The organism is Falsirhodobacter sp. 1013 (assembly GCF_051195255.1).
Lineage (GTDB): Bacteria > Pseudomonadota > Alphaproteobacteria > Rhodobacterales > Rhodobacteraceae > Falsirhodobacter.
Genome location: NZ_JBNJLK010000011.1, coordinates 1 through 55,857 on the forward strand (window position 1 = coordinate 1; position 55,857 = coordinate 55,857).

Annotated in this window: 54 protein-coding genes and 5 pseudogenes (1 of these 59 only partly in view); 38 read left to right on the forward strand and 21 right to left on the reverse strand. The window is 66.0% G+C overall.

The genetic code is table 11. The features are described 5' to 3' along the window. Positions 1-267 precede the first annotated feature (267 nt). From ACSHZY_RS14105 to ACSHZY_RS14115, 3 genes are read left to right on the forward strand one after another with little or no spacing between them, the layout of a single operon-like run. Entirely contained in the window at positions 268-756 is a 489-nt protein-coding gene (locus tag ACSHZY_RS14105; RefSeq protein WP_435170159.1) for a molybdopterin-dependent oxidoreductase, read from the forward strand. Between the two features lie 6 nt (positions 757-762). Beyond that, positions 763-2,730, forward strand: a complete 1,968-nt coding sequence (locus ACSHZY_RS14110; RefSeq protein ID WP_435170161.1) for a putative bifunctional diguanylate cyclase/phosphodiesterase — start codon at positions 763-765, stop codon at positions 2,728-2,730. Continuing rightward, positions 2,727-3,434 (forward strand): FkbM family methyltransferase, encoded by a 708-nt coding sequence (locus ACSHZY_RS14115; protein ID WP_435170163.1) that lies wholly within the window; start codon positions 2,727-2,729, stop codon positions 3,432-3,434. Before ACSHZY_RS14110 ends, ACSHZY_RS14115 begins: the two co-directional genes overlap by 4 nt. 4 nt (positions 3,435-3,438) lie before the next feature. On the opposite strand, the gene ACSHZY_RS14120 is transcribed toward ACSHZY_RS14115, so the two are convergent. After that, on the reverse strand, positions 3,439-4,221 hold the full coding sequence (locus ACSHZY_RS14120; RefSeq protein WP_435170300.1) for an SDR family oxidoreductase: 783 nt from the start codon (positions 4,219-4,221) through the stop codon (positions 3,439-3,441). Between the two features lie 256 nt (positions 4,222-4,477). Between ACSHZY_RS14120 and ACSHZY_RS14125 the strand changes: the two genes are divergently transcribed. The 3 genes from ACSHZY_RS14125 to ACSHZY_RS14135 all read left to right on the forward strand — a co-directional run bounded on the left by ACSHZY_RS14125 (position 4,478) and on the right by ACSHZY_RS14135 (position 6,362). Next, the gene (locus tag ACSHZY_RS14125) at positions 4,478-4,726 is read left to right on the forward strand and encodes a hypothetical protein (RefSeq protein WP_435170165.1); all 249 of its coding nucleotides are present in this window, start codon (positions 4,478-4,480) and stop codon (positions 4,724-4,726) included. A gap of 12 nt (positions 4,727-4,738) precedes the next feature. Then, on the forward strand, positions 4,739-6,076 hold the full coding sequence (locus ACSHZY_RS14130; protein ID WP_435170167.1) for a DUF6880 family protein: 1,338 nt from the start codon (positions 4,739-4,741) through the stop codon (positions 6,074-6,076). A gap of 103 nt (positions 6,077-6,179) precedes the next feature. After that, positions 6,180-6,362 carry a CsbD family protein gene (locus ACSHZY_RS14135; protein ID WP_435170168.1) on the forward strand — a complete coding sequence of 61 codons (183 nt, stop codon included), beginning with the start codon at positions 6,180-6,182 and terminating at the stop codon, positions 6,360-6,362. A gap of 57 nt (positions 6,363-6,419) precedes the next feature. Here ACSHZY_RS14135 and ACSHZY_RS14140 read toward each other — a convergent pair whose 3' ends face one another. From ACSHZY_RS14140 to mdcA, 7 genes are read right to left on the reverse strand one after another with little or no spacing between them, the layout of a single operon-like run. Then, a complete protein-coding gene (locus ACSHZY_RS14140) occupies positions 6,420-7,322 on the reverse strand; it encodes an ACP S-malonyltransferase (protein WP_435170170.1) in 903 nt (300 codons plus the stop codon). Beyond that, entirely contained in the window at positions 7,319-8,143 is an 825-nt protein-coding gene (mdcB, locus tag ACSHZY_RS14145) for a triphosphoribosyl-dephospho-CoA synthase MdcB (protein WP_435170172.1), read from the reverse strand. The genes ACSHZY_RS14140 and mdcB overlap by 4 nt, the downstream gene beginning before the upstream one ends. Further along, a complete protein-coding gene (locus ACSHZY_RS14150) occupies positions 8,130-8,684 on the reverse strand; it encodes a phosphoribosyl-dephospho-CoA transferase MdcG domain-containing protein (protein WP_435170174.1) in 555 nt (184 codons plus the stop codon). Before ACSHZY_RS14150 ends, mdcB begins: the two co-directional genes overlap by 14 nt. Further along, positions 8,674-9,372 (reverse strand): biotin-independent malonate decarboxylase subunit gamma, encoded by a 699-nt coding sequence (locus ACSHZY_RS14155; protein ID WP_435170176.1) that lies wholly within the window; start codon positions 9,370-9,372, stop codon positions 8,674-8,676. The genes ACSHZY_RS14150 and ACSHZY_RS14155 overlap by 11 nt, the downstream gene beginning before the upstream one ends. Then, positions 9,369-10,229, reverse strand: coding sequence for a biotin-independent malonate decarboxylase subunit beta (locus tag ACSHZY_RS14160; RefSeq protein WP_435170178.1), 861 nt, complete (start codon positions 10,227-10,229; stop codon positions 9,369-9,371). Before ACSHZY_RS14160 ends, ACSHZY_RS14155 begins: the two co-directional genes overlap by 4 nt. Then, positions 10,226-10,543, reverse strand: a complete 318-nt coding sequence (mdcC, locus tag ACSHZY_RS14165) for a malonate decarboxylase acyl carrier protein (RefSeq protein WP_435170179.1) — start codon at positions 10,541-10,543, stop codon at positions 10,226-10,228. The genes ACSHZY_RS14160 and mdcC overlap by 4 nt, the downstream gene beginning before the upstream one ends. Position 10,544: 1 nt before the next feature. Beyond that, the gene (mdcA, locus tag ACSHZY_RS14170) at positions 10,545-12,179 is read right to left on the reverse strand and encodes a malonate decarboxylase subunit alpha (RefSeq protein ID WP_435170181.1); all 1,635 of its coding nucleotides are present in this window, start codon (positions 12,177-12,179) and stop codon (positions 10,545-10,547) included. Between the two features lie 124 nt (positions 12,180-12,303). Between mdcA and ACSHZY_RS14175 the strand changes: the two genes are divergently transcribed. After that, positions 12,304-12,960 carry a GntR family transcriptional regulator gene (locus ACSHZY_RS14175; protein ID WP_435170182.1) on the forward strand — a complete coding sequence of 219 codons (657 nt, stop codon included), beginning with the start codon at positions 12,304-12,306 and terminating at the stop codon, positions 12,958-12,960. A 58-nt stretch (positions 12,961-13,018) separates the two neighbouring features. Continuing rightward, positions 13,019-14,353: an SLC13 family permease gene (locus ACSHZY_RS14180; RefSeq protein WP_435170184.1), complete on the forward strand. Its 1,335-nt coding sequence runs from the start codon at positions 13,019-13,021 to the stop codon at positions 14,351-14,353. Positions 14,354-14,452: 99 nt separating this feature from the next. On the opposite strand, the pseudogene ACSHZY_RS14185 reads toward ACSHZY_RS14180, so the two are convergent. Both ACSHZY_RS14185 and ACSHZY_RS14190 read right to left on the reverse strand, forming a co-directional pair. Beyond that, a pseudogene (locus tag ACSHZY_RS14185) lies at positions 14,453-14,644 on the reverse strand (SDR family NAD(P)-dependent oxidoreductase); the annotation flags it as partial. Between the two features lie 61 nt (positions 14,645-14,705). After that, a pseudogene (locus tag ACSHZY_RS14190) lies at positions 14,706-15,338 on the reverse strand (SDR family NAD(P)-dependent oxidoreductase); the annotation flags it as partial. 90 nt (positions 15,339-15,428) lie between these two features. On the opposite strand from ACSHZY_RS14190, the gene ACSHZY_RS14195 reads away from it, so the two are divergent. Beyond that, positions 15,429-15,638: a winged helix-turn-helix transcriptional regulator gene (locus tag ACSHZY_RS14195; RefSeq protein ID WP_435170186.1), complete on the forward strand. Its 210-nt coding sequence runs from the start codon at positions 15,429-15,431 to the stop codon at positions 15,636-15,638. A 275-nt stretch (positions 15,639-15,913) separates the two neighbouring features. On the opposite strand, the gene ACSHZY_RS14200 is transcribed toward ACSHZY_RS14195, so the two are convergent. Next, positions 15,914-16,399 (reverse strand): hypothetical protein, encoded by a 486-nt coding sequence (locus tag ACSHZY_RS14200; RefSeq protein WP_435170187.1) that lies wholly within the window; start codon positions 16,397-16,399, stop codon positions 15,914-15,916. Between the two features lie 385 nt (positions 16,400-16,784). Here ACSHZY_RS14200 and ACSHZY_RS14205 point away from each other — a divergent pair, with 385 nt between their 5' ends. From ACSHZY_RS14205 to ACSHZY_RS14215, 3 genes are all read left to right on the forward strand, one after another. Then, positions 16,785-17,069: a PLP-dependent transferase gene (locus tag ACSHZY_RS14205; protein ID WP_435170302.1), complete on the forward strand. Its 285-nt coding sequence runs from the start codon at positions 16,785-16,787 to the stop codon at positions 17,067-17,069. After that, on the forward strand, positions 17,066-17,653 hold the full coding sequence (locus tag ACSHZY_RS14210; RefSeq protein WP_435170189.1) for a PLP-dependent transferase: 588 nt from the start codon (positions 17,066-17,068) through the stop codon (positions 17,651-17,653). The genes ACSHZY_RS14205 and ACSHZY_RS14210 overlap by 4 nt, the downstream gene beginning before the upstream one ends. Before the next feature lie 123 nt (positions 17,654-17,776). Continuing rightward, positions 17,777-18,658 carry a homocysteine S-methyltransferase family protein gene (locus ACSHZY_RS14215; protein ID WP_435170191.1) on the forward strand — a complete coding sequence of 294 codons (882 nt, stop codon included), beginning with the start codon at positions 17,777-17,779 and terminating at the stop codon, positions 18,656-18,658. 15 nt (positions 18,659-18,673) lie between these two features. Here the strand turns inward: ACSHZY_RS14215 and ACSHZY_RS14220 are convergent, their stop codons facing one another. Genes ACSHZY_RS14220 through ACSHZY_RS14235 form a run of 4 tightly spaced genes read right to left on the reverse strand, consistent with a single transcriptional unit; the run spans position 18,674 to position 21,796 of the window. After that, complete coding sequence (locus ACSHZY_RS14220; RefSeq protein WP_435170193.1) at positions 18,674-19,489, reverse strand: ABC transporter permease; 816 nt, start codon at positions 19,487-19,489, stop codon at positions 18,674-18,676. Further along, positions 19,473-20,192, reverse strand: coding sequence for an ABC transporter permease (locus ACSHZY_RS14225; protein WP_435170195.1), 720 nt, complete (start codon positions 20,190-20,192; stop codon positions 19,473-19,475). Before ACSHZY_RS14225 ends, ACSHZY_RS14220 begins: the two co-directional genes overlap by 17 nt. 34 nt (positions 20,193-20,226) lie before the next feature. Then, positions 20,227-21,000 carry a transporter substrate-binding domain-containing protein gene (locus tag ACSHZY_RS14230; RefSeq protein ID WP_435170197.1) on the reverse strand — a complete coding sequence of 258 codons (774 nt, stop codon included), beginning with the start codon at positions 20,998-21,000 and terminating at the stop codon, positions 20,227-20,229. Positions 21,001-21,025: 25 nt separating this feature from the next. After that, positions 21,026-21,796, reverse strand: a complete 771-nt coding sequence (locus tag ACSHZY_RS14235; protein WP_435170199.1) for an ABC transporter ATP-binding protein — start codon at positions 21,794-21,796, stop codon at positions 21,026-21,028. A 330-nt stretch (positions 21,797-22,126) separates the two neighbouring features. Here ACSHZY_RS14235 and ACSHZY_RS14240 point away from each other — a divergent pair, with 330 nt between their 5' ends. Both ACSHZY_RS14240 and ACSHZY_RS14245 read left to right on the forward strand, forming a co-directional pair. Further along, positions 22,127-23,473: an NAD(P)/FAD-dependent oxidoreductase gene (locus ACSHZY_RS14240; protein WP_435170201.1), complete on the forward strand. Its 1,347-nt coding sequence runs from the start codon at positions 22,127-22,129 to the stop codon at positions 23,471-23,473. Between the two features lie 100 nt (positions 23,474-23,573). After that, positions 23,574-24,863: a PQQ-dependent sugar dehydrogenase gene (locus tag ACSHZY_RS14245; protein ID WP_435170203.1), complete on the forward strand. Its 1,290-nt coding sequence runs from the start codon at positions 23,574-23,576 to the stop codon at positions 24,861-24,863. Positions 24,864-24,890: 27 nt separating this feature from the next. Here the strand turns inward: ACSHZY_RS14245 and ACSHZY_RS14250 are convergent, their stop codons facing one another. Next, positions 24,891-25,286, reverse strand: a complete 396-nt coding sequence (locus tag ACSHZY_RS14250; protein ID WP_435170205.1) for a rhodanese-like domain-containing protein — start codon at positions 25,284-25,286, stop codon at positions 24,891-24,893. 67 nt (positions 25,287-25,353) lie between these two features. Here ACSHZY_RS14250 and ftrA point away from each other — a divergent pair. Beyond that, positions 25,354-26,277: pseudogene (ftrA, locus tag ACSHZY_RS14255) on the forward strand (transcriptional regulator FtrA); the annotation flags it as partial. 8 nt (positions 26,278-26,285) lie between these two features. Here the strand turns inward: ftrA and ACSHZY_RS14260 are convergent. Together ACSHZY_RS14260 and ACSHZY_RS14265 are read right to left on the reverse strand one after the other, a co-directional pair. Further along, the gene (locus tag ACSHZY_RS14260; protein WP_435170207.1) at positions 26,286-27,533 is read right to left on the reverse strand and encodes an MFS transporter; all 1,248 of its coding nucleotides are present in this window, start codon (positions 27,531-27,533) and stop codon (positions 26,286-26,288) included. Then, the gene (locus tag ACSHZY_RS14265; protein ID WP_435170209.1) at positions 27,533-29,584 is read right to left on the reverse strand and encodes a TonB-dependent siderophore receptor; all 2,052 of its coding nucleotides are present in this window, start codon (positions 29,582-29,584) and stop codon (positions 27,533-27,535) included. Before ACSHZY_RS14265 ends, ACSHZY_RS14260 begins: the two co-directional genes overlap by 1 nt. Before the next feature lie 222 nt (positions 29,585-29,806). Here ACSHZY_RS14265 and ACSHZY_RS14270 point away from each other — a divergent pair, with 222 nt between their 5' ends. From ACSHZY_RS14270 to ACSHZY_RS14340, 15 genes and pseudogenes are all read left to right on the forward strand, one after another. After that, on the forward strand, positions 29,807-30,577 hold the full coding sequence (locus ACSHZY_RS14270) for a GntR family transcriptional regulator (protein WP_435170210.1): 771 nt from the start codon (positions 29,807-29,809) through the stop codon (positions 30,575-30,577). A 54-nt stretch (positions 30,578-30,631) separates the two neighbouring features. Continuing rightward, the gene (locus ACSHZY_RS14275; RefSeq protein ID WP_435170212.1) at positions 30,632-31,807 is read left to right on the forward strand and encodes an ABC transporter substrate-binding protein; all 1,176 of its coding nucleotides are present in this window, start codon (positions 30,632-30,634) and stop codon (positions 31,805-31,807) included. Between the two features lie 78 nt (positions 31,808-31,885). Then, the gene (locus ACSHZY_RS14280) at positions 31,886-32,740 is read left to right on the forward strand and encodes a branched-chain amino acid ABC transporter permease (RefSeq protein ID WP_435170214.1); all 855 of its coding nucleotides are present in this window, start codon (positions 31,886-31,888) and stop codon (positions 32,738-32,740) included. 12 nt (positions 32,741-32,752) lie between these two features. Then, positions 32,753-33,784 carry a branched-chain amino acid ABC transporter permease gene (locus ACSHZY_RS14285; protein WP_435170216.1) on the forward strand — a complete coding sequence of 344 codons (1,032 nt, stop codon included), beginning with the start codon at positions 32,753-32,755 and terminating at the stop codon, positions 33,782-33,784. Then, the gene (locus ACSHZY_RS14290) at positions 33,781-34,533 is read left to right on the forward strand and encodes an ABC transporter ATP-binding protein (RefSeq protein ID WP_435170218.1); all 753 of its coding nucleotides are present in this window, start codon (positions 33,781-33,783) and stop codon (positions 34,531-34,533) included. Before ACSHZY_RS14285 ends, ACSHZY_RS14290 begins: the two co-directional genes overlap by 4 nt. Next, positions 34,526-35,245 (forward strand): ABC transporter ATP-binding protein, encoded by a 720-nt coding sequence (locus tag ACSHZY_RS14295; protein ID WP_435170220.1) that lies wholly within the window; start codon positions 34,526-34,528, stop codon positions 35,243-35,245. Before ACSHZY_RS14290 ends, ACSHZY_RS14295 begins: the two co-directional genes overlap by 8 nt. Beyond that, positions 35,242-36,432: a cytochrome P450 gene (locus ACSHZY_RS14300; protein WP_435170222.1), complete on the forward strand. Its 1,191-nt coding sequence runs from the start codon at positions 35,242-35,244 to the stop codon at positions 36,430-36,432. The genes ACSHZY_RS14295 and ACSHZY_RS14300 overlap by 4 nt, the downstream gene beginning before the upstream one ends. A gap of 10 nt (positions 36,433-36,442) precedes the next feature. After that, positions 36,443-37,627: a cytochrome P450 gene (locus ACSHZY_RS14305; RefSeq protein ID WP_435170224.1), complete on the forward strand. Its 1,185-nt coding sequence runs from the start codon at positions 36,443-36,445 to the stop codon at positions 37,625-37,627. Between the two features lie 21 nt (positions 37,628-37,648). Continuing rightward, positions 37,649-37,969 (forward strand): 2Fe-2S iron-sulfur cluster-binding protein, encoded by a 321-nt coding sequence (locus ACSHZY_RS14310; protein WP_435170226.1) that lies wholly within the window; start codon positions 37,649-37,651, stop codon positions 37,967-37,969. 10 nt (positions 37,970-37,979) lie between these two features. Next, positions 37,980-39,206: an NAD(P)/FAD-dependent oxidoreductase gene (locus ACSHZY_RS14315; RefSeq protein WP_435170228.1), complete on the forward strand. Its 1,227-nt coding sequence runs from the start codon at positions 37,980-37,982 to the stop codon at positions 39,204-39,206. A gap of 323 nt (positions 39,207-39,529) precedes the next feature. Beyond that, positions 39,530-39,910: a hypothetical protein gene (locus ACSHZY_RS14320; protein ID WP_435170229.1), complete on the forward strand. Its 381-nt coding sequence runs from the start codon at positions 39,530-39,532 to the stop codon at positions 39,908-39,910. 63 nt (positions 39,911-39,973) lie between these two features. Then, positions 39,974-40,168 carry a hypothetical protein gene (locus ACSHZY_RS14325; protein ID WP_435170231.1) on the forward strand — a complete coding sequence of 65 codons (195 nt, stop codon included), beginning with the start codon at positions 39,974-39,976 and terminating at the stop codon, positions 40,166-40,168. A gap of 235 nt (positions 40,169-40,403) precedes the next feature. Further along, on the forward strand, positions 40,404-40,586 hold the full coding sequence (locus tag ACSHZY_RS14330; RefSeq protein ID WP_435170233.1) for a hypothetical protein: 183 nt from the start codon (positions 40,404-40,406) through the stop codon (positions 40,584-40,586). 167 nt (positions 40,587-40,753) lie between these two features. Next, a complete protein-coding gene (locus ACSHZY_RS14335) occupies positions 40,754-42,085 on the forward strand; it encodes an MFS transporter (RefSeq protein ID WP_435170235.1) in 1,332 nt (443 codons plus the stop codon). 193 nt (positions 42,086-42,278) lie between these two features. After that, positions 42,279-42,332: pseudogene (locus ACSHZY_RS14340) on the forward strand (hypothetical protein); the annotation flags it as partial. A 68-nt stretch (positions 42,333-42,400) separates the two neighbouring features. Here ACSHZY_RS14340 and ACSHZY_RS14345 read toward each other — a convergent pair. Continuing rightward, positions 42,401-43,081: a hypothetical protein gene (locus ACSHZY_RS14345; RefSeq protein WP_435170306.1), complete on the reverse strand. Its 681-nt coding sequence runs from the start codon at positions 43,079-43,081 to the stop codon at positions 42,401-42,403. Positions 43,082-43,131: 50 nt separating this feature from the next. Here ACSHZY_RS14345 and ACSHZY_RS14350 point away from each other — a divergent pair, with 50 nt between their 5' ends. Continuing rightward, positions 43,132-43,440 (forward strand): nuclear transport factor 2 family protein, encoded by a 309-nt coding sequence (locus tag ACSHZY_RS14350; RefSeq protein ID WP_435170236.1) that lies wholly within the window; start codon positions 43,132-43,134, stop codon positions 43,438-43,440. Positions 43,441-43,860: 420 nt separating this feature from the next. Here ACSHZY_RS14350 and ACSHZY_RS14355 read toward each other — a convergent pair. Both ACSHZY_RS14355 and ACSHZY_RS14360 read right to left on the reverse strand, forming a co-directional pair. Beyond that, positions 43,861-45,306, reverse strand: a pseudogene (locus ACSHZY_RS14355) (IS1182 family transposase). Between the two features lie 218 nt (positions 45,307-45,524). Then, the gene (locus ACSHZY_RS14360; protein WP_435170238.1) at positions 45,525-46,847 is read right to left on the reverse strand and encodes a lactonase family protein; all 1,323 of its coding nucleotides are present in this window, start codon (positions 46,845-46,847) and stop codon (positions 45,525-45,527) included. A gap of 1 nt (position 46,848) precedes the next feature. On the opposite strand from ACSHZY_RS14360, the gene ACSHZY_RS14365 reads away from it, so the two are divergent. The 7 genes from ACSHZY_RS14365 to ACSHZY_RS14395 all read left to right on the forward strand — a co-directional run. Further along, a complete protein-coding gene (locus ACSHZY_RS14365) occupies positions 46,849-49,281 on the forward strand; it encodes a membrane-bound PQQ-dependent dehydrogenase, glucose/quinate/shikimate family (RefSeq protein ID WP_435170240.1) in 2,433 nt (810 codons plus the stop codon). 813 nt (positions 49,282-50,094) lie between these two features. Further along, positions 50,095-51,642 (forward strand): UbiA family prenyltransferase, encoded by a 1,548-nt coding sequence (locus ACSHZY_RS14370; RefSeq protein WP_435170242.1) that lies wholly within the window; start codon positions 50,095-50,097, stop codon positions 51,640-51,642. A 47-nt stretch (positions 51,643-51,689) separates the two neighbouring features. After that, positions 51,690-52,088 (forward strand): GtrA family protein, encoded by a 399-nt coding sequence (locus ACSHZY_RS14375; protein WP_435170244.1) that lies wholly within the window; start codon positions 51,690-51,692, stop codon positions 52,086-52,088. 83 nt (positions 52,089-52,171) lie between these two features. Then, complete coding sequence (locus ACSHZY_RS14380) at positions 52,172-53,419, forward strand: FAD-binding oxidoreductase (RefSeq protein ID WP_435170246.1); 1,248 nt, start codon at positions 52,172-52,174, stop codon at positions 53,417-53,419. After that, on the forward strand, positions 53,416-54,165 hold the full coding sequence (locus tag ACSHZY_RS14385) for an SDR family oxidoreductase (protein WP_435170248.1): 750 nt from the start codon (positions 53,416-53,418) through the stop codon (positions 54,163-54,165). The genes ACSHZY_RS14380 and ACSHZY_RS14385 overlap by 4 nt, the downstream gene beginning before the upstream one ends. A gap of 64 nt (positions 54,166-54,229) precedes the next feature. Further along, entirely contained in the window at positions 54,230-55,723 is a 1,494-nt protein-coding gene (locus tag ACSHZY_RS14390) for a hypothetical protein (protein WP_435170249.1), read from the forward strand. After that, positions 55,720-55,857, forward strand: the 5' end (the start) of a protein-coding gene (locus tag ACSHZY_RS14395; protein WP_435170251.1) for a hypothetical protein. Its footprint extends 1,374 nt past the window's final position; 138 of the gene's 1,512 nt are visible here — the first part of the coding sequence; it begins with the start codon at positions 55,720-55,722; its stop codon lies off the right edge, out of view. The genes ACSHZY_RS14390 and ACSHZY_RS14395 overlap by 4 nt, the downstream gene beginning before the upstream one ends.

Below are 55,857 nucleotides of genomic sequence, written 5' to 3' on the forward strand. Positions count from 1 at the left end.
TCGCCCAGGCCAGCCTCGACCCGAAACTCTTCGCAACCCTGTTCCACGTTGGCTGAAGAGGCAAGAGAACGGAGGGCAATTGTCAGAGTGTTTGGCGATTCTCGCATTTATCCATGTTAACGGCCGCGAAACTTGTCCACGATAGGAACACACGAAGCGCCCCTGTGAAGTTTTGCGCAGGATCAGATCGCAAACGGCCAGACAAGCAGATCTGCCCTCAACATGGAGTGCCGGAACCAGATGTCCGCCCTTCGATTCCTACCTCTGATGGCGGCAGCCTTCTGGTTGACCGGCCTTGTCACGACCGCAAGCGCCCAAGACCTTCCCACCCCGCAAGGGGAGGTGATCCTGACAATCGACGGCGCCATCGCCCATACGAACGTGGACGGCACCGCGCAGTTTGACCGAAAAATGCTGGAAGGCCTGGGTGTGGTGGACGTCACCACCGGCACCCCGTGGTTTGACGGGAAGATGACCTTCTCCGGCGCGCCGCTTGCGGCTGTGCTGGAACGGGTGGGCGCGCAGGGCGACATGATCAAGGCGGTCGCGCTGAACGACTATGAAACCGACATACCGGTGTCGGACGCCAAGGACACAGGTGTCATCTTGGCCATGAAGGTGAACGGCCGCGACATGACCGTCCGGGACAAAGGGCCCATTTTCGTCATCTATCCTTTTGACCGTGAAGATCGGCTCGAAACGCAGACTTACTATTCCCGCTCCGCCTGGCAAGTGACACGCCTCAGCATCAGGTAGCAGATCGTGACGCGAGTCCTCAGTGTCCTCATCGCCGTGTTCATTGCCGCGACGATCTATCTGTCCAGCACCGTCAACGATCGCCAGTCGGTGCTTCGTCGCGTGGCCCATCACAACGATGCCTGGGCGCTGAGCCAGACGGTCCAGGAACTGTTGCGGCTGGAAGGTACAATGGCCCTTCATGCCCTGCCGGATCCGCAGGTGCCGCTGTCCGACGTGCGGCTGCGTCTGGACATCGTGATCAGCCGTCTGAACTCTCTGCATGAAGGATCGCTGAAGACATTCCTCGAGGAGACATCCGCGCGCCGGCAAACGGTCTCCGATTTCATCTCCCTCGTGGACGAGCTTGACGCAACTTTGGAAAGCCTGAATGCCGGTCAGATGCTGACCGTTCTTGAGCGCATGCACGTTCAGGCGGGGGCACTGACCAATCTTTCGTCCCAAAGCGTGCAGCAGAGCTGGGCGCTGGTCGAAGGCAACCTGAAAGCGCTTGAACGGCTGCACCTGATCTACCTTCTGGTGGTAAGCGTTCTGATCCTGTGCTGGTTCGGACTGCTGGTGCTTCTGATGCGCCACAACCACCTGCTGCGTCTGGCGCAAAAGCAGGGCAAGGTCCTGAACGAAAGCCTGAACGCCGCCGGGAACGAGTTGCGGGACAAGAACCGCAGCCTTGAATACGCCGCCCATCATGACGCGCTGACGGCCCTTCCCAACCGCACCCTCTTCTGGAACGAGCTGGAGTCAGCCCTCCACGCCTTTTCCGATAAAAGCATGTCCGTGAGCCTGTTGCTGCTGGACCTTGACGACTTCAAGATGATCAACGACATGATGGGCCACGACTTCGGTGACCTGCTGCTGCATCAGGTCAGCGAGCGCATGCGTCGCTTCAGCGTGAAACCCCACATGTTCTGCCGCTTGGGTGGCGATGAATTCGCCTGCCTTCTGTTCGGCCGGACGGCGGAACAGAGTCTCGCATATGCCCGCAACCTGGCGGTAGATATCGCGGCGCCTTATCAGCTGTCGGACCGGCGGGTGGAAATCGGATGTTCGATCGGGGTGGCGAATGTGGAAATGCCCTTCGATGTCGATGCGCAGCTGCTGTTCAAGCGCGCGGACATCGCCCTGTATCGCGCCAAGGCGTCGGACCAAGATCGTGTCTGCCTGTTCGAAGACTACATGCAGGACGAATTCGACGATCGCAAAGCCCTTGAAAACGATCTGCGCCACGCGATCGCGCGCCGGACGTTCGAGGTGGCCTATCAGGTTCAGGTCGATGTCCGCACGACAAGGCCGGCGGGGTTGGAGGCTCTGGCCCGCTGGAACCACCCGACCCGCGGCGACATTCCGCCCGACATCTTCATCCCCTTGGCCGAAGAGATCGGCCTTATCCGGGAACTCGGCCGGTTGATCCTGACGGAAGCCTGCGCCGAAGCGGCGACATGGCAGCCGCCTCTGAAGATCGCGGTGAACCTGTCATCTCTGCAACTTCAATCCCCGGACATCCTGGACGTCGTCCGGGACATCTTGGACATCACCGGCCTTGATCCGAAGCGGCTGGAATTGGAAATCACCGAATCCGTGCTGCTGAACAATCGGGAGGAAGTCTTCCTCGCCCTCAATGACCTGCGGTTGTTCGGCGTGACGGTGGCCATGGACGATTTCGGCACGGGCTATTCCTCGCTGGCGGTTCTGCGAGACATTCCGTTTGACACGATCAAGCTCGACAAGGGCTTCGTGCGCGATATCGTCTGGGATCGCGAAGCCGAAGCGCTGGTGAGGCTGGTGAACGATCTGGGGCACCTTCTGGGCAAGACGGTGATCATCGAGGGGATCGAGACGGCGGATCAGCACGAAGCCGTCCGCCGCCTTGGCTGCGACCTTGCGCAAGGGTTCCTTTTCGGGCGACCTGTTCTGAAATCTCAACTCGGCCATCTTCGCGAAGGTGGCGCCCATGATCTGGAGACGACCCTATGACCCCGCCTCGTCCCGAAGTCTCGCTGACGCTTCACGGCCTGCACGTGCCCATCGCCGAAACCGAGGTGTCGCCGATCATCTGGCAGGCGCTGCAAAGCGCGGAATACGAAGCCAAGGAAGCGCGGCTGGCCAAGGAACTGCTGCGCCCGGGGGATCGCGTGCTGGAACTGGGGTCCGGCCTCGGGATCATCACGACGGTTCTGGCGCAGACACCGGGCGTGCGCATCTGGTCGTTCGACGCCAATCCCGACACCGTCGCGATGGCGCGGCGTGTGGCGCAGGCCAACAAGGTCGACAACGTGATCTTCGCCCATGGCATGCTGTCGGCGGGTGCGCCAGCGTCGCATGTCTTCTACATGCGCCGCGACTTCTGGATGTCGTCGATGATCGAAAGCCAAGGCCCCTACGAGAGCACGATCCAAGTGGAATCGTCCAACATTGACGACTTCATCGCCGCTCAGTCGGTCAACGTGCTCGTGATGGATGTGGAAGGGGCGGAGCGTCAGATCCTGGGCGCGGCGGCGCTGGAGGGCGTGGATCGCGTCTTCTTGGAACTGCACGATCACCTGTACGGCCTTTCCGGCGTGCGGGAGATCTTCGCCTCCATGGACCGCCTCGGCTTCTCCTACGATCCGCGCCAGTCTTCCGGGCCCTGCGTCCTGTTCCTGCGGGATGACGGACAGATCCGGCCCTATTGCGGATAGGGGTCTACTCGACCCCTACCACGTCCGGCGTTTCCCAAGCCAGATGCTGACCTCCGTCCGGGCAGATAAGCTGCCCGGTCACCGCGCGGGCGTTGAGAAGATAATCCAACGCGGCGGTGATGTCCTGCGTCGTGGCCCCGCGCCCCAGCACCGTCGCGGCCCGCTGACGGTTGAAATCCTCGGCCGATTGGCGGGCACCGGCCAGCGTGGGCCCCGGGCCGATCGCGTTCACCCGCACATGGGGGGCAAGGGCCTGCGCCGCCGTCCGCGTCAGTGTCCAAAGGCCCGCCTTTGCCAGCGTGTAGGTCATGAACTGGGGCGTCAGCTTGTGCACCCGCTGATCCACCATGTTCACGACCAGCCCGCGCGCCAGCGGTTCACCGTCGCTGGCGGCTTCCGGAACCTGCTCCGCGAACCTCTGGATCAGGACGAACGGCGCCCGCAGGTTGGAACCGATGTGGCGGTCCCAGCTGCTGCGCGTGGCCGTGGCCAGACTGTCCTCCTCGAAGATGGAGGCGTTGTTCACCAGAACGGTCAGCGGCCCCACGGCGGCAGCGGCACGACCGATCAGGCCCTGCGTCGCATCCTCGTCCAGAAGATCGGCCTGAACCGCCGCGGCCCGTCGGCCCATCGCGCGGATGTCGGCAACGACCTCCAGCGCTTCATCACTCGACCGGGAATAGTGGACGGCCACGTCGAAGCCGCGCTGCGCCAGATGAAGCGCCATCGCGCGGCCGATCCGCCGGCCCGCCCCCGTCACAAGTGCCGCCATGTCCGTCCTCTCCATCTGCCTCATCCCGTGCCAGATCGGTCCGTGGGGTTCACTGCCACCGGCGTCAAAAGAAGCCACGGCGGCCCGCCAGGACCTGCTTGAAGAATGGGTAATATGGATTTGAATTTTCCGAAAGCTTAAGAAGCGGGTACCGTCTCGCGGCCAAGGGCATCGGCGTTGCCCCCGATCCGGCCGGACGGGGAAAGGGCCTGTCGCCTTCCCCCGCCTTTGCGTATATCCCCAAGACACGCCGGGCGCGAACGGAGGGATCATGTCTCGCTTGCTGATCTTGACAGCTCTTGTCGGCGGTTCCGCCGGCTTCCTGGTGCTGGGGCCAAATTTTTCTGAGGACCATTCGCTGAAAGAGCAGATCGCCCTGGGGTTGGTCGCGATCCTGATGATCTGCACACTTTTCGGCATGAAGATCGGCACCATCCTCGGCTTGGTGTTCAGGATCATTGTGGTGGCGCTGATCTGGCGGTTTCTGGCGTCGCTGTTGCGCGTCGTGCGGATGCGGTGACGGGGAAGAACGGTGGCGGCCAAGGCGCTCAACAAGAAGAACCTTTCGGTGCTGGGCACGGACCGGCTGGCGGAGTTGCTGATCGAGGTGACGAAGGGCCGCGCCGACCTGCAGCGCCGGCTGCGGCTGGAGCTGAGCGCGCATCAGGGGACCGAGGACGTGACGCGCGATCTTCGCAAGCGCTACGCCTCGATCCGGCAGGCCAAGGGATACCTGTCCCGCAAGACCCACCGTACCTTTGCCAAGGAGATTCGCAGCTTTGTGGCGCTGATCGAGACCGTCGTGGCCCCCACGGATCCTACCCTTGCCTTCGAGCTGCTGTGGGAGCTGTTGCATCTGGCCCCCGGCGTGCTGGAACGCACGGATGACACCGCGGGCCATCTGGCCGAGGCGTTCGGGGATGTGATGGAAGCCGTCGCGCGGCTGGCCCCGCATCTGACCCTTCCGCCCGCAACGCTGGCCGACCTTCTGTTCGAGGCCTTGCGCCACGATGCGGCGGGTGCGTTTGCAGGTGGCATCCGCGCCCTTGCCGGCGCCCTTGGGCCGGAGGGGCTGGAGCATCTGAAGCGTCGCGCCTCCGCGCAACCCGACAAGGCGCGCCCGCTTCCCTTGGGTGCGCTGCTGCGCGACATCGCGGATGTGCAGGGCGATGTGGACGCCTATATCGCCGGGTTCACCGCCAAGCAGTTGACGGACTCCGTCGTGGCGGCCGAGGTGGCGGATCGTCTTCTGGCCGCAAACCGGGCCGGGGATGCGCTGGCCCTTGTCGAACGGGCAATGGCCGCAGGCCGGGGGGCCGCGCTGGACAACGCCTATGTCGCTTGCCTCGAATCCCTGAACCGCAAGGGGGATCTGAAGGACTTCTTGTGGAACGCGTTTGGCAGACGTCCCGACGCCGACATCCTGCGCCGCTACTTGCGCCTTCTTCCCGACTTCGACGACATCGAGGCGGAGGACAAGGCGCGGACCCTCGCACGCACCCACGCCGACCTGAACGCGGCCGTTCAGTTCTTCCTCGACTCGCGGGATCCGGCGACCGCCGCATTTCTCGTGCAGGCGCGGCATGACAAGCTGGACGCGGACGATCCAGACCTCCTGATCCGCGCCGCCAATGCGCTGGAGGGGGGACATCCACTGGCCAGCGTCCTGTTGCGGCGCGCCGTGATCGTGGCCGCCCTGCGGCGCGGAAAGACGGGGGACGACCGCCGGGCAGCGGACCAGTTGCTGGCCTGCGCGGCGGCCGATGCGTTCATCGCGGATTACGCCAATGTTCCGGATCACTTGTCCTTCATGGTCCGGCTGCGCCGCGCCCATGGCCGCAGGCGGCACTTCTGGGCGAAAGTGTCGTAAGGGCTGTCTGCACGTCCGCGTGATCGGCCCTGCATCAACGGAACGAATGCCTTGTGACCACGTTTGCCCTCCGAACGTCATGCAAACGGAAAGGATTTTTCCCATGGGCGAGTTTACCGACAAGGCCAAGGCCGCTGCCAACAAGGCCGCAGGCGGCGTGAAGGACAGCATCGGCAAAGCGACGGACAATCCCGACCTGCAAGCCGAAGGCAAGGCCCAGAAGGCCAAAGGCGCGGCGCAGGACGTGGCCGGCACCGTCAAGGGCAAGCTGGGCGACGACATCTGAAACGTCCGGTTCGAAAGCAACGGCCCCGCATCCGCGGGGCCTTGTTTCATATTCCGGTCAGATCTGCCGCTCCAGCCAAGCCGCCACCCCAGCCGCGCTCCGAAACTCCGCCATCGCGCGGGCGGGGATCGGCACGGCGTCGCGCAGCATCCGCGTCAATGCGCTGCCGGGCGGCAGTTCCAAGGCCCGGGTCACCCCTGCCTCCTCAAGGCCGTTCATGCAAGCGGCCCAGTCCACCGGTTCCGCGAGTTGCCGCGACAAGGTGTCAATCGCGCGTTCCCGCGACAGCACAGGCGATCCATCAATGCCAGCCAGAACGCGTACGGTGGGGGTGCGGAAGTCGGCGGCCTCCAGCGCCTTGCGGAATACAGGCACAGCTTCCGCCATCAACGGCGTGTGGGACGCGACGCGCACCGCAAGTGGCGTGACCGTGGCGCCGCGCCTTTCCGCCCGTGCACCGCTCTCCGCAACCGCCTCGGCCAGTCCGGCAAGAACGCATCGGTCCGCCCCGTTCCGGATCGCGATGAAGGCGCCCTCGGACAGGCAGGGCTCAAGCTCCGTCAACAAGACGCCCCGGACGGCGGCCATGCCGGGTGCCGCGGTTGTCGCGGCGTCCATGGCCTCGGCCCTCAGCCGTGCCAGACGCAGCACATCGTGGGGTGCCAACGCCCCCGCCACGCCATAGGCCGCAAGTTCCCCGATGCTGTAACCGGCACCCACCTCTGGCGCGTGTTCCGCCAGAAGAGCTGCGCCGGCCAGTTCCAAGGCGCAGACGAGGGGCTGGGCGATGGCGTTCTCGAACAAGCGCTCCTCTGGCCCCGCCAGAAGATCCTCGGCCGACAGGCCGATCACGCGGGCCAGATCGGACAGGATGGAACGGGCGGCGTCCTGTTGCAGCGCGTTCCGCAAGGCGTCCGCGCCCTGCCCCGACTGGCCGGGAAACAGATAGGCAAGCGTCATGCGACCGGCCTGTGCAGAAAGATCGCGCAGGCCAGCATGTCAGCCGATCCACCAGGCGACAGGTTCCGCGCGACGAAGGTCCGGTGCAGGGCCTCGGCCCTCCCCTGCCAGCCGGGGGCGAAGACGCCGCCGCCTTCAAGGAACGTGCGCGCCTCGGCCTGCACCAGCGCAAGCCCCTCGGTGCCCCCGCGGTGAAGCAGGTTCGTGTCGGCCAGATGCGCCATGGCGGTGAACAGCGCCTGCACCTGCGCGGCCTGCACTCCTTGGGGCAGGGCACGTTCCAAGGCCGGATGCACCAGGTCGCGCAGCAGCGGGAAACCCGCGGCCGCTTCGCCCCGCGCGCCGGACACGCCATGGCGGCGCCTCGCACGTGTGCCGTGAGAGGATGGATCCGATGCCATGCTGCGGATCTCCGTGCCCCAGCGATCCGCAACCGTCTGGCACAGCTGTGTCGCCCCCATTCCGCGCTGCATCCGCCAACCCGCCGCCGCCGCCAGAAGCCCCAGGCTGAAGATGGCGCCGCGATGCGTGTTGATGCCACCGGTCGCCGCCAGCATCCGCGCCTCTGCCGCGATGCCCAGCCGCTGAAGGTCGGCGAATGGCGCTCCCTCTGCCCCCGCGCGCGCGATACGGATGAAATAGCTGCGCAAGGCGAACAGGCTGCGCAGAAAGGTGGTCATGTCCATGTCCCGATGCGCCCCGTTGTCGCGGGGGGTGACCAGACCGGGCTTCGGATGCAGCGCCACCTCGGCGTGCAGGGCACGGATGGCGGCCAGACCGATGCGGCCGGAAATGTCGGTACGGGTGCTATGAAAGGTCAAGGCCGGCCTCCCGAAGCCAAGGGCCGCCATGGCCCTTCACGAGCCATCTCGGGGCGTTGAATTCCCGTATGGTGACGGCGCGGCCGTCGGTCAGCCGAACCTCTCCATCCAGCCGTGGGTCCTGCGGCAGGGCCAGCAAGGCGTCCACAACCCCGGCGTCCGGCCCCACCAGCAGGTCGATGTCCGACCCTGCGTGCAGATAGGTCAGCCCCGTCATCGCCTGCCAGGCCAGCGAGCCATAGGCCTGCACCCTTGCGATCGCCACGATCTCGTCGAGGCGCCGCGTCCATGGAGGATGGACGTCCCGCAGATCCTCCAGCAAGGGCGCGGGTTCCACCCGGATCAGCGCGGTCTGCGGCAGATGCAGACCAAGGCGTTGGCGGCCCGGCAGCGCCAGCCCCAGCCGGACCGTGTCGTCCCCATCCCCGGGGCGGGAGGAGGCGACGATGAACGGCCGCCCCTCTTCGCGCCATTCCGCCGCCAGCTCGGGCAGCGGCACGTCCGGCGACAGCCAGACGAAGCTGTGCCGGTCAGGCCGCATCGCCGCGCACATGTGCGGACACGCGGCGGGCCAGCGTGCGACCGCCCCGTGCCTCGCCATCCTCGCGCCGGCGGTCCGTGTCGGGGTCGTCGTGGTCGGCCAGCGCGTCCTGCAGGCAGCGGGCCAGATCCCCCTCCCACACGCCGCGCACCGCGCCCATCGCGATGTAATTCGCCACCCCTGGCGCGAACACGGCCGAGGTGGTGGACAATTCCTCCAACCGTTCCAGCGGGATCTTCGTCACGCGGGACATGGCGGGCAGGTTCATCACCTTCACCTCCGCCCCCGGCAGGGCATAGCACGCATCGGCCAGCATGGAGGAGGACAGGAAGCCCGCGCTCACCGCCTCGCCATAGACCAGCCCGATGATCCGGTGCCCCCGCCGCCGCGCGACGTCCAGACACTTCGCCAGATGCGCGATATAGGCGTTGAGGCAGATCGTCTCGTCCCGACGGCTCATCTTCTGGCCCAGCGTGTCGACCAGCAGAAGGATCGGGCGGCCGGGATGTTCGCGACAGATGCGCAGCACCTCTCCCGCCATGCGGAAGGACAAGGCGGCGCCGATGGCCGCACGGTCGCGGGTGCCGATGACGGACACCTCCCCGGCCGGGCCTGCGAAATATTCGCCGTCGAAGGTGACGTCGTGGCCATTCGGGAACAGGTGCGACAGAAGATTCTCGGGTGTCATGCGGTTTTTCCTTTCACGGCGGCGTGGAAGGCATGGGTATCCATCAGGGGGACCTTTTCCGGCGTTTCGATCCCCAAGGCGGTCCAGATGTCCAGCGCATCCTCCATACCGCCGAACCGTTCCATCCGCGCGGCCAGACGGGCGTGCTCGGCCTCCACCGCATCCAGATCCAGCGGCGTCGCCTCCAGCCGGATCGCGTCGCGGAAGGCGGCGATGTCATCGTCCACCAGCGTCACCTCCCCCAGGATGGCGCGGTTCTTTCCGCCGGTCACACGCCACACCAGCGCGCGATCGGCGGCGTCGAACTCCTCCACCCCCATCGTCGTCTCGATCACCTCGGGGCCGGACAGGCCAAGGCGCGCATCCTCGGACATGAGGACCGCGTCGCACAGGCAGGTCGCGATGCCCGCGCCGCCGAAGACGCCCACGCGGCCGCCGTTCAGCACGATCACGGGCACCCCCGCCGCGCGGCAGGACAGGATGGCGCGCATGATTTCTGACACCGCGATCAGGCCGGCATTCGCCTCGTGCAGGCGCACGCCACCCGATTCCAGCGCCAGCAGCACGGGAAGCCTTTCGCGGCGTGCGCGTTCCAGAAGGCCCGTGATCTTGGCGCCATGCACCTCGCCGATGGCGCCGCCCATGAAGGCGCCTTCCTGTGCCGCGATCAGCACGGGCTGGCCCTTGAGCAATCCCTGCCCCACGGCCACACCATCGTCGAAAGCGGCGGGCTGGCCGAGTTCGCGCAGATGCGGGCTGGACAGCCGCGCTTCGGGCGGAACGAACTCGGAAAAGCTGCCCGCGTCCAGAAGGCCCGTGATGCGCTGACGGGCGGTGGCTTCGGACCAGCTGGTCATGCCGCACCCCCGGTGTAATCCTGAAGCGCCTGATCCAGCCGCAGCGCCACCACGGCCGGCGTCGCCCCGGCATCGTTGATGCTGACGCGGATGTTGCCGATCTGCCAGCGGCCGAACACGTCGGCCAGCACCGCCTGCCAGATCGCGCCGAAGCCGCGCGCGGCGGTGTCGATCTCCACCCGCACCGCACCGTTCAGGTCCGCCGGTTCCACCAGCACCTCAAGGTTGCCCGATCCGAGGACGCCCGCCAGCACCGGCGCGTTTCGTGCCGCGACGGGCTTGCCGCCCGAAAAGTCGTATTCAAGCCGTTCCATGTCACCAGCTCCTGAATTTGGCGGGCGGGTCGTACAAGCCGCCCGAGGCGCGGACGAGGTCCTTCATCGTCCTGGCCGCCAGAAGGTCGCGCGTGGCCATCCGCGGGTCCACGCCCAGATCGGCGGGCCGGCGGATCACGCCGCGGTCGCGCAGGTTTTCCACCATCCGCTTGTCCCGGCCCAAGCCCACGGCGGTGTAGCCCGCCACCCCGCGGATCGCCTGTTCGCGCTCCTCCTCGTTCCGGCACAGCAGGAGGTTCGCGATCCCTTCTTCCGTCAGGATATGGGTCACGTCGTCGCCATAGATCATCACCGGCGGCAGATCGAGGCCGGCGCTTTCGGCCAGTTCCCACGCGTCCAGCTTTTCCACGAAGGCGGGGGCCATGTGTTCGCGGAAGGTTTCCACCATCTGCACGACCAGCTTGCGGCCGCGGAACCCGCCCTGGCCCGCCTCCTGGCCCGCGCGCAGCCATGCTGGCGTGCCGTGCCGCCGGCCCCGCGCGTCCGATCCCATGTTCGGCGCGCCACCAAAGCCCGCGATCCGGCCCAGAGTGGCGGTGGAGCTGTTGCCCTGCAGGTCGATCTGCAACGTTGATCCGATGAACATGTCGCAGGCGTAAAGGCCGGCCGTCTGGCTGAGGGCGCGGTTCGACCGCATGGACCCGTCGGGACCGGTGAAGAACACGTCCGGCCGCGCGCGGATATACTCCTCCATCCCCAGTTCCGACCCGAAGGAATGCACGCTTTCCACGAAGCCCGCCTCGATTGCGGGGATCAGCGCGGGGTGCGGGTTCAGCGCCCAGTGGGTCGCGATCTTGCCGCGCAGGCCCAGGCTTTCGGCATAGGTCGGCAGCAGCAGTTCGATCGCCGCCGTGTCGAAGCCGATGCCGTGGTTCAGCCGCTTCACCCCGTATTCGGCATAGATCCCCTTGATGGCCATCATCGCCATCAGCACCTGGATCTCCGAGATCTGGGCGGGGTCGCGGGTGAACAGCGGCTCGATGTAATGGGGTTTCGGGCTTTGCACCACGAAATCCACCCAGTCGCCGGGGATGTCCACGCGCGGCACCTTGTCCACGATGCGGTTGACCTGCGCGATCACGATGCCGCGCCGGAAGGCTGTCGCTTCCACGATCACGGGCGTGTCCTCGGTGTTGCCGCCGGTGTAAAGGTTGCCGTCGGCGTCCGCCTCGGCCGCGCAGACAAGGCTGACGCGCGGCGTCAGGTCGGTGAAGTAGCGTCCGAACAGCTCCAGATACGTGTGGATCGCGCCGATCTTCAACTGCCCCGCCGACAAAAGCCGCGCCAGCCGTGCCGCCTGCGGACCCGAGAAGGAGAAGTCCAGTTTCGACGCGACCCCCGCTTCGAACACGTCCAGATGCGCGGGCAGCGCCAGAACCGACTGCACGATGTGCAGGTCGTGCACCACCGCCGGATCCAGCCGTGCAAGGGCCAGTGCAAGGAAGTCGGCCTGCTTCTGGTTGTTCCCTTCGATGCAGACGCGGTCGCCGGGTTCGATCACCCGCGCCAGCAGATCACCGATGGCGGCGGCCTGAACGGTCTTGCCTTGGGTCAGCGCGGCGGCCCGTTCCATCCGCGCATCGCGGTTGCGACCCAGGTGGTTCCATTCCTTCATCCAGCACCTCCCGCATGTCGGATACTGTTATCGTATGCCTACGTGCCTCATACGGCAAGCTTTGTATTCCGTTGACGCGTGCATGATCCTGACTGCATACAGGAACAGGAAGAGGGAGAGTCGCGTGTCCGAACCCGAAGGCCCGCTCAGCGAACGGATCCGGTTGTCCCTGATGGACGACATCTCCACCGGCGCGCTGGCCCCCGGCACCGTGCTCGACGAGGCGGTTCTGGCGGACCGCTTTGGCGCGTCCCGCACCCCCGTCCGCGAAGCGCTGCGGCAGGTGGAAGCCGCCGGGCTGATCGAGATCCGCCCCCGGCGCGGCGCGATCGTCCTGCCCATGACCCTGCCCCGCCTGCTGGAGATGTTCGAGGTCACGGCCGAGATCGAGGTGATGTGCACCCGTCTGGCCACCCACCGCATCACCGGGCTGGAACGCGCCGCGCTTGCCGAACTGCACGACGCCTCGGGCGCCGCCGCCAAGGCGGGCGACGTGGAGGCTTATGATGGCTTCAACCTTGCCTTTCACGAAGGTCTCTACAAGGCGACGCAGAACGGCTTTCTGTTGGAACAGGCGCTGGCCCTGCGCGCGCGGCTGCTGCCGTTCCGCCGCACGCAACTGCGCTATCCGCAGCGCCTTCACACCTCTCTGGCCGAACACGGCGCCATCCTGCGCGCCATGACGCGCGGGGAGCCGGAGGAGGCCGCCCGCGCCATGCGCGAACACATGCTGAACGCGGGCACCTCGCTCGCCCGCTACCTCAAACCCGAAAAGGACTGACGCGCGGGGCGATCCGGTTGGGAGGCCGGACCGCGCGTCCACAACAAGGGAGGAAGACATGTCTGCACAACTGGCCACGATCCTCGGCCTCGGGGTGATGTTCGTCGTCGCGACGGCCTTGCCGATCAACATGGGGGCGCTTGGCTTCGCGCTGGCCTTCCTGATCGGCACGGTCTTTGTCGGGATGGGCGCGAACGACATCTTGGGCGGCTTTCCGGGGGACCTGTTCGTCACGCTGGTGGGGATCACCTACCTGTTCGGCATCGCCCAGAACAACGGCACCATCGACTGGCTGGTGCAGGCCTGCGTGCGCGGCGTGCGGGGACGCATCGCCGCGATCCCGTGGGTGATGTTCTTCGTGGCGGCGCTGCTGACCGCGATCGGGGCCGTCAGCCCCGCCGCCGTGGCCATCATCGCACCCATCGCCCTGCGCTTTGCCGCGCAATACGCGATCAACCCGCTTCTGATGGGCATCATGGTTATCCACGGCGCGCAGGGCGGCGGCTTTTCCCCCATCAGCATCTATGGCGGCATCACCAACCAGGTGGTCGAACGCGCCGGCCTGCCGGGGGATGAGATCACGCTGTTCCTGGCCAGCCTGATCTTCAACCTGCTGATCGCCATAGTCGCCTTCTTCGCCCTGGGCGGCCACCGCAGCACCAGCGTCGCGGCGGGCGGGTCTGCGGAAACCTTCGGCCCCGGCGTGTCCGTCGACATCCGCGGCCATGGCGGGCATGAAGCCGCCGATCCCCGCGACCGCGAACGCGAACTGCGCGAGGTGCAGCCCTCGGGGCGTCCCGACACGGAACAGACGCTGACCATGCTGGGCCTTGCCATGCTGGCGATCCTGTCGCTGGCCTTCAGCCTGAACGTCGGCCTTGTGGCGATGTGCGTGGCGGTGGTGCTGGCGCTGGTCTGCCCGCGCGGCCAGAAGGGCGCGATCGACAAGGTGGCATGGCCCACCGTCCTGCTGATCGCCGGCGTCATCACCTATGTCGGTGTTCTGCAAGAGGCGGGGGCCATCGACTACGTAGCCAACGGCGTCGCGTCCCTGGCCGTCCCGCTGCTGGTGGCCCTGCTGCTGTGCTACATCGGCGGGATCGTGTCGGCCTTCGCGTCCTCGGTCGGGGTGCTGGGGGCCACCATCCCCCTGGCCGTGCCCTTCCTGCTGACGGGCGAGGTTGGCACCCCCGGCATGATCGCGGCGCTGGCCGTGTCCTCCACCATCGTCGACGTGTCGCCCTTCTCCACCAACGGGGCGCTGGTCGTGGCCAACGCGCAGAACGTGGACAAGGAGCGTTTCTTCCGCACCCTTCTGATCTACAGCGGGCTGGTTGTCGCGGCCGGTCCCCTGCTGGCGTGGATCGTGTTCGTGCTGCCGGGCTGGCTGTAAGAAACGGTCACCCGGGTTCTCAGGCGACCGGCAGCATGCCCCGTCGAGCCGCAGGTTCGATCCGGCGATGTAGGCCGCGCGGGGGCTGACCAGGAACGCGCCGGCGGCGGAGATTTCCTCCACCGTGCGCACGCGGCCCAAGGGGATCTGGCCGCACAGCGGCAGCACGGCCGCCTCCATCTTGGCCCGCGGAAGGTCCTTTGAGATGTCCTGCCCGGCCGCGACCTCCCGGAACCGCGCCTTGCGCCGGGCGCTGTGGATCGTGCCGGGGGAGATCGTGTTCACGGTCACCCCCCTCGGCCGCGACGGCCTTGGCCAAGGAGGACGACATCGCGTTCATCGCCGCCTTGGCGGCGGAGTAGCCGGGCTTGACGGCAGGCGGCATCAGGCCCGCCAAGCTGGAGATGTTGATGATCCGGCCCCACCGCGCGGCACGCATCCGGGGCAGCACTGCCATTGTCGTCCGCACCGTGGCCAGCACCTTGCGATCATAGGCCGAAACCCAGTCGGCCGGGTCGGCGGTTTCCCAATCACCGCCCGCGCCCGATCCGCCCGCGTTGTTCACGAGGATGTCGATCCCACCCACCGCCGCGCTTGCGGCCTCCACCAAGGCTGCGACCTGCACGTCAGAGGTCAGATCGCCGGTGGCAGCGCAGGCTTGACCACCTTGGGCGACGATCTGCCGGGCGGCCACCTCCTCTGCGAACGGACGATCGCGGCCATGAACCACGACCACGGCGCGCTCCCGTGCAAGGCTCCGCGCGGTACCTTTCCCGATCCCCTTGCTGCTGCCGGTCACGAGTGCGACCTTTCCCCGAAGCCGTGTATCCATGACCGATCCCTTTCTGCATGTCGGTCCCGGATAAGGGAGGGCGGGGATGGGAACGGCAAGAAGACACGAAAAGGTGCCTGTTCCGCAGGAGGAGAGGGCGGAATGCCTTGGCCCCGGCGGGGCGGTCGCGCATGTGACAGGATGCCTGCGCATGATCCGCGGACGCCGGACCTTGCGGATTGTGTTCCGTCTTTAGGCCGACGAGGTCCTTCGCAGTTCCAATTGCTGCGCAATAAGCCAGGCGTGTCCCAGAAGATGCTGACGCAGCACCTGCGGGATCTGGAACAGGACCAACTGATCTTCCGGGCCGACTTCAAGGAGCAGCCCCCTCGGGTCGAATACCGCCCTGAGGATACCGGCCGCGCGTTGATGCCGGTTTTGCTGGCCGCACGTCGTTTCCCGGAGGAGCATGCGGGGCCTGCGGCGAAGGCGGATGCTCCGGTCTCACTTTAGGTCAAGACGCGGGCAGGGTGCCAGCCGCGTCGCCGTGATGTATCTGGGAGAGATCGTGGAGATCGGCGCGCGAAGAGGTCGTCCGCAATCCTCGGCACCCATACACCAACGGCTGATGGCGGCGGTGCCGATCCCGACCCCACGCGTCGTGGCCTGCGCCGCGGCGCCCTGGCCGAGGAGCTGAAAAGCCTGGTTCGCTCGAGGGGTACGAGCCGCCCACCACTGGCGCGAGGTGTCCCCCGGTATCTCGTGATGAAAACGGTCCGAGGCACGGCTTACCTGCGCCAGCCCGGCCGCACATCCTCTTCGCGGCGGGCGACCGGCATCAGGCCAAGGCTGTATCCGCCGACGGACGACAGGCGGCCGCGCCAGACAAGGTCACGCCCGACGGGCATCGGCCCGCGGCTGCTGATGTAGCATGCGGACTTGAGGTGAATGTATTGAGGCGGCCAGTCGAGGTCCGGCCCCTTGGCATCCGCGTAGACCGTCTTGTAACAGTCCATCGCCTTGCGAAGCAGGTCCGACAGATCGTCGTCTTCCGTGGAAGCGGCGGCATATTGTTCAGAGAAATACGCGAAGTAATCCGTGCCCGACATCAGAACGCCGGTGATCACCGATCCTTCCACATAAAGAGTTACGGCCAGTCCAAGACCATCATTCGCAAGCCGGACCAGATCCCTGAGGAACCAGCAGATCTGGTCGAGGGGTGGTTCCTGCCGTTCAGGGTTGTCGCGTTCGGGGGCATCATTCGTCGAGGTCATCACGTCCTCCACACCGGGGCCAGGCACTCGCGCCAGCCTTCATGCAACACCATGATTGTTGCGTCGCCCTGCACGGAGCGGCCGGCCCGGAAATATCTGACGGTCTGGGGGGGCACCCGGCGCCAAAAGGCATGCGCTCGGCGACATCTGTCTGGCGTCGGCGGAAGGTGACATCTGGCGTCGGTTGCCGGATAACCCCTGGTGAGCGACCGTTCGCAATCTTCAGGGCGAACACCATTAAGACCGCCACCCTGCTCGCCGGACTGGAAGCCGTGTCCGACGGATCGGGCGGGCGGTTCCGCCCTTCGCATGGGGGTGACGCACTCGGAGCAGCCCGGCGGGACGTCCTCGGGGTACGCCCGCTCCGGTCCGGGGGAAGACGCTGCTGGAAACGATTCCCGCGCAATTGGACAGCGGGGCGACGGCGCTTGCGTTTTCCTCGGGGGCATCCGCGGCGCAGACGGCGCTTTCCCTGCCCGGAAGTGGCGGAGAGATCCTGGTGGAGGCGGACAGTCACTTGGATTTTCGGTCCATCCTGTCCCGTTCCGTCGCTGCACCGGGTCTGTCCCTCCGACTCGTGGACCTGATGGATGAGGCTGCGGTTGCCGAGGCGTTGGTTCCCGGCCGCACCGCGATGATCGGGGCGGAATGTACAGGCAATCCCGCGTGACAGGTGCCGGACCTGCGGCGGTTGTCTGCACTGACGCGGGATGCGGGTGCGCAGATGGTCGTCGACGCGACGGCGGCCACCCCTATCACGTCCGCCCGCTGGAACTGGGGGCGGATCGGGTGCTGCAATCGGCCCCGAAGTTTCTGAAGGGGCATGGTGACGTTCTGGACGAATTGCCGGCCCTTGCCGATCCCCGGCTGCGCGAAGAACTGGCCCAGCAACGCACGGACGCCGGAACGATCCTGACGCCCGCCCGCGAGTGGCTGCTGCTGCGCGGGTTGCGCACCTTCGCGCTGCGGATGGAACGGGCCTCGGCCACCGCCGCGCACCTTGCGGACTGGCTGGCAGGTCAGGGGATGACCGTGCATTACCCCGGACGACCCGATCACCCCCAGCACGCCGCGGCCACGGCCCAGTATTCCAATGGCTTCGGCCCGATGCTGTCCTTCCTAATGGGAACGGCAGCGCCCGCCGATGCGGTGGTGGAGGCTGTGCGGATCTTCCGCCGCGCCACCTCCCTCGGATCGACGGAAAGCCTGATCGAGCGTCGGCCCGCGACCGAAGGGCCCACGCTGCCTCGATGACCTTGTCCGCCTGTCCATCGGGCTGGAGGCGGCGGAGGACCTCTCGGACGATCTGCGCGGCGCCTTGCAAGCCGCCGCCATTGGCGCGACAACGACGTCCGAAGCCCTTGGGGAGACACGGACATGATCACGATTCTGGACGGCGGCATGGGCCGGGAGCTGGAGCGCAGCGGCGCCCCCTTCCGCCAACCCGAATGGTCCGCACTGGCCCTGATGGAGGCGCCGGACACCGTCCGCGCCGCCCATGCCCGCTTCGTCGAGGCGGGGGCAAAGGTCATCACCACGAACAGCTACGCCCTTGTCCCCTATCACATCGGACAGGAGCGGTTCGACAGCAGCGCCGAGCGGCTGGCCGATCTGGCCGGACGCCTCGCCCGCGAGGCCGCGGATGCGGGCGAAGGCGTGCGGGTGGCAGGCTCCCTTCCCCCGGTCTTCGGGTCCTATCGGCCGGACCTGTTCCGCGCGGCCGAAGCGCCGGCCCTGTTCGCGCCGCTGGTGAAGGGCCTTGCGCCGCATGTCGACCTGTGGCTGGCCGAAACCCAAAGCAGCCTGGAAGAGGCCGAGGCCGCCGCGACGGCCGTGAAGGGCACGGACAAACCGCTCTGGCTGTCCTTCACCCTGCGCGACGGGGATGAGGCGACGGACCAGCCCTGCCTCCGCTCCGGCCAGACGGTGGAGGAGGCGGCGCGGCTGGTGGCGCGGGTGGGCGCGGCGGCCATGCTCTTCAACTGCTCCATGCCCGAGGTGATGCAGGGCGCGCTGGACGCGGCGCGGTCCGTGCTGGGGGAAGGTTTCCCGCTGGGCGTCTATGCAAATGCCTTCATCTCCCAGGATGAGGACGGGGACGCGAACGAGGTGGTCAGCGACATCCGTGCGGACCTGACCACCCGCGCCTATTGCAACGTGGCGGCAAGCTGGGCCGCGAACGGGGCGACGATCCTGGGCGGCTGCTGCGGGATCGGGACGGAGCATATCCACGCCATGGCCCACAGCCTGAACAAGTGACACGCCGGCGGGGGGTCACCGTCCGGCGGGCAGGCGGTTTTCCAACCAGCGCAGCACGACTGTCAGCCCCCCGCTGAGGATCAGGTAGATCGCGACAAGCAAAAGCAGCGGTTCGTAGGTCAAGAAGGTCGTCTGCCGCACACGGGTGACGACCGCGAACAGATCCGTCACGGTGATCGTGGCAACCAGCGGTGTCGATTTCAGTTGCAGGATGATCTCCCCCGCCAGGGTCGGGAGGGCGCGGTGGACGGCGCGGGGCAGCCAGATGCGCCGGAACACCGTGGCGCCCGACATGCCGAAGGCACGGCCGGCCTCCAGCTCCCCCTTCGGGACGCCAAGGAACGCGCCGCGCATCACCTCCCCCTCATAGGCCGCGAAGGACAGGGTCAGGGCGACCAGGCCATAGGGCCACGCCTCGCGCAGGTAGGGCCAGATCCAGGTGCCGCGCAATTCGGGAAATTGAGCGAAGAGCGAGCCGAGCCCGTAATAGAACAGCCACATCTGCAATAAAAGCGGCGTGCCCCGCACCACGGTGCACAGGCCGGACGCGAACCAGCGCAGCGGCCGCGGCCCCGTCACCTGCGCCAGCCCCAAGGGCAGCGCGAAGACAAAGCCGAGGACGACGCTGGCAACCAGCATCGCCAGCGTGGTGCCCAAGCCGGCCCAAAGGCGCGGCAGATAGGTGGGAAGCCAGCTCCAATCCATCAGGCGGATGATGGCGAGCAGGCCTGCAAGCGCGATCAGGGCCATCGCGATCCGGTGCGGCAGAACAAGGGCGCGCCAGCGGGGCGCAGGGCTCAGGTCGGCCATCGCGTCAGCCTGTCGGGTCAAGGCCGCGGCGCGCGCTTTTTTCAAAGCGCCGAAGGCCGATGTTCGAAACCAGCGTCAGCCCAAGGTAAAGCGCGCCCGCCGCAAGAAAGAACAGGAAATATTCCCGCGTCGCCGACGCCGCCTGCCGGGTGACAAGCGTCAGTTCCGAAAAGCCGATGACGGCCAGAAGGGCGGTGTCCTTCGTGGCGATCATCCACAGGTTCGCCATTCCGGGAATGGCATGGGGCGTCATGGCCGGAAGGGTCACGCGGGTCAGGATCTTGGCGGGCGACATGCCGAAGGCCTGCGCCGCCTCGATCTGGCCCACGGGCACGGCGCGGATCGCGCCGCGGATCACCTCGGTCGCGTAGCCACCCTGAACCAGCCCGATCACCAGGATCCCGGCGGTCAGCCCGCCGATGTCGAACCCCGCAAAACCCAGCGACTGCGCCGCCCGGTTGGCCAGATCCGTGCCCACGTAATAGAACAGCAGCATCAGCACCAGCTCCGGCACCCCCCGGATGACAAGGGTGTAGATCTCGGCCAGATCGCGGGTGACGCGCCCGCCATGCAGTTTGGCCATGGCGCCCACGATCCCGATCAGGATGCCGACGGCATAGCCGCCCACCGCCAGTTCCACCGACCGCAGGAACCCCGCCAGAAGCGCGCCGCCCCATCCCGGGGCATCGAGTGCGAGCAGGCTGAAATCGACACCGAAGATCATCGTGCCCGCCCTGTCGCCCTGCCCCGGAAAGCCTTCATTTGCCGTAGATGTCGAAGTTGAAATAGGGCTTGGCCAGCGCGTCAAAGGTGCCGTCGGCGCGGATGTCGGCGATGGCCTTGTTCACCTTTGCCAGCAGTTCCGTGTCGTCCTTGCGCAGGCCGACGCCCACACCGCTGCCCAGCGTCTCGGCGTCGCCCTCGACCTCGCCGCGGTATTCGCAGCAGGCCTTGCCGACCTCGGTTTCCAGGAAGGGCTGCATGGCCAGCGTGTCGCCCACCACCGCGTCGATGCGGCCGGCCACCAGATCCTGAAGCTCCTCGTCCAGCGTCTGGTAGATGCGCACGTCACCCGCGCTGTCGGCAAAGAACTGCGCGACATAGTTTTCCTGCACCGATCCGGACTGCGTGCCGAGATAGGCCCCTTCCACCCCTTCCGGCGTAGGCTGCACGTCCGAGGTCCTCAGCGCGACAACCCCGGTCGGCGCGTCGTAATACTTGTCCGAAAACGCGATCTGTTCCGCCCGCTCCGGTGTGATCCCCATGGAGCCGATGATCATGTCGATCTTGCCGGTGTTCAGCGCGGGGATGATCCCTTCCCACGCGACGGGCACGACCTCGCACTCCGCGCCGATGCGCTCGCACAGCGCGCCGATGAAGTCGATCTCCCACCCGCTCCACGTGCCCGAGGCGTCGGGGGCGTAGAAGGGGGGATAGGGTTCCGCCGAGACGCCGACCTTGTAGGTTTGGGCCATCACCGGCGCGGCAAGGACCGTGAAGGCGGCAAGGGAAAGTGCGAGTGTTCGGATCATGACCATTCCTGTGTTGATGCGGGCGTCAGCCGACGGCGCGGATGAACTGTTGAAGATGCACGGATTTCGGGTCGCCGAACACCCGCTCCGGCGGTCCCTCCTCCTCGATCCGTCCTTGGCGAAGGAAGATGACGTGGCTGGCCACGTCGCGGGCGAACTTCATCTCGTGCGTGACGAGGATCATGGTCCGCTTTTCCCGCGCCAGTTCGCGGATGACGGCCAGAACCTCTCCCACCAGCTCGGGATCGAGGGCGGAGGTCGGTTCGTCGAACAGCATGGCGGCCGGGTCCACGGCCAGAACGCGGGCGATGGCCGCCCGCTGCTGCTGCCCTCCCGAAAGCTGCGACGGCCAGGCGTCCAGCTTTGCGCCAAGGCCCACGCGGATCAGCACCTCCCGCGCGCGGGCCTCCGCCTCGGCCCGCGGGACGCCAAGGACGTGGACCGGCGCTTCCATCACGTTGCCAAGGACGGTGCGGTGGGGCCAAAGGTTGAAGGACTGGAACACCATGCCCAGATGGGCGCGGATCCGCTGCACCTGCCGGCGGTCCGCTGCCTCCAGATCCCCGTCGCGCCCGCGGCGCAGGTTGTAGGCTTCTCCGCGGATGCTGATGCGGCCGGCGCTTGGCCGTTCCAGCAGGTTGATGCAGCGCAAAAGCGTGGACTTGCCGGACCCCGACCCCCCGATGATCGCGACGACATCGCCCGGTCGGGCTGCAAGGGACACGCCCTTCAGCACCTCGACCCCGCCGAACTGCTTGTGCAGGTTCTCCACCTGAACGGCTGGCACGTCGCTCATCTCTGCTCCTCGGGTCCCATCCCCCGGATCCGGCGTCTTCCAGCTTCTCTCTGGCCGCGGGACGGTATATCCGGCAGCGGAAAGGGCGGTCGCACCCCCGGGAGGGAATGGGAATGTTCAATGTTTCGGCCGCGTCGCCGGGCGTCCGGTGGTGCTGGTTATCACCGCAGCTTCGGGCACTGCAAGCCGGACAGGCAGGGCGGAAGGCCCCGTACGACGTTTTCCATTCCCGAACCCTGCCGCACCGCCCCACCTGAAAGGAACCGCTGCCATGACATCCCTCCTCGTGTTCCAGTCCTGCTGCCCCATGGCGGGCCAAGGCGGTGCCGCATGATGCCGTTTCCCATCGCCGCCACCGACGCGGTCGCGCATGCGGGGGTCCAGCCGGAAAGCTGCGACGTGGTCATCGTCGGCGCGGGCGTTCTGGGCGTCACGGCGGCGCTGTTCCTGCGGCGGCGCGGCCTGAACGTCACCCTTCTGGAAAAGGGCCGTGTCGCGGGCGAGCAGTCCTCGCGCAACTGGGGCTGGATCCGGCAGCAGGGCCGCGACCCGGCCGAGCTTCCCGTCGCGATCGAGGCGAACGCCCTGTGGCGCCAGCTGGCACGCGAATGCGGCGAGGAGATCGGCCTGACAACCGGCGGCACGACCTACATCGCCCGCACCGAGGCGGAGATGAAGACCTATGCCGACTGGCTACCGCACGCCGCGGCCCACGGGGTGGACACGCGCCTGCTGACGGCCGAAGCGACGGATGTTCTGATCCCCGGCATGTCGCGGCGGCCCGTGGGGGCGCTGCACACATCGTCGGACATGCGGGCGGAGCCTTGGGTGGCCGTTCCGGCGCTGGCCCGGATGGCGGCGCGCGAAGGTGTCGTCATCGTGGAGGGTTGCGCCGTGCGCGGCCTCGACGTGCAAGCGGGCCGCGTTGCCGGTGTGGTGACCGAACGGGGCCGGCTGCGCGCGCCGGAGGTGGTGGTGACGGGCGGCGCCTGGACCGCGCTTTTGCTGCGGCAGGCCGGCATCCACATCCCGCAGCTGACCGTGCGGGGCACCGTGGCTGCGACCGAAGCCGTTCCGGACCTGCATGCGGGCTGCGCCATCGATGAACGGATCGCCTTCCGGCGGCGGCAGGATGGCGGCTACACCCTTGGCCCCGCCGGCTTCCACGAAGTCTTCCTCGGCCGCGACGTGTTCCGGAACCTGACCCGCTACCTTCCCGCGCTGCGCGAGGATCCGACGGGCACGAAGATCCGCCTCGCCTCGCCCAAGGGGTATCCCGACGCCTGGACCACGCCCCGCCGCTTTTCGGCCGACGAGGTGTCGCCGTTCGAGAAGATGCGCGTCCTGAACCCCGCCCCCAACCGCCGCATCGCCGAAAAGATGCGGAGCGACTTCGCCGCGCTCTTCCCCGGCGCGGGGGAGGTGCGGCTGAAGGCCGCCTGGGCCGGGATGATCGACGTGATGCCGGACGTGGTCCCGATCGTGGATCGCTGCCCCGCCTTGCCGGGCCTGACCATCGGAACGGGCCTGTCGGCGCACGGCTTCGGCATCGGCCCGGGCTTTGGCCGGATCCTTGCGGACATCGTGACAGGCGGCGCGGCCGGGCACGACATGTCCCGCTTCCGCTTCTCGCGGTTCAGCGACGGAAGCCGGATCAGGCCGGGACCCGCGCTTTGACATGTGAATCGGTGCCAGCCTGCCAAGGCCTCGCATCGAGGTTTGACGGCGCGCAAAGGCGCGATAAGGTTCTGCCATAACATCAGGGGCAGGGCAGGAAATGAACTTCATGGCAAAGGCCACCGCGATCGTGGGTGGCACGATGGTGGCGATGCGTCGTTTCGGGGCACCGAAGACGCAGGCGGTCGGGGCCGCCCCCACCATTCCCGAGGCACGGAAGCAGGGGATCATGACCCTGAAGATGCCGACCGCCAAGGGGTGGGAGGCCGGCCATGTCCCGAGCGCGGCGCCGGGCCTGAAGGTCAACGCCTTCGCCTCGGACCTCGACCATCCGCGCTGGATCGAGGTGCTTCCCAACGGCGACGTCCTCGTGTCGGAAGCCAAGCAGGAAGGCTCGCCCCCCAAGACGCTGATGGACCGCGCGGCCCATGCCACGATGCGGCGGGCCAAGGCGATCGGCACCAGCGCCAACCGCATCACCCTGTGGCGCGACAGCGACGGTGACGGCGTGGCCGAAACCCGCACCGTGTTCCTGGAAAGGCAAAACCAGCCCTTCGGCATGGCGCTGGTGGACGCCACCTTCTATGTCGGAAACACCGACGGCATCCTGTCCTTCCCCTATGCCGAGGGAGACACCCGCCTGACTGGCCCCGGCCGCAAGCTGGTGGACTTCAAGCCCGGCGGCCACTGGACGCGCAGCCTGATCCTGTCGCCGGACCGGACGAAGATCTATGCGGGCGTCGGGTCCCTCAGCAACATCGGGGATGACGGGATGCAGGCCGAGGAAGGCCGCGCCGCCATCTGGGAACTGGATCTGACCACGGAAAACGCCCGCATCTTCGCCTCGGGCCTGCGCAACGCCGTCGGCATGGCATGGGAGCCGGAAACGCAGAGGCTGTGGACCGTCGTGAACGAGCGGGACGGGCTGGGGGATGAAACGCCGCCGGATTACCTCACCTCGGTGCAGGACGGGGGTTTCTACGGCTGGCCGTATTGCTACTGGGGCCAGACAGTGGACGATCGGGTCGAACAGGACGCGGCGCTTGTGGCGCGCGCGATCACGCCGGATTACGCCCTGGGGGGCCACACGGCGTCCCTTGGCCTGTGCTGGATGCCGGAGGGCACGCTTCCCGGCTTCCCGGACGGCATGGTCATCGGGCAGCACGGGTCGTGGAACCGTTCCACCCTCAGCGGGTATCGGGTGATCTTCGTGCCGTTCCGGAACGGCAAGCCCGCCGGCCCGCCGCGCGACATCCTGTGGGGCTTCCTGTCCGAGGATGAGAAGACCTCGTTCGGGCGGCCCGTCGGCGTCGCCATCGGGCCGGACAAGGCCTCGCTGCTGGTCGCCGATGATGTGGGCGACGTGATCTGGCGCGTCACGGCGGCGTAGGTCCCGCAGATCTGGCTGCCGGGGGGATCATTCTCCGGTGGCCAGGGCGAACCCTTCATCGATCCAACCGGTGATGCCGCCCGCCATGATCTTCACGGGAAGTCCCAGTTCGGCCAGCCGCAGCGCACCGCGGGCAGCGCCGTTGCAATGGGGTCCGGCGCAATAGGTGACGAACAGGGTCCCTTCGGGCCAGGCGTTCATCTTCGACCGCGTGATCTTGCCATGCGGCAGAAGGACCGCGCCCGGAACATGCCCCGCGGCATAAAGCGACGGGCCGCGGACATCCAGAAGAACGAAATCCGGCCCCTTGGACAGGGCGTCGTGCACGTCCCAGCAGTCCGTCTCGAAGGCAAAGCCAGCGGCGAAGTGCGTTTGGGCCTCCTCACTCGGGGCGGCGGGAATGGCGGTCACGGCAGAGGGCATGGGCGTATCTTTCACAATTGCTTCGAAGGATATGGCCGGAGAGTGAATTTCATGGCAATTGGCAGGAATGACAACCTCCGTAGATATCACGCCAAACCTTGCCGCCGACACGAGGAAGCCCCTCGTCACCGCCCTCCTCTATGACGGTCTTTGCACGTTCGAGTTCGGGATCGTCGCCGAAGTGTTCGGCCTGCATCGCCCCGAGATGGGACCGGACTGGTACCGTTTCGCCAGTTGCGCCGTCGAGCCGGGACCGCTGCGCGCGCATGGCGGCTTCACCCTGACGCCCGACCGCGGGCCGGACCTGCTGGACGAGGCGGACATCATCGTGGTGCCGGGGTGGAAGGGCGCGGAGGCCGAGGTGCCTGAGGCGCTGACGGACCGGCTTCGCGCCGCACATGCGCGGGGGGCGCGGCTGGTGTCGATCTGCTCGGGCGCGTTCGTTCTGGCCGCCACCGGCCTGCTGGACGGTGCGACGGCGGCCACGCATTGGCGGTATGCCGAGGCGTTGCAGGAACGCTTTCCGAAGGTTCGGGTGGATGCCGCCTCCTTGTATCGCAGCCATGACAGGGTCTTCACCTCGGCCGGAAGCGCCGCCGGCATCGACCTGCTGATCGAGATCGTGAAGCAGGATTTCGGCCCCGAGGCCGCAAACTCGGTCGCGCGGCGGCTGGTCGTTCCGGCGCATCGCACGGGCGGACAGGCCCAGTTTCTGGAGCGGCCGGTTCCGGTGCATCGGGGCAGCGCGGTCGCACCGCTCCTGGACCGGATGCGCGAAACGCTGGACCAGAACTGGCCGGTCGAACGTATGGCAGGCGCGTGCCGGATGAGCCCCCGCACCTTCCTTCGCCGCTTTCAGGACGCAACGGGCACGACCCCAGGCGACTGGCTGATCGCGGAACGCGTGGAAGCGGCCAGGGCACTTCTGTGCGGTGGCGGGCTGGGGATTGAGGCGGTGGCGATGGCCATCGGGTTCGGCTCGGGCCACACGCTGCGCCATCACTTCCGCCAGCGGACGGGGCTGTCCCCCTCGGCCTTTCGCCTGCGGTTCCTTCCCACGGGAACCGCCGCGTCCCCGTCCGCCGTCCGCGCGATCAGGGGGAGCGTGAGAAGCCCCAGCACCGCCGCACTCAGAAAGAACGGGCCATAGCCGAACGTTTGCGCGACCCGGCCGGCCGCCATTCCTGCCAGCATGCTGACGGTGGCGTCCATGCACTGGAACAGCGTGAAGTCCACGCCCGGCTGTCCGGCATCGGCCAGCGTCATGAACCGGGCATACAGCGCCACGAAGCCGATGGAGAGGACGAAGGACCCGCTGAACAACGCGCCCCCGATCAGCACCCTGTCGGGCAGCCCGTCATAGGCGGCATGCCCCGCCAGCAAGGTCAGCGAAAGGGCCTGCGCAAGAACCGTCACGCCCAGCACGCGGCGGGTTCCGAAGCGGCGCACCAGCGCACCCCCGACAACCGCGCCCAGAATGCCCAGCACCAAGCTGCCCGCACCGGCCAACATCCCGACCGACGCCAGGCTGAACCCGTTGTCGATCAGGAACGGGCCGATCATGCCAAGCGCCGTCTTCTGCGCGACCACGAACAGGGCCGCAAGGATCAGGCCCCGGCGCACCTCTGGCCGCGCCAGCGCAACACGTAGGCTGGGCGACGACACGGGCGGCAATGTCTGCCGTTCCAGACGCCGCGAATGAAGCACGAGTGGCAAGCCCAGAACCACGACAAGCGCGGCCATTGCGGCCACGCCGATGCCCCAGCCCCACCCATCCACCAGCACCAGAAGCAGCCCCATCCCGAGGGCCGACCCGACATAGGCCCCGCCCACCTGCATGGCGTTTCCCCAGCCGACCTCGTGCCGCCTCAGACGTTCCACCGCGTAACCGTCGCAGGCGATGTCGACCGTGGCCGTGGTGAAGGCCACCACGCCCAGCACGATCAGCAGCGGCCACAGCGGCACGGGGCCGGTCACCGCGGCCAGCAACAGCCCGCCAGCGGCAATGACATTGCCCGCCGCCACCAGCGTGGCGGTGTGGCCGCCTTGCCGGAAGCGTTCCACCGCCGGCGCCCACAGGAACTTGGCCGCCCAAGGCAGGATCAGCAGGGACAGAAGCCCCACCTGGTCCAGGGGCAGGCCTTCCGCGCGCAGGACCGCCGGCAGGCCGCCCCAGGTCAGCCCGCCGATGATGGCCTGCGCCGTATAAAGCCCGCCGATGGAGGCCAGCAGTGGCAAACCCTTCATCAGAAGCGGTACCGGATGGACGCGGTGGCGCTGCGGCCTTCGTCCCGATAGCACGTGCCCCCCGTGCAGATCGCCTTCTGCTGGTCGAAGACGTTGTGCACGTTCACCTGCGCCTCGACCCCGCGCCATGCGGGATTGGTCGCCCCAAAGTCATAGGACAGCGCCAGATCGACGAAGGTGCGGTTGTCGTTGCCGCTGGTGTTGGCGTCCGTGGTGTAGCTCGTTCCCACATACCGCATGCCAGCCCCAAAGCCGAACCCCTGCAGCGCACCATCCTGCGGCGCGTAGTGCGTCCAAAGCGAGGCGATGTTGTTCGGTGTCGCGGACAGTTCGTTGCCGACGGTGCCTTCGACGCCATCCTCGATCTTCACGCGCAGATGGGTGTAGGAGGCGATCAGGCTCAGCCCGTTGTCGAAGGAGGTCGACGCCTCCAGTTCCACCCCGCGCGAGTTCATGTCGAGCTGCCGCTGGCGGTTCGGCCCGGCCGAGCTGTCCAGAACAATTCCGTCGTTCTGGTCGATGTCGAAGATGGCGGCCGACAGCAGGCTGTTCGTGCCGGGAAGCTGGTATTTCACCCCCACCTCCCTTTGCACCGCCTTGGTCGGCTTGGCCACGCTGTCGGACGTTTCGTCCGCCACATCCGCATAAACGACGCCCACATTCGGGGAGAACGAGGTCGAGAGGTTGGCGTAGGGCGTCACGCCGTTGTCGAACCGGTAGGACAGGCCCACGCGGCCCGACGCCGCCTTGTCCTTGTTGCGGAAGGTATCGAGGGAGGAGGTCTGCGTCGTGGCGTCGATCCAGTCATGGCGGGCGCTGGCGACGGCGGTCCATCGCCCGAAGCTCATCTGGTCGTGGAGATACACGCCCCACTGGTCGAAGTCCTGGTTGCCGGCGTTGCTCAGCGCCAACTCCGAGGCATCCTCGGCCGAGGTGTCGCTGATGGCGCTGGACGTGTCATAGCTGCCCTTGCCGTAATCCACCCCCACCAGCAATTCGTGCGCCACGGCGCCCGTGTCGAAGTTGACCTGCGCCTGGTTGTCCACGGTGAAGAAGCGGGACGTTTCCACGTAGTGGCCCCAGGTGGAGTAGATGAGGTAGCTGTAGGCCAGATCCGCATCGGCTTCGGCATAGCGCAGGTTCTGGCGCAGGGTGACGCGGTCGGTCAGCTCATGCTCCAACTCATACCCCAGGCGCCATTGCTCCTGACCGTAGTGGTTGTAGTCGGGGTCGGCGAAATAATCGTCGAAGTCCGGCCGCTCGCCTTCGTTGAAGAAGAACGAGGTCGCGCCGCTGTCAATGTCCGAATACTCCCCCAGAACCGTCAGCGTGGTGCGGTCGTCGATCTTCCACGTCAGCGCGGGCGCGATCAGCGTCTTGTCATCCTCGAACCCCGGCAGGGCGCTTTCGCCGTTCCGCATCAACCCCGTCAGGCGGTAAAGCAGCGTGGCATCGGCGTTCGCCGTGCCCGTCAGGTCGAACGACAGCTGCTTGCGGTCGTTCGTGCCACCCAGTAGTTCCACCTCGCGGAAGGTGTCCTCCTTCGGGCGCTTGGACACGAAGTTCAGAAGGCCTCCCGGGCCGCTGACCCCGTAAAGCGAGGAGGCCGGCCCCTTCAGGATCGCGATGCCCTCCACGGTATAGGGGTCGTTGTTGACGATCGCGGACGGCGCGTTGAAGACGCGCAACCCGTCACGATAGATGCCGGTGTAATAGGTGGGAAACCCCCGCAGGAAGAACGCGTCATACCGCGTGTCCAGCCCGAAATTATTGGGGTTCGCGCTGGCGGTGTAGGACAGCGCCTCGTTCACCGTCCGCGGCTTCTGATCCTCCAGCTGATCCTGCGTGATAGTCGTGATCGCCTGCGGAATGTTCAGGATGGGGGTGTCGACCTTTGTCGCCTGCCGTCCCTCCGACGCGACATATCCATCCTGCACAAGGGTGGAATCGCTTTCCGACTCCACGATGATCGGGGCAAGGACGGTCACTTCCGCCGCCGCAGGCATCCCGATCCCGGCTAGAACGGCCGTCACGCTGATCATGTTCTTCATGTCTGTCCCCCGTCGATTTTGGACCGGAGGAAGAAGATGTTTACGAAAATAGTCAAGATATTTTCGTGCGCGCCTTCGGGGCCGAGCCGATGCCCCCTTCCCAGCCGGCGCCGTCGTATACAACCTCCCCTTTATTTTCGCCTTATGGCGTCCAAAGCACCGTAATATTTCCCGCGAATCGAATTTCGTGTATACATTCATCGGAAGGGAGGCTGCGTTTCCATGATGGATGACAACCCGACAAGGTCGAGCCAGACGCAAACCGCCCGTGCGGCGATGACCTTGCGTGACATGATCGTGGGCAACCGGCTGACGGCGGACACCCGCCTGACCGAAACACAACTGGCCGAAATGCTGTCCATGTCCCGCACCCCGATCCGGGCCGCCATCCAGCGGCTGACGGACGAAGGGTTGCTGGTGCCGATGCCGGCCGGCGGCTATGCCATCCGCCGCCTGCTTCCCAGCGAGATCGCCGAAACCATCGAATTGCGCGGCGCGCTGGAAGGATTGGCGGCGCGCTGGCTGGCGGAGCGGGGGATCGAGCGGGAGGCCCTGAAGGATCTGGTGCGGATCTCGGACCAGATCGACGCGCTGCTGCGGGCGGACCACTTCGACCGGTCCGAACTGCCCGAATACGAACGACTGAACGCCCAGTTTCATCATTGCCTGATCACCGCCACCGGAAGCGCCCTTCTGGGGCAGGAGATCGCGCGGGCGAACAACCGGCCCTTCGCGTCGGCCAGCGCCCTTGTGGGCATGTATGAACATAACAGGGCGGCGCGGGACCATCTGCTGATCGGGCAGGAACACCACCGTGCCGTTCTGGACGCCATCGCCCAGCGGCAGGGCGCGCGAGCCGAGGCGATCATGCGGGAACATGCACGCCTTTCGCAGCGCAATTTCGATCACGCCCTTGGGCTTGACCGCCTGCCGGAGAATTTCCGGGGGGCCAGCCTGATCCTGCAACCGCAGGAGGACGCGCGCACGACCTGACCGTCAGCGGCAGCGGGGAGGCTGCCGTTCGCCATCTACGGGGGAGGAGACCCGATGAAAAGACGACACATGCTTTTGGGCACCGTTCTGGCGCTCTCGACCGCCTTGGGCGTTATGCCGGCCATGGCGCAGGAGGATCCTTTCAGGATCGGGCTGATCCTGCCGATGACCGGCCCCTTCGCCTCGACCGGCCGGCAGATCGACGCGGCCGCGCGGCTTTACATGACCCAGCACGGGGACGAGGTGGCGGGCCGGAAGATCGAACTGATCGTGAAGGACGACGCCGGCATCGCCGACACCACCAAGCGGCTGGCGCAGGAGATGATCGTCCGCGACAAGGTGGGCGCCTTGGCCGGGTTCGGCCTGACCCCGCTGGCCATGGCGACGGCGCCATTGTCCACCCGCGGCAAGACGCCGACGGTGGTGATGGCCGCCGCCACATCCACCATCACGGAACAATCGCCCTTCATCGTCCGCACCAGCTACACCACGCCGCAGGTGACGTCGAAGATCGCGGAATGGGCCGCGGGTCAGGGGATGCGGAAGGTCGTCACGCTGGTGTCCGATTACGGGCCGGGGATCGACGCGGAAAAGACCTTCGTGGGCACCTTCGGCGCGGCCGGGGGCGAGGTTGCCGAAACCCTGCGCGTTCCCCTGCAGAACCCCGACTTTTCGCCTTTCCTTCAACGCGTGGCCGACCTGAAGCCTGACGCGATCTTCGTTTTCGTGCCGTCCGGCGTCGGCGCGCAGTTCATGAAGCAGTATGTGGAGCGCGGACTGGATCAATCCGGGATCAAGCTGCTGGCGGATGGCGGGATCACCGATGACGACATCCTGAACGGGATGGGCGATCCGGCCCTGGCCGCGATCACGGGCTTCCATTACTCCGCCGCGCATGACAGCGCCATGAACATGGACTTCGTAAAGGCGTTCCAGGAGGCGACCGGCGGCACGCGCCCGAACTTCATGGCCGTCGGCGGCTATGACGGGATGCACCTCATCTATGCCGCGCTGGAAAAGGCCGGCGGCGAAGGCGGTGCCGCGATGATGGAGGCGATGAAGGGCCTGTCCTGGGAAAGCCCCCGCGGCCCCGTCAGCATTGATCCCGACACCCGCGACATCGTGCAGAACGTCTACCTTCGGCGGGTGGAGCGTCGGGACGGCGAGCTTTGGAACATCGAGTTCCAGACCTTCGAGGCGGTGAAGGACCCGGGCAAGACCGGGTCGTGATCCCGCAACAGCGCAAAGGACAATGGCTCGCGCCGGATCTTCGGCGCGGGGCCGGACCTCTCATGCCGGAACAAACCGATGCTGACCATCCTGATCGACGGAATTGCTTACGGAATGCTGCTCTTCGTCATGGCCCTCGGGCTGGCGGTGACGCTGGGGCTGATGAACTTCGTGAACCTGGCCCACGGCGCGTTTGCGATGATCGGCGGCTATGTCACCGCGCTGGCGATGAACCGGCTGGGCGTGCCTTTCCTTCTGACGCTGCCCTTCGCCTTTCTTGTCCCCGCGCTGGTGGGGTTGGTGGCCGAACGCACGCTTTACGTACGGCTGTACCGTCGCAGCCATCTGGATCAGGTGCTGTTCTCGCTGGCGCTGGTGTTCATGGCCATCGCGGGGGCGGATTGGCTTCTGGGGTCCAGCCAGATGCTGATCACCCTGCCCCCGTGGCTTCAGGGCCGGTTCGAGGTTCTGGGCGTCGGCGTCGGCCGCTACCGGGCCTTTCTGATCGTGGTCTGCGCGGCACTGGTTTTCGTGCTGCAGATGATCCTGTCCGGTACCCGCTTCGGCGCACGGCTGCGGGCGGCGGTCGATGACCAGCGCGCGGCGCGCGGCCTTGGCATCAATGTCGGGCGCATCTTCGCGCTGACCTTCGCCACCGGATCAGGCCTTGCCGGCCTTGGCGGCGCCCTGGGGATCGAGATCATGGGCCTTGATCCGACCTTCCCGCTGAAGATCCTCGTCTACGTGCTGATTGTGGTAACCGTGGGCGGCACCGCCAGCTTGACCGGTCCCTTCCTGGCCGCGCTGATCATCGGCACCGCCGACGTGGCCGGCAAGTACTACCTCCCCGGAATGGGGGCCTTCCTCATCTACCTTCTGATGATCGTCCTTCTGATCCTGCGCCCGCAGGGCCTGATCGCGCCCGCACGCTAAAGGATGCCCCACATGACCGAGACAAGCCTTTCGCCTGTTCGTCCCGCCCCGAGCCCTGCCGATGCGCGCGTCAGCCGCGACCTTCTGCGGCGCGGGCGCTGGAAACCGGCCGAATTCGCCTTCTGGCTGATGGTCGCCGCCAGCCTCTTCTTCCTGCCCGACCGTCATCTGCTGCTGTCGGAGATCGCGATCCTCGGCCTGTTCGCCATGTCGCTGGACCTGATCCTCGGCTATGCAGGCGTCGTGTCGCTGGGGCATGGCGCGTTCTTCGGGCTGGGCGCCTATGTCGCGGGCCTCACCTCCCTTCACCTGACGGGGGAGCCGCTGACCGGCCTTACCCTTGCCATGGGGGCGGCGGCGCTGCTCGGGGTGGCGACGGGGCCGCTTCTGCTTCTGCGCGCCTCGGACCTGACGCGGCTGATGGTCACCCTGGGCGTCGCCATGCTGGTGCTGGAAGGGGCGAACCAGGCGGCGTGGCTGACGGGGGGCGCCGACGGGCTGACCGGCGTGATGATCGACCCGCTGCTGGGCCGGTTCGAGTTCGACCTGTTCGGCACCACCGGCTATGCCTATTGCCTGATCGTGACCTTCACCTTGTTCCTGATCGCCCGCCGCGTGGTCACGTCGCCCTACGGGCTGTCCTTGCGCGCGATCCGCGACAACCCCCTGCGCGCCCGCAGCATGGGCATTCCGGTGGGGCGGCGCATTCTGGGCCTTTACGCCTTTTCGGCCGCCATCGCGGGGGCGGCGGGCGCGCTTCTGACGCAAACGACGATGTTCGTGTCGCTGGACGTGCTGGCCTTCCACCGTTCCGCCGATGTGCTCCTGATCCTCGTGCTGGGGGGGGTGGGGTATCTTTACGGCGGGCTTCTGGGCGCCATCGGGTTCAAGCTGCTGCAGGACTGGTTCTCCGCGATCACGCCGCAATACTGGATGTTCTGGATGGGCCTTGTCCTTCTGGTCATCGTGCTGATCGGGCGCGAAAGGTTGAACGCCCTGCCTCGCACCCTGCTGACCCGACGGGACAAGGGGGGCCGGACATGACCGCCGCGCTGCAGACGATCGCGCTGGAAAAGCGTTTCGGGGGGCTCGTGGCCACCGACAAGGTGTCGCTGACGCTGGAACAGGGGGGTCGGCACGCGCTGATCGGGCCCAACGGCGCGGGCAAGACCACCTTCGTGAACCTTCTGACCGGCGTGCTGCCCGCCAACGGCGGCCAGATCCTGCTGGACGGCGTGGACATCACGCGCAAAAGCCAGATCCAGCGCGCCCGCATAGGTCTGGGCCGCACCTTCCAGATCAACCAGCTTTTCCCGGCGATGACGCCGGTCGAAAGCCTTGGCCTTGCCGTGTCGGAACGGCTGGGGCGCGGCGGCGACTTCTGGCGCGGCGTCGGCACCCGCGACGATGGCATGGCCGAGATCGCCGCCCTGATCGAGCGTTTCCGCCTGACCGAGGTGATGGACCAGCCGACGCATCGGCTGCCCTACGGCAAGCAGCGCCTGCTGGAAATCGCGCTGGCGCTGGCCTCCCACCCCCGTGTGCTGCTGCTGGACGAACCCGCCGCGGGCGTGCCCGAACTGGAACGGGCGGAACTCTTGCAAACGCTGGCGGATCTGCCGCGCGACGTGTCCATCCTGCTGATCGAACATGACATGGACCTCGTCTTTTCCTTTGCGGACCGGATCACGGTTCTGGTGAACGGCGCGCACTTCGCCGAAGGCACTCCGCAGCAGATCGTGTCCGACCCGCGTGTCCAGCAGGTCTATCTGGGGAGCGAGGAACATGCCTGACCTTCTGACCGTCGAGAACCTTCGTGCCGGCTATGGCGAGGCCGTGGTGCTGCACGACCTGTCCCTGCGGCTGGCAAGTGGGGAGTCGCTGGCCGTTCTGGGTCGCAACGGCGTGGGAAAGACGACGCTTCTGGACAGCCTCATCGGGGTCACCCGCCGGTTCGACGGCCGGCTGACGCTGGACGGGCGCGACATCACCGCCCTGCCGGCCGAAGGGCGCGCCGCGGCGGGCATCGGCTGGGTGCCGCAGCAGCGCAACATCTTCCGCTCCCTCAGCGTGGAGGAAAACCTGACGGCCACCGCGCGCCCCGGCCCCTGCACATTGGCCCGCATCTACGAGATGTTTCCCCGGCTGGAGGAGCGCCGCACCAACATGGGCGGCCAGCTTTCGGGCGGCGAACAGCAGATGCTGGCCATCGGGCGCGCCCTGATGCTGAACCCGCGCCTTCTGCTGCTGGACGAACCGACCGAAGGGCTGGCCCCGATCATCGTGGAACAGCTTCTGGTGCAGATCCGCCGGATCATCCGCGAGGAAGGGATCGCCACGATCATCGTCGAACAGCACGCCCGCAAGATCCTGAAGGTCACCGACCGCGCCGTCATCCTGGACCGTGGCGGGATCGTACATGAAGCGGCCAGCGCCGATCTTCTGGCCGATCCGCGCCCGCTGGAACAGCACCTTGGTGCCATCGCGAGGGGAGCCGCCGCATGAGCCTCGATATTCCCGCATTGCCCCGATCCGACCTGGACCCGTTCAGCACCGACTTCTTCGACAACCCCTTCCCCGAGCATGAGAAGCTGCGCGATGCAGGGCCCGTGGTCTGGCTGGAACGGTATGGCGTCTACGGCATCGCCCGCTATGCCGAGGTGCACCGCGTTCTGAACGACTGGCGCACCTTCTGTTCGTCGCGCGGCGTGGGCCTTCAGGACTTCCTCCGGGAAACGCCGTGGCGGCCGCCCAGCCTTGTGCTGGAAACCGACCCGCCCGAACATGACCGCGCGCGAAAGGTGCTGGCCCGCGTGCTGTCCCCGATCACGATGCGGGAACTGCGGGACAGCTTCATTGAAACAGCCGACGCGCTGGTTCGGTCGATCCTGGGACGGGAGATCGACGGCGTGGCGGATCTGGCGCAGGCGTTTCCCTTGTCCGTCTTCCCCGGTCAGATCGGGTTGCGGACCGAAGGGCGCGAGCACCTGCTGCCTTACGCGGGTCTCGCCTTCAACGCCTTTGGCCCCGACAACGACCTGCGGCGCAGCGCGATGGAACGGGCCGCCCCGCACATCGCCTGGGTCAGCGAGCAATGCCGGCGCGACAACCTGTCCCCGCACGGCCTGGGCGCCCGCGTCCACGCCGCCGCCGCCACGGGAGAGGTAACGGAGGAGGAGGCGACGCTGCTTGTCCGCTCGCTCCTGACGGCGGGGATCGACACGACCGTGAACGGCATCGGCGCGGCCCTTTACAGCCTGGCCCGCTTTCCCGACCAGTTCGCCGCCCTGCGCGCCGATCCCGCCCGCGCCCGCAACGCGTTCGAGGAGGCGATCCGCCTTGAAAGCCCGGTGCAGACCTTCTTCCGTACCACCACCTGCGACACGGAACTGGGCGGCACGCCCGTTCCGGAAGGGGCGAAGGTGCTGATGTTCCTCGCCTCGGCCAACCGGGATCCGCGTCACTGGGACCGGCCGGACCACTTTGACATCACCCGCACGACCAGTGGCCATGTCGGCTTCGGCGCGGGCGTGCACATGTGCGTCGGCCAGCTGCTTGCGCGGCTGGAAGGCGAGGCGGTGCTGCAGGCGCTGGCCCGCAACGTTGCCCGGATCGAGATCACCGGCGCCCCCGTTCGCGCCTACAACAACACGCTGCGGGGGCTGGCCTCCTTCCCCCTGCGACTGACCTGAGGACATCGCCATGCTGGACCACAGACTTGCCCCGCTGGACAGCACGATCAGCATCGACGAGCTGACCGTCGCGCCCTATCCCATCTATCGCCGCCTGCGGGCCGAAACGCCGGTGCTGCGCGTGACATCCGTCGGGCGCACGTTCCTGACCAAGGCCGCCGACTGCAAGTACGTCAAGGACACGCCCGAGATCTTCTCCTCGGACGATCCGAACACGCCGATGAAGCGCGCCTTCGGGGCCCACACGCTGATGCGCAAGGACGGCAAGGAGCACATGGCCGAACGCATGGCCATGGCCCCGGCTTTGATGCCCAAGACGGTCCAGGACGTGTGGGCCCCGCTGTATCGCCAGTTCGTGGACGAATACCTCGACCGTCTGCCGGTGGGCAAGATCGTGGACCTGCACGTCCTGCTGTCCGAACCGATCGCGGCGCGCATCCTGGCCCACATCCTCGGCATCCCCGAAGCCACGGACGCGCAGATGAGCTTCTGGTCGCAGGCCCTGATCGACGGGGCGGGCAATTTCGGCTGGCGGCCGGAGCCGTTCGAGGTGGCCGACCGTGCCAATGCCGAGATGAACGCGATGCTGGCCCGCGCGGTGGAGCGGGTGCGCGCGGAACCCGACCGTTCCGCCCTGTCGGTGATGGTGAACGCGGAAAACCCGATCCCGGAAAGCCAGATCTTCGCCAATATCAAGATCGCTATCGGCGGCGGCATCAACGAACCGCGCGACGCTTTGTCCACCATCGTCTACGGCTTCCTGACCGAGCCGGAGCAGCTGGAGGAAACCCGTCGGGAAGGTGCGTGGGGCCCGGCGTTCGAGGAGGGCATCCGCTGGGTCGCCCCGATCCAGGCATCCTCCCGCCTCGTGCTGGAGGATGTGGAGATCCGGGGCTTCCGCATCCCCAAGGGCGACACGGTCATGACGATCCAGGCCTCGGCCAACCATGACGAGGAGCTGTTCGACCATCCCGAACGCTTCGACGTGTTCCGTGCCCGAAACCCGCACCAGTCGTTCGGATCGGGCCCGCATCATTGCGGCGGGGCGCATATCGCGCGGCGGACGGTGGGCGCCATCATGCTGGAGGCGCTGTTCGAACGCTTCCCGAACATGAGCCTGCCGGACCCGGAGGCCGTGCTGTGGCGGGGCTTCGGCTTCCGCGGCCCGATCAACCTGCCCGTCAAACTCGGCTAAGGCAAACGCAAGGAGAGCATCATGAAGATCACGTTCATCGCGGCGGACAACACCACCACGGTCGTGGACGCCGTGGAAGGGGAAAGCGTCATGCGCGCGGCCGTAAGCAACGATGTGGACGGCATCCTGGGGGAATGCGGCGGCGCGATGATGTGCGCAACCTGCCACTGCTATGTCGATGACGAATGGGCCGACGCCACCGGCCCGCAAGAGGACGGCGAAAGCGACCTCCTGGATTGCGCGGCCTCCGAGGTGCGGCCCACGAGCCGCCTGTCCTGCCAGATCCGGATGCGCGCGGACCTGGACGGCCTTGTTGTCCATCTTCCGGACTCGCAGCTTTGAGGGGGTGGCCATGCAACGCGTCGTCATCGTGGGAACGGGTCAGGGCGGACAGCAGGCGGCGGTCAGCCTGCGGCAGGAGGGTTTTGCAGGCGAAATCCTCATGATCGGGGATGAAGCCGGGCTGCCCTATCAGCGCCCGCCCCTGTCCAAGGCCTACATGGCCAGCGGGGATGCGGATGCGCTTTTGCTGAAGCCCGCCGCCTTCTACGAACGCTTGTTGATCACCCTGCTCGGCCGCACCCGCGCCACACGGATCGACCGCGCCGCCCAAGAGGTTGAGACGGAGGACAAAACGCGGCACGGCTATGACCACCTGATCCTCGCCACCGGTGCACACAACTTTCGCCCGCCTTTGCCGGGGCTGGAGGCGGCGGGCGTGATGGAACTTCGCACCCTTGCCGACGCCGAACGCATCCGCCAGCGCCTTGGGCGGTCGCGCCATGCCGTCGTGGTGGGGGGCGGCTTCATCGGCTTGGAATTCGCGGCCATGGCCCGCGCCGCCAACGTGGCCGTAACGGTGATCGAGGCAGGTCCGCGCCTGATGGCCCGCGCCGTATCCCCCCGGATGTCGGACCTGTTCCTGACCCTGCACCGCGCGATGGGAACCGCCGTTTTGCTGGACACCATGGCCGCGGCCGTGATGACGGACGCAAGCGGCGCGGCCGCGGGCGTGATCGTGGCGGACGGGAGCGAGATCGCGGGCGATCTGGTGCTGATCGCCACCGGTGTCCGCCCCAATGTGGAACTGGCGGCCGAGGCCGGTCTGGCCTGTCGGAACGGCATCCTGGTGGACGGATCCCTGCAGACGGACGACCCCGCCATTTCGGCCCTTGGAGACGTGGCCGCGTTTCCGGGCCCCTCGGGGCATCCTGTCCGGCTGGAATCCGTTCAGGCGGCGGTGGACCACGCCCGCCACATCGCACGGCGGCTGATGACGTCGACGACCACCCCCTATTCGGCGGTTCCATGGTTCTGGTCGGATCAGGGCCCCTACAAGCTGCAGATCGCGGGCCTGGCGACGGACGCCGATGACTGCATCCTGCTTCCGCAGGCGTCGGGCGAACCGGTGGTCCTCCTGTTCCGGGAAGGGCGCCTGGCGGCGGTGGAAACGATCAACGCGCCGGGCCTCCATATGGCGGCAAGGCACCTGATCGCCGCCCCGGCAAGCGTTCTGGAGGCCCATGATTACGATCTGCGTCAGGCCGCGAAAGCCGTCCGGGCCGAAGCGATTCACTGAAGCAAAGCCACGCCGTTCTTTCATGAATTTCCACGCGTTCCCGCCCCTCCCGCGGGGATGGATGAAGCATGTCCCGATACCCTCAGAGCAGACAGACCCCATTCATCCGGTTCATACCCTCATTCACCGGTTGAACGTAGCGCAACGCACTTCCTCTCGAACGTGAGGCATCGGTCGGGAAGGGCCCCGGACCCACGGAAGATGTCCGCATCCCTGCGGAGGAACTTCATTGAACATCAGGATGAAGGGGCGCTCGTCCTTCTGACCGGCCTGTGCGCGGCATCAGAAATCATGCGCAAGAGGAGCAGCGACCGCCCGTGACGGTGCTGTTTTCCCCGGCGACCGCCACGGCGGAACGGCTGGGCGGATCGGGCGTGATGGCCTATTTGCCGTCGGACGATCTGCAGGGGCTGCACCAGGCGCGCATCGGCTCCTCCCGCGCCGAGGTGCGGTTTGCCGACAGCCGTTCTCCGGGCGCCCCGAGTCCGGAATACGAGGGCGAGGGCAGCGCGCTGGTCCTGCCGCTGACCGTGATCAAGGTGCTGCCCGCGGCCAGCGGCACGAACTTCCTGCGGTTCACCTATGCCTTCACGCGCGGCGATACCGACCGGAACATCGCGCCGGAAAACGACAGCAAGATTTCCCGCGCCGTCGTCCAGTCCTGTACGCCCCCGCCACCAGCACGATCTATGGCATGGGGCTGACACCGGAACATCGACGACCTGAACTCCACCGGCCCGACCGAGCGCGGGGCGTGGGGGCTGCAATTGGCGTTCGGCAAGGACTTCGCCGATCCCCGGGCCGTCGCGTCGAAGACGGAATTCCAGACGGACACGACAAACTTCTGGCTGGACGGGTACCTGACATTGGACGTCCATCTCAACATCGACACTCTGCATCCAGGCGACAACCGGGGCCCCGCTGGCGGCGGGATCGAACAACTTCCCGACCCGCGTTTATGAAAACCCGCCGGAAGCCCTACTGGCAGGAAGGGTGGCTGGCGCAGCATGACCGGCTGGTGACGCGGGCCCGGCCATGCCGGGCCGTGCGCCCCTGATCATGAGCGGCGATCGGCGCGGGAAAGCCTCATCGCGCTGGCGAGCATTCGCTTGAGGACAACCGGGTCGTGGCCGTGCTGGAACGGCCCCATCGGAACCGCCGAGGGCGGCTGGCCGTCCCGCGCGCGGGATCGGGCCCATGCCCTCGACCGTGCCGGACTTCGAGAAAACGGCGAAGCTGCTGGAAGAACACGGGTTCACCATCGTCGACTTCACGCCGGAGCACGTCCGCATCCGGCTGTTCAAATGGAACGTCCATAACGAAGCCGCGGACGTCATCGATCGGCTGGAGCCGTTCCAGGACATCGTTTTGTCCGTCTGAAGTTATGCGGCTCATTGGCCGCCACGCGGTTTGGGCATGCCCTCTTGCGCATGCAAATCCGCGCAGGCAGACAGGCCGGCATCGCGGGCCCCTGCAGGTCACACCTGCTTCCTCATGACAGGGAGGGAGGCGGGGCCTGCCTCAGTGAAAACCGGACGGAGGATCTTATGACGTTACGACACGGCGGCGGGACGGGGACTGTGCCGCAGGCGCTGAACCGGCACGACCTGCGCACGTTGGCCCTTTCGGCCATCGGGGGGGCGCTGGAATACTATGACTTCATCATCTTCGTCTTCTTCGCGTCGGTGATCGGCAAGCTGTTCTTCCCACCCGACATGCCCGACTGGCTGGTGCTGATCCAGACCTTCGGCATCTTCGCGGCCGGCTACCTCATCCGCCCGCTGGGCGGTATCATCATGGCCCATTTCGGCGATCGCGGCGGCCGCAAGAAGGTCTTCGCGCTGTCGGTGTTCCTGATGTCGCTGTCGACCCTCGGGATGGCGTGCCTGCCGACCTATGCCACCCTGGGCGTGCTCGCGCCCATCCTGCTCGTGGTGTTCCGCATGATCCAAGGCGCGGCCATCGGAGGCGAGGTCCCGGGCGCTTGGACCTTCGTGTCCGAACATGTGCCGGCCAGCCGCGTGGGCATGGCCTGCGGCTTCCTGTGTTCGGGCTTCACGCTGGGCATCATGCTGGGCTCGCTCATCGCGGCGGGCATCAACTGGGTCTTCACGCCAGAACAGATTGCGGGCGGCGCGTGGCGCATCCCCTTCTTCATCGGCGGCGTCTTCGGGCTTCTCGGCGTCTACCTGCGCCGCTGGCTCAGCGAGACGCCGATCTTCACGGCCATGAAGGAAAGCGGAACCCTGAACGGAAGCCTTCCGCTGAAGACCGTGCTGCGCGACCACCTGCACGGGATCGTCATCTCGGCCCTGCTGACCTGGATCCTGTCGGCGGCCATCGTGGTGACCACGCTGATGACGCCCACCTTCCTGCAACGCCAATACGGCTATACCCCGCTGGAATCGCTGCTGGCGGCAAGCTTCGGCACGCTGTTCCTGATGTTCAGCGCCGTCAGCTACGGGGCGCTGGTGGACCGAATCGGCAGCGCGAGGTGCTTCATCTTCGGGGGGATTGCCTTCGGCCTGTCGACTTTCGCGTTCTACACCTGGGCCGGCGTCTCGACCCCGGTGATGTTCGGGCTCTACGCGATCATGGGGATCACGACGGGGATAGTGGGGGCGTCACCCTACGTGATGGTGCGGGCCTTCCCGGCGCCGGTGCGCTTCTCGGGCCTGTCGTTTGCCTACAACATTGCCTATGCGATCTTCGGCGGGCTGACGCCGCTGGTCGTCACGTCGCTTCTCGCGGTTAATCCGATGGCGCACGCCTATTATCTGCTGTGCATCGCGGCCCTTGCTACTGGGATCGGCCTCTACCTGCGCACCAACAGCGCCAAGGTTGAAGGCGCCATCGGCTTCGGCCCTGCCCAAGGCTGAAGGGCCCCTGTCGACACAGGGGGCGGCGGACGCAAACCCGCCGCCCACACGATAAACGCATCGGCCATCCTGAATCCCCACCCTACCTTGGACGCCTCCCGCGAGTTGTAACATACGTAGTTACATGAAGCGCGACAGCCGCCGTTCCGCCGTCCTCCACGCGTTGCTGCATATGGCAGAGCAGGAGAGACCTATGACCTTCGAAGCGCTTGGCCTGTGCCTTGGCACCAATCCGGTGGTGGTTCGGCGCACGATGGGGCTCTTGGGCGAAGCGGGGCTTGTCGCTTCGGATCGTGGTCCTGCGGGGACGGCGCATCACTGGGGACCTGTCCGCCGTAAGCCTGCGCCAACTTCACGAAGCGCTTGGAGAGCCTGCCATCTTCGCCATCGGCAACCGGAACGAAAATCCATGAACGAATTCGGCGGGCGGATGGAAAGGTTGCTCAGGCCTGCAGCGTGCTGTTCCAGGCTGTCCTCGTCCTTGGGTGACAAGGTCCATGCCTTGACAAAGACGAAGGGGATGTCCGGGCACGCCTCGGCCACCTTCAGCGCGATGTCCACGCCCTTGTGCGGGTGGGGATTGATGAAGGTGACGTTCTTGCGCGACGAGGAGGTGCGATAGCGGTCGGCCTCCACCATGGGATAGATGACGTCGGAGGAGATCCCGTCCGAGCGCCTGAAGCTTTCGGCGGTGAACCGGGAATTCGCGATAAAGGCAATGCCGTTCAACTCGCTCAGGCGGCCGCCGAGATCGTCGGTTTCCACATTGTGCAGGTAGATCACGCTCGGGATGTCCGTTCCGGCCATGGACGATGTGATGATCGTCCTTGAGCGGAGCCTGAAAATCACCTCGAACAGGGGAAGCAGGACGTCAGGCCGGGGGGTATCGTCCACATGCCCCAGGGCGAGACGGTCACGATCACGGTACAGGGCGAGATCGCAATCATCGCATACGTCGCCTGTCCGCACTTCCGAAAGGCGCTGAAGCGCTTGCATCGGGGGTCGGGCTGGCCAACCATCTCCAGCATGATCGCAGCCGAAGCCCCATGCCAAGCACGCCTGTCGACAACAAGGCCAATGCGATGGCCTTCTACGACCCGATGTTCAACCAGTGTGACCCGCGATCGGCCATCGAGCGGTTCACCGGAAATGTCTACATCCAGCACAATTCGCATGTCGCCGACGGCAAGGAAGCCTTCATCATATATTTCGAGCGGATGGCGACCACGTTTTCCGGCAAGTCCGTCCCTTTCGAGCGCAGCGTGGCGGAAGACGATCTGATCGTGCTCCACTGTCATCGATTTGGTCGGACAGCGACGAGTACGCTGGCATCGACACCTTCCGCTTCGACATGAACGGCAAGATCGTCGAACACTCGGACGTGCTACAAGTGATCACCCGAACGGCGGCGAATGCCAACGGCCTGTTCTGAGCCTGAGTCGGTAACCTTTGCGAAGCACGTCCGAATTTCCCGACTGCCCGGTCAATCCGCTTGGGCGAGGCGGTCGGCTACACATGTTGATCTGAAGATCGACCTGTGAGGTCTGCTCCCCGCACATTCAATACGTTATCCACATCCCATTCCGGCACTAAGAGAGGCTTTCAGAAGGAAAGTGACAGACCGAAGAAGGACACAGGTGCCGACCACTGCAGTGGTAACAGTATCGGCTCAGGCTGTTTAGAAACTCATCGCCGATGACACCCTACACCGCGGCAATGACAAGAGCGGGGCGTCATACGACGGATCTCGGCCGGACGTGGTTTAGCGATCCTTCTCAGGCCGTCACTGCTGCCATCAACCCGCGGATCCCGATCAGCGCCACCATCCGCTTGATGTTGTAGGCGAGGACGTTCAGCGCGATCTCGGTTTTCACGTTCCTCAGCTTTCGGGTCAGGAAGTGGGCGGTGCCCATCCAGGCCTTGATGGTGCCGAAGGGATGCTCGACCGTGCCGCGGCGGACTGTCATCGGCTCCGCTGATCCGATCAGCCTCGCCCGTGCCGCCTCGATCAGATGCTCGTGCGCGCATCGGGTGATCCGGCGCTCTTTGCCGGTCGTGCAGCGGGTCTTCATCAGGCAGCCACCGCAGTCGCCAGTCCAGTAGCGGCGCACCTCCAACCCGCCTTCCTCGGTGGTGTAGTGGTAAGGTCAGCGTCTCCCCGGCAGGGCAGCGGTAGGCATCCGCATCGGCCTCACAGGCGAAGTCGGGCTTCACATACATGCCCTTGACCCGGTTGCCGGATGTCTCGGGCTTCGGGATCGTGGTGGTGATCCCCACCTCGTGGCAGGCCAGGATCTCGCGTCCGCTGAAGGTGCCCTTTTCGGCCAGCACATGCATCTCGTCGCGATGAAGCGCCTCCTTGGCAGCCTGCGCTATCGGCACCAGCAGATCGCGGTCATGGCCTTGATTGGTGACATCATGCGTCACGATCAGATGCGTCTCCGCATCCACGGCGGCCTGGACATTGTAGCCCACCATGCCGCTGTTCCGCGCGCTCGTGGCCATGGCGCGGGCATCGGGATCGTTCAGGGAGATCTGGCCGTCCGGCGCATCGGCCAGTGCCCAGTCCATCGCTTGCAGATGCTGGATGTGCTGCCGCACGCGGCCATAGCGCTTGGCCAGATGTGCCACCTTCTCGGCGCGGACCTCGCCCTCTTCCTGCCGATCGACCCGGACCATCTCCGCGATGTAGCGTTCGACGTCCGCCTCGAGATGGGCGATGTGATTTGCGATCTTGCCCTGGGTGAAGTTGCGAATTCGGGAGTTCACCGCCCGGAACTTGCTGCCGTCGATAGCGACGCATGCGCCCTTCAGCACGCCGATGCGTCGGCAAAGCTCCACGAACCGGGCGCAGGTACGGCGGATGCCAAGGCCATTGTCGCGGCGGAAGTCGGCGATGGTCTTGTGGTCGGGAACGAGACGGCCAGTCAGCCACATCAGCTGGACATTGCGGCCCGCTTCGCGTTCGAGCCTGCGGCTCGACGGGATCCGGTTCAGGTAGCCATAAATAAACAGCTTGAGCAGAACGGCGGGGGGGGGGGGTAGCCGGGGCGACCCGTCCGCGCTGCGGCCGACCGCACGAACCCAAGGTAAACCAGATCAAGCTCCTCCACGAAGAGATCGACCACACGGACCAGGTGATCCTCATCAATCCAGTCCTGGAGCCAATCGGGAAACAGGACCGTCTGCGCGCGCGCAACGCCCTCGATGAAACCGAACATGACCTATCCCCAGAGCCATGCAGAAGCTTACCACAAAGCGGAAGTCCCACACAGCCGCGGCTTGTAGCTTCCATCAGGATACCGGATCGGAAAACCCTTCGATCAACGCGCCTGTTGGCTTCCTGTCGGAGGGGATCGGGATGATGGATCATGGCAGGTGGCGCAGGACGCGCGGTTCTACGAGTTCTCGCTGCAGGACGACGTCCGAGAGGAACCAATCACCGCGTCCGGAGAATTTCCACCCAGTTCGCGCCCGCCGCGACGGGAAAGCGACCTTTCATGTCCGGATGTCCATCTTCGGATCCGATACCATAGACGGCAACGTGATCCGATTTCTCTCCGGTGACGATCAGGAAGCGGCCTTGCGGATCGATGCCGATATCCCTTGGCTGCTGTTCGGTGGGATAGGTGTCCACCAGACGCAACGGTCCGCTGTCCCCAGTCTCCAGAAGGGAAATCCTGCTCGTCCTGCGCTCGGACGCGTAGAGGTGCCGGCCGTCGGGCGTCAAAACGAGATCGGCCGCCCAGATTCTTGCTTCGTCATCTTTGGGGGCGGCCGGATCAAGACCCGGCTGCAAGTCCGTGTCCGGGGGCAGGATTGACACCCGCTCCACCTCGGTCAATGCACCGCTTACCGGATCGATGCCCATGTGCAGCACCTCGCCTGTCAGTTCGGTCAGCACATAAAGGCGCGCGCCGTCGGGCGACAGGACCATGTGGCGCGGGCCGGACCCTTCCCCGGTCGAGATCGATCCGAGCGGCACCAGAAGACCGCCCTCGATGCGATATGTCAGGATCTTATCCGTCCCGAGCGCCGTGGAATAGGCGAACTGCCCTTTCTGGTCGGTCATGATGGCATGGGCGTTGCGTCCCGCCGGCAGAAGCTGCTTCGTCCCCGCGCTGATCAGGCCATCCGCGCCGACGGGAAGTGTCGCCACCTTTCCGCCGCCATAGGATGCGCCCAGAAGCAGGCGTCCCAGCGGATCCAGCGCAACATAGGCGAGGTTTTCCGGAAGGGCGGCCACCGCCTGCGTTGTCAACGCTCCGGTGGTTTGATCAATTCCCAGGCTGAGGACGCGATAGGGCTGTGACCTTACGACCGCGTAAAGATACTTGCCCTGAAAATTGATCGCCATCGGGCCCACACCCGTGCCAACCTCTGTGGAGCCCAAGGGAGTCAGGGCGCCCGTCCCCTCATCCAGACGGTAGCTGTCGATCACGCCGTCCCCGGCGGCGGCCACGTACACAAAGGTTTCCGCCATTGCCCCAAAAGGCAACGCGGCAACATAGACGGCGATGGCGATCGCATAGCGATATACTGTCAATGATGAGCCCTCCCTCGACCGGTGAGCAGCGTAACGCAGCCGGACATTTCTGCAACCGGACATTGTGTTGCAGGCGCGGCAGGCGCTGCATGCAAGTTTCGGTATACTATTGTATGTCAACAGCTCTGCCATTACTCGTGCCTGACAGGCAGCGCGCCAAAATGTCGCAAGTAACGATTTGCAGCGCGCCGCCGGGACAGTCGAAGGAGATTTCAAGATGATACCTCAGCTCGGTGGAATTTTGTCCGCGCTGCTGGGCGCCGCGATCCTGTATTACGGGGGCCAGCTTGCCCTTGCGGGAGGCAGCGTCTTTTATGTGATCATGGCCCTCGGGCTTCTCGCCTCGGGTATCCAGCTGATGCGGCGCCGGCAAAGCGGGCTCTGGATCTATGCGCTGACGTTGACCCTCTCGTTTCTCTGGACATTGTACGAGGTCGGCTTTGACAAGTGGCAGTGGATCCCGCGCGGGGCGCTGATCGTCTTGCTCGGGCTGCTTCTGGCCCTTCCTTTCGTGGTGAACAGGCTGCGCGACGCCCCTGCGAAACGCTGGGTGCCACGCCTGTCGAACGGCCCTTTCTTCCTGCGCACCATTATCGCCGTCATCGCCGTGCTGGCCGTGGCGGCGTGGTTTGTCGATCCTGTGCAGAAGCAGGGAGAGCTGACGCCCGTGGCCGAGGCCGCAGATAAGACCGTCGACCCGAGCGGTGTGCCCTATCCTACCGATGACTGGGTCGCCTACGGCGGCACGAACCTGGGCCAGCGGTATTCCGCGCTAAGCGACATCACCACGGGCAACGTCGAAAACCTCAAGGTCGCATGGGAACACCACACGGGCGACCTGCGCCAGGCGGACAAGGATTCGGGCGAATACACGTTCGAAGCGACGCCGATCAAGGTGAACGGCCTGCTCTATTTCTGCACGCCGCACAACATCGTGCAGGCGCTGCGCCCCGAGACGGGGGAGGTGGTCTGGTCTTACGACCCGCAGATGGCACGCGATCCGCAATATCAGCACCAGACCTGCCGCGGCGTGTCCTACAACGATTCCTCGGCCTATGTTGCGCCGGCGGGCGGCGATACGGTGCAGGCTCAGGCGGTGGCCGCCGCCGTAGCGGAGTGCCCGCGCCGCATCATCGCATCGTCGGTGGATGCACGACTTTACGCCATGAACGCGGACAGCGGCGCCCTCTGCACCACCTTTGGCGACAATGGTTTCGCCGACCTCAAGGCACAGATGCCAAACCTGAAGCGCGCCACCTACCAGCAGACCTCGGCCCCGCTGGTGACGGCCGACCTGATCGTACTGGGCAGCGCCATCGCCGACAACTACTACGAGAACAACCCGTCGGGCGTCATCCGCGCCTTTGACGTGCGCACCGGCGCCATCGTGTGGAAGTTCGATGCCGGCGCCCCCGACGACACGGCACCGCTGGCACCGGGCGAGGAATATGTCGCCAACTCCGCCGTCGCCTGGACGCAGTTTTCGGCCGATGAAGGGCTGGGCCTCGTCTACATCCCGTTCGGCAACCGTTCGCCCGACCAGGTCGGTCTGACGCGGACCGCCGAAGACGAGGAGATGGTCGATGCGCTGGCCGCCCTTGATCTGAACACGGGCCGTCTGGTGTGGCACTTCCAGACCACGCGGCACGACCTGTGGGATCGCGACCTGCCGTCGCAACCGGTGTTGATCACGCTGCCGCGCGGGGACGAGATGATCCCCTCGGTCCTCGTTCCCACGAAGATCGGCAACATCTGGGTTCTGGACCGCCGCACGGGCAAACCGGTGCTGCCGGTGTCCGAGGTGGACGTCTCCACCCAAACCGACATCCCGAACGAAGAGCTGTCGTCGACCCAACCGATGTCCTCCGTCAACTTCACCCCGGCCCCGCTGACCGAGGCCGACATGTGGGGCACCACGCCGTTCGACCAGATCCAGTGCCGCCTCGCCTTCCGCTCGAACCGCTATGACGGCAACCCGTTCACGCCGCCCACCACCACCGGGTCCATCGTGTGGCCGGGCAACATCGGCGTGTTCAACTGGGGCTCCGTCGCCGTTGATCCGGTGAACCACTGGATGATCGCGACGCCGCAATACCTGGGCTACCTCTACAAGCTCTTCCCCCGCCCCGAGGGAGAGTTGGACAAGCGCATGTTCTCGACGGCCGGCGCAGGCGGAGAGTCCCGTCCGGGGAACGAGAACCTTGGCGGACCCTATGCCGTGCAGATCAAGCACATGCGTTCAGGGCTGGGGGTTCCGTGCAACACCCCCCCATGGGGTGTGCGCGTTGGCGTGAACCTCGCCGATGGCACGACCGCATGGAGATATCGGAACGGCACCGTGGCCGGGCAAAAGATCGCCGGCATCAAGTTCCCGATCCCGTTCGAGATGGGGATGCTTGCGCATGGTGGCACGCTCACGACAGCGGGCGGTGTGGCGTTCACGGGCGCCGCGCTGGACGACATCATCCGCGGCTATGACATGCGCACAGGCGAAACGCTCTGGCAGATGGCCCTTCCCGCGGGTGGCCAGGCGACGCCGATGACCTATCGCGGCAAGGACGGCAAGCAGTATGTCGTGATCGCGGCAGGCGGCCATGGCTCGCTCGGCACCACGCTGGGCGACTCCGTCATCGCCTACACGCTGGACTGACCCTTCAGGCGGCGCGGCTCCCCGCGTCGCCTTCACATCCCGGACGTCTGCAGATGGTGCGACGGGCCTGCCAACGGTTTTTGGTCGGACGCCATCGTTGCAAAGCGTGCCATATGCCAGCAGCATGTCGGTGGGTCGCACCGCGCACCCCTGCTTCCTTTCCGCCGCCTGTGGAACATAAAGTGCTTTTTGCAGCGCGTTCTGTTTGCAGCCATCCATTTTCCAACAGAAGAACGCGGATGGCGGAAGCGCTTGAGCAAGCTTCAGTCCTGAAATCGCGTTCAGGGACGGAGTCTTCCTTCTGCTCGAACCGGGCCCGTAGCCCCGTCATGATACATCTTGCGATCAATCGCATGTCGCCCAACGCTGATGGTTTCGGGCCACCGTCAGCATAGAATCCATGCCTTTCGGCAGCAGGCCGTCGATATTCGATTGGGCGGCTCGCCTCGATTCCAGATCATGTCAACGGTCCGCTCAGGTAGCAGCGCATGGCGAACAACGAGGGTTGTCTTGCGCATCGGGTTTGAAACCTCCGTCCACCGCTCCGACGGCATCCTTCAGGATTTGCGGAGACTGTGTCCTAATCCTCCGCCTCACACATACCAACAACTGATCTTGCAGGGCGAAACGGGTCTGCGACAATGGTTCTTGAACGAGGCTTGATTACCAAAACTTCCGAGATAATTTCACGGTACGGCTATTGCTTAGGGCATCGCCGAGTTTCTTTCGTGCTGCAAGTGCCCTTTCCCGGGAAATCCTGAGAAGCCAGGTGCGTTCAAGCTCCCGGCCTGTATAGAGGTGAGCGAAGCGCAAGTGACAGATGTACAGCACGAGACGGCCGAGACGATCCCGAGGATCATCGTCCGGCGCGACCAGAACAGCCTTCACTACAAGCCCCACGCGACGAACCGCTCCAGGTTCATTGCCAAAGAGCCGTTGCGATCCGCCGCACGGCGCCCCCTTGCCGTTGATCTGGACGGAACGCTCATTCGGTCCGACATGCTGATCGAAACCGCCTTTTCCGAACTTGCGCGGCGCCCGCACGCCTTGATCGAGATGTTCGGCGCGCTGGCGCAAGGCAAGGCGGCGCTGAAGCATCGGCTTTCGGAGCCGGTGGACTTCGACCCTTCCACCCTTCCCTACGACGAGAACGTGCTGGCCTATATCCGTGCCGCCCGCACGGAGGGACGGGACGTCTACCTCGCCTCGGCCAGTCACGAACTGCTCGTCAAGGCGATCGCCGATCATCTGGGGCTCTTTTCCGGCTATTTCGCCTCGGACGCCGAAACGAATTGCGGCGGAAGGGTCAAGGCCCACAAGCTGGTGGCGGCTTTCGGCGAAGGCGGCTTCGACTACATCGGGAATGATGCCGCCGATCTGCCGGTATGGGAAAAAGCGGCGACGGCCATCGCGGTCCGAACCTCCACCGGTGTCACCCGGAAACTTCATGGCACGCATGACAACGTGGAGATGCTGCCTTGGGGAAAGCCGGGGCTGAAGGTTTGGGCCAGGCTTGCGCGGGTGCACCAATACGCCAAGAACGCGCTGCTGTTCCTGCCGATGATCACCGCGCATGTGTTCGAACCTTGGGCCTTCGCGCAGGTCTTCCTCGCGTTCATCGCCTTTTCACTGTGCGCGTCAAGCGTCTACATCCTGAATGATCTTGTCGACTTGCAGGACGACCGGAAGCACCGGACCAAGTGCAACCGACCTTTGGCGAACGGAAGCGTACCCCTTTCGCAGGCGCTTGTGGCAGTGCCCCTGTTGCTCGGCGTGTCCGTCTTGCTGGCGGCATCGATCTCCGTGCCCTTCCTGGCGGTGCTGGCCGGCTACTACGCCCTGACCACCGCCTACTCGTTCTGGCTCAAACGCCGGGCGCTGCTCGACGTGCTGGTCCTGTCCGCTCTTTACACCATACGTGTCATTGGCGGGGCGGTGGTGCTGGACGTGGCCGTCTCGGCGTGGCTTCTGGCTTTCTCTGGCGCGCTTTTCCTGTCGCTGGCGCTTATAAAACGTTTTGTGGAACTTGCCGCACGGCTGGACGCGGACCTGCCGGACAGCAAGAGCCGCGGCTACCGGAACAGCGACGCCGATCTGGTGCTGGCGCTCGCGGCGGCTTCGGGCTTCAACGCCGTCACCGTGTTCATCCTCTACGTCTCGAGCGGGAGCGTGCAGGCGCTTTACCGCACGCCCGAGGTTCTCTGGCTGGCGGCCCCGGTCCTCACCTACTGGATCGCGCGGATGCTGATGCTTGCCCATCGACGGGTCATGCACGATGATCCAGTGGCGTTTGCGGTCAGGGACCGGGTCAGCATGATCTGCGGCGTCCTGATCGGCGTGACCATTTTTGCCGGAACCTGATCTGTGTGTTTTGCGGCGGCGGCAATGTTGTTAACGAGGAGTGGTGCATGACCATTGCGTCCCGCTATGTCTTTTTCGCGGTTATTTCCACATTGGTGAACTTCGGCACTCAGGAACTCACCATCGGGCTGACGCCGGTGGCACCGCTGGCCCTCTCAATCTTCGCGGGCACCTTGGCGGGCTTTGCCGTCAAGTACGTGCTCGACAAGCGGTGGATCTTCTACGACGGCTACACGACGCATGCCGGCGAAGCGCGCAAGGTGGCGCTTTACGGCGTCTTCAGCATCTTCACGACCCTGGTGTTCTGGGGCTTCGAGATCACCTTCTGGACGGTCTGGCAGACGGACATCGCCAAGTACACGGGCGGCGCAATCGGTCTGGCACTTGGCTACATGGCAAAGTTCACGCTGGACCGCCGCTTCGTGTTCGCGACGGCCGCCGCCTGATGCAGCTGGAAGGTTGGGGACGGTATCCACGTTTCGAAAGCGAATTCCTTTGCCTTCACGCGTCCGGGGCGTTGCCTGCCGCCATGGCGGAACGTCGCGGACTTGTCGCGCGCGGGAACGGTCGGGCCTATGGCGATGCGGCCATTGGCACCCGGGTGACGCTGGGCGCCTTGGGGCTGGACCGGATGAAGGCGTTCGATCCGGAAAGCGGGCGACTTACGGTGGAAGCGGGTGTTCTTCTTTCGGACATCCTCGCCGCCTTCCTGCCGCGCGGGTTTTTTCCGCCCGTGGTGCCCGGCACGAAGCTGGTCACGGTGGGCGGCATGATCGCCTCGGACGTGCACGGGAAGAACCATCACCGTGACGGCAGCTTTGGCGATCATGTCGAACGGCTGACGCTGGTTCTGCCATCAGGGGAAGCGGTCTCTTGCGGGCCGAAGGACCAGCCCGAACTTTTCCGCGCCACGGTGGGCGGCATGGGCCTCACCGGCATCATCACCGAGGCGACGTTCCGGATGAGGCCCGTCGAAACGGGCTGGATCCGGCAGTGCAGCATCGTGGCCACCAACCTGGCCGGGGCCCTGAAGGCGCTGGAGGACAGCGCCGCGGCAACCTACTCCGTCGCCTGGATCGATTGTCTGGCGCGAGGGGCGAACATGGGGCGGTCGCTGATCTTCCTGGGCGAACATGCCACCCGCGACGAGGTGGCATCGGCCCAGCCGGAGGCCGACCTGCGGCCGCAGGCCCGTGCCGGCCGGCTGAGCGTTCCGCTGGACCTGCCGTCCCTGACCCTGAACAAGGCCACCGTCGCGGCCTTCAACGAGGTCTATTTCCGCCGCGGCTCCAAGAAAGGCGGCGAACCCTTCCTCACCCACTGGCATCCCTATTTCTTTCCGCTGGACGGGGTGGACAGGTGGAACCGGATCTACGGCCGGCGGGGCTTCCTTCAGCATCAATGCGTGGTGCCGTCCACCAACGCCCAAGCCGTTCTCTCGGAGATACTGGAGCGCGTCAGCCGTTCGGGAAAAGCCTCCTTCCTCGCCGTGCTCAAGAAGATGGGCGCGGCGGGCAGCCTCATGTCATTTCCGATGGAAGGGTATACGCTGGCGCTGGATCTGCGGGTGACGGACGACACATTCGCGCTTCTCGACGACATCGACCGCATCGTCGTGGCCGCAGGCGGGCGGCTTTACCTGGCAAAGGACGCCCGGCAGTCCCGCCAGACCTTTGAGGCCGGATATCCCAATCTTGGCCGGTTCAACGATCTTCGCAGGGCCATAGGCGCCACGGGCCATATGGCGTCCCATCTCTCAAGCAGGCTCGGCATATGACGGACATTCACAAGACGATGCTTCTGATCGGCGCGACTTCGGACATCGGGCGGGCCACGGCGCTGGCCTACGCGCAGGCAGGCTGGCGGGTCCTTCTCGCGGCCCGGAACATCGAGGTTGCACAGCGCAACGCCGACGATATCGCCGCACGGACGGGGGCCGAGGTGAACCTCTACCCCTTGGACATCCTGCAAAGCGACGCTTTGTCCACCTTCGCCGACAACCTGCCGGTTCTGCCGGACACCGTCATCTGCGTGGTCGGAGAGATGGGCGACCAGAAGCGGGCGCAGTCGGATCCTGAGCACGCCGCGATGGTGTTCCGCACGAATTTCGAAGGTCCCGCCTTGCTGATGGGATTGTTCGCCAACCGCTTCCTGACGCGGGGTTCCGGCACCATCGTGGGCGTCAGCTCGGTCGCGGGCGATCGGGGGCGGGGGACGAATTATGTCTACGGCGCGGCGAAGGCCGGCTTCACCGCCTTCCTGTCCGGATTGCGGAACCGGCTGGCCCCCAGCGGCCTGCGCGTGGTCACGGTGAAACCCGGCTTCGTGCGGACCCGGATGACGGCCGGCATGAAGCTTCCACCGCTGCTGACGGCCGAACCCGGGGAAGTTGGCGCCGCGATCCTTGCCGCCGCCGAAGGAAAGCGGGGTCGCGACGTGATCTATGTCCGCCCGGTCTGGCGCGGGGTGATGTCGATCATCGGCGCCATCCCCGAGCCCATCTTCAAGAAGCTCAAGCTCTGACATGAAGCGGTTCGCGACCGGCGGCCCGTTGTCATGTCCTCGCCCTGCCCTGCTCATTCTCGGCATGGCGGTTCTGGCGGCATTGCTGCTTGTCCTGTCGGACCGGACCGTCGCCACCCGTTCCGTGGAGGAATTCTTCTACCTCTTCGACGGGGTAAACCGTGTTCTTTGGGGACAGGCTCCGTCACGGGACTTCGTGACGTCCCTCGGGCCTCTCGTCTATTACCTGCCGGCCTGGGGCCAATGGATCGGCGGCTGGGGCGCGGCGTTGCCCCTGTCCAGCGCCGTCATGATCCTGCTTCTGGCCCCCGTCATGGCGCATGTTCTGACGTCGCGGCTGCATCCTGTCCTGGCCTTGCTGATGGGCGGCTTCCTGATCCTTGTGCTGGCCGCGCCGATGAACCTGGGCGAGGCGATGACGGCCCTGTCCTTTCACCAGTATCACAACCGGGTCGGGTGGGTCGCCCTTGCCCTGTTGCTGGTGCTGGTTCTTTCCCCCCGACACCCTGTTGCGGGGCGTGACGCGGCGGCGGCCGCGCTCCTTGCATTCGTGATGACCTATGTCCGGCTGACCTACGGGCTGGTGGCGGTGGCGTTCCTTGTCTTCATGCTGACGGATGCGCGGCAACGGGGATGGGCCGCAGGGGCGCTGGCAGGGCTGGCCGTGGCCGCCCTTGCCATGGAACTGGTTTGGGGAGGAACGGCTGGCTACGTTCAGGCCACGCGGATGGCCTTCGGGGCGGGGGGCGTTCTGCGGGGAAGCTGGGGCGACATCATCGACCACGTCCTTGCCAACTTTACCGATTACGTGCTGCTCGGCCTGATCGCCGGCCTTTCGCTGTGGCGGACGCCGAGCCTGCGCTACGCCATCTTCTTCGCCTTCTGCGCCCTTGGCGGCTTCTGGCTTATCAATCAGAACGACCAGCGTTGGGGCATCCTCGCGCTTCACGCAGCCGCGGTCGTAGCGGCTGAGCGTATCCTGCGGGAGGATGACGGCCTGTCATCGGCAACCTGGGCAACGCCCGCAGGCGTGCGGCTTTTCTTTCTGGCGATGGTCCTGCCAACGCTTCTGCACAACACGGTGGCACTTGGCCTGCATGTGTCGGCGGCCGTCGGGGGGGCGGGCCGCCCGATGCCTGTCGCGGGGATGGAGGATGTGCGGCTTGCCGAGCTCTGGACCGGGGGGGACTTCGGTGGGGGGAACGCCTACCTCGCCATGGTCGAAGAAGGCATCGACGCCTTGGCCGATCTGGAGCCCGCCCCCGAAAATATCGCGGTCCTCGGCGCCGCCGACCCGTTCTCCCTTGCGCTGAACCTGCGCCCCTTGGCGGGCATGATGCCCACCATGCTTTGGTTGAACACCGTGGGCCCCACGGCCCATCCGCCAGCGGCCAGGATTCTTGTAGGTGCCGACGTCGTCGTCCTGCGAAAGATCCCAGAAGGCGCGGGGCCGGTGGGTGAGCTTTACCTTCCGTTCCTTGCGCAGAACTACACGCAAATCTCCGAAACCGAGCATTGGCGTTTCTACCGCCATGCCCGCCCCACAGCCGCACCATGAAGCGGCCGGCGGCATCGTCTGTCCTGATCGCGCTGATCGGGCTGGTTTGCGCGATCTTGCTGGCCGCGCCGGGCCGCACCGTCACGACCGCCTTCATGAACGACGTCCTGATCTTTCTGGATGGCGCGCATCGC

Bases quoted from the DNA above. Each gene is read 5' to 3' on its own strand.
- ACSHZY_RS14265 (WP_435170209.1), bottom strand. From the start codon at position 29,584: ATGAAGAACATGATCAGCGTGACGGCCGTTCTAGCCGGGATCGGGATG.
- ACSHZY_RS14235 (WP_435170199.1), bottom strand. From the start codon at position 21,796: ATGAGCGACGTGCCAGCCGTTCAGGTGGAGAACCTGCACAAGCAGTTC.
- ACSHZY_RS14380 (WP_435170246.1), top strand. From the start codon at position 52,172: ATGGCGGAACGTCGCGGACTTGTCGCGCGCGGGAACGGTCGGGCCTAT.
- ACSHZY_RS14225 (WP_435170195.1), bottom strand. From the start codon at position 20,192: ATGATCTTCGGTGTCGATTTCAGCCTGCTCGCACTCGATGCCCCGGGA.
- ACSHZY_RS14160 (WP_435170178.1), bottom strand. From the start codon at position 10,229: ATGACCAGCTGGTCCGAAGCCACCGCCCGTCAGCGCATCACGGGCCTT.
- mdcA (WP_435170181.1), bottom strand. From the start codon at position 12,179: ATGAAGGAATGGAACCACCTGGGTCGCAACCGCGATGCGCGGATGGAA.
- ACSHZY_RS14215 (WP_435170191.1), top strand. From the start codon at position 17,777: ATGATCACGATTCTGGACGGCGGCATGGGCCGGGAGCTGGAGCGCAGC.
- ACSHZY_RS14385 (WP_435170248.1), top strand. From the start codon at position 53,416: ATGACGGACATTCACAAGACGATGCTTCTGATCGGCGCGACTTCGGAC.
- ACSHZY_RS14375 (WP_435170244.1), top strand. From the start codon at position 51,690: ATGACCATTGCGTCCCGCTATGTCTTTTTCGCGGTTATTTCCACATTG.
- ACSHZY_RS14120 (WP_435170300.1), bottom strand. From the start codon at position 4,221: ATGGAGAGGACGGACATGGCGGCACTTGTGACGGGGGCGGGCCGGCGG.
- ACSHZY_RS14135 (WP_435170168.1), top strand. From the start codon at position 6,180: ATGGGCGAGTTTACCGACAAGGCCAAGGCCGCTGCCAACAAGGCCGCA.
- ACSHZY_RS14180 (WP_435170184.1), top strand. From the start codon at position 13,019: ATGTCTGCACAACTGGCCACGATCCTCGGCCTCGGGGTGATGTTCGTC.
- ACSHZY_RS14245 (WP_435170203.1), top strand. From the start codon at position 23,574: ATGAACTTCATGGCAAAGGCCACCGCGATCGTGGGTGGCACGATGGTG.
- ACSHZY_RS14345 (WP_435170306.1), bottom strand. From the start codon at position 43,081: ATGCAAGCGCTTCAGCGCCTTTCGGAAGTGCGGACAGGCGACGTATGC.
- ACSHZY_RS14285 (WP_435170216.1), top strand. From the start codon at position 32,753: ATGACCGAGACAAGCCTTTCGCCTGTTCGTCCCGCCCCGAGCCCTGCC.
- ACSHZY_RS14335 (WP_435170235.1), top strand. From the start codon at position 40,754: ATGACGTTACGACACGGCGGCGGGACGGGGACTGTGCCGCAGGCGCTG.
- ACSHZY_RS14200 (WP_435170187.1), bottom strand. From the start codon at position 16,399: ATGACCTCGACGAATGATGCCCCCGAACGCGACAACCCTGAACGGCAG.
- ACSHZY_RS14365 (WP_435170240.1), top strand. From the start codon at position 46,849: ATGATACCTCAGCTCGGTGGAATTTTGTCCGCGCTGCTGGGCGCCGCG.
- ACSHZY_RS14300 (WP_435170222.1), top strand. From the start codon at position 35,242: ATGAGCCTCGATATTCCCGCATTGCCCCGATCCGACCTGGACCCGTTC.
- ACSHZY_RS14350 (WP_435170236.1), top strand. From the start codon at position 43,132: ATGCCAAGCACGCCTGTCGACAACAAGGCCAATGCGATGGCCTTCTAC.
- ACSHZY_RS14260 (WP_435170207.1), bottom strand. From the start codon at position 27,533: ATGAAGGGTTTGCCACTGCTGGCCTCCATCGGCGGGCTTTATACGGCG.
- ACSHZY_RS14250 (WP_435170205.1), bottom strand. From the start codon at position 25,286: ATGCCCTCTGCCGTGACCGCCATTCCCGCCGCCCCGAGTGAGGAGGCC.
- ACSHZY_RS14155 (WP_435170176.1), bottom strand. From the start codon at position 9,372: ATGACACCCGAGAATCTTCTGTCGCACCTGTTCCCGAATGGCCACGAC.
- ACSHZY_RS14390 (WP_435170249.1), top strand. From the start codon at position 54,230: ATGGCGGTTCTGGCGGCATTGCTGCTTGTCCTGTCGGACCGGACCGTC.
- ACSHZY_RS14230 (WP_435170197.1), bottom strand. From the start codon at position 21,000: ATGATCCGAACACTCGCACTTTCCCTTGCCGCCTTCACGGTCCTTGCC.
- ACSHZY_RS14305 (WP_435170224.1), top strand. From the start codon at position 36,443: ATGCTGGACCACAGACTTGCCCCGCTGGACAGCACGATCAGCATCGAC.
- ACSHZY_RS14240 (WP_435170201.1), top strand. From the start codon at position 22,127: ATGATGCCGTTTCCCATCGCCGCCACCGACGCGGTCGCGCATGCGGGG.
- ACSHZY_RS14270 (WP_435170210.1), top strand. From the start codon at position 29,807: ATGATGGATGACAACCCGACAAGGTCGAGCCAGACGCAAACCGCCCGT.
- ACSHZY_RS14330 (WP_435170233.1), top strand. From the start codon at position 40,404: ATGCCCTCGACCGTGCCGGACTTCGAGAAAACGGCGAAGCTGCTGGAA.
- ACSHZY_RS14315 (WP_435170228.1), top strand. From the start codon at position 37,980: ATGCAACGCGTCGTCATCGTGGGAACGGGTCAGGGCGGACAGCAGGCG.
- ACSHZY_RS14115 (WP_435170163.1), top strand. From the start codon at position 2,727: ATGACCCCGCCTCGTCCCGAAGTCTCGCTGACGCTTCACGGCCTGCAC.
- ACSHZY_RS14105 (WP_435170159.1), top strand. From the start codon at position 268: ATGGCGGCAGCCTTCTGGTTGACCGGCCTTGTCACGACCGCAAGCGCC.
- ACSHZY_RS14150 (WP_435170174.1), bottom strand. From the start codon at position 8,684: ATGCGGCCTGACCGGCACAGCTTCGTCTGGCTGTCGCCGGACGTGCCG.
- ACSHZY_RS14275 (WP_435170212.1), top strand. From the start codon at position 30,632: ATGAAAAGACGACACATGCTTTTGGGCACCGTTCTGGCGCTCTCGACC.
- mdcC (WP_435170179.1), bottom strand. From the start codon at position 10,543: ATGGAACGGCTTGAATACGACTTTTCGGGCGGCAAGCCCGTCGCGGCA.
- ACSHZY_RS14140 (WP_435170170.1), bottom strand. From the start codon at position 7,322: ATGACGCTTGCCTATCTGTTTCCCGGCCAGTCGGGGCAGGGCGCGGAC.
- ACSHZY_RS14290 (WP_435170218.1), top strand. From the start codon at position 33,781: ATGACCGCCGCGCTGCAGACGATCGCGCTGGAAAAGCGTTTCGGGGGG.
- ACSHZY_RS14310 (WP_435170226.1), top strand. From the start codon at position 37,649: ATGAAGATCACGTTCATCGCGGCGGACAACACCACCACGGTCGTGGAC.
- ACSHZY_RS14125 (WP_435170165.1), top strand. From the start codon at position 4,478: ATGTCTCGCTTGCTGATCTTGACAGCTCTTGTCGGCGGTTCCGCCGGC.
- ACSHZY_RS14280 (WP_435170214.1), top strand. From the start codon at position 31,886: ATGCTGACCATCCTGATCGACGGAATTGCTTACGGAATGCTGCTCTTC.
- ACSHZY_RS14295 (WP_435170220.1), top strand. From the start codon at position 34,526: ATGCCTGACCTTCTGACCGTCGAGAACCTTCGTGCCGGCTATGGCGAG.